Annotated in this window: 58 protein-coding genes and 1 riboswitch (2 of these 59 cut by a window edge); of the genes, 46 read left to right on the forward strand and 12 right to left on the reverse strand. The window is 46.5% G+C overall.

The features are described from left to right. From MHI55_RS02555 to MHI55_RS02565, 3 genes are all read right to left on the reverse strand, one after another. Positions 1-1,060, reverse strand: the 5' portion of a protein-coding gene (locus tag MHI55_RS02555) for a diguanylate cyclase (RefSeq protein ID WP_047840385.1). 773 nt of this gene lie to the left of the window's left edge; 1,060 of the gene's 1,833 nt are visible here — the first part of the coding sequence; it begins with the start codon at positions 1,058-1,060; its stop codon lies beyond the left edge, outside the window. Positions 1,061-1,370: 310 nt separating this feature from the next. Further along, entirely contained in the window at positions 1,371-1,961 is a 591-nt protein-coding gene (locus tag MHI55_RS02560) for a DUF5317 domain-containing protein (RefSeq protein WP_340388646.1), read from the reverse strand. A 242-nt stretch (positions 1,962-2,203) separates the two neighbouring features. Next, positions 2,204-3,625: a hypothetical protein gene (locus MHI55_RS02565; protein ID WP_340388649.1), complete on the reverse strand. Its 1,422-nt coding sequence runs from the start codon at positions 3,623-3,625 to the stop codon at positions 2,204-2,206. Between the two features lie 276 nt (positions 3,626-3,901). Here MHI55_RS02565 and MHI55_RS02570 point away from each other — a divergent pair, with 276 nt between their 5' ends. The 7 genes from MHI55_RS02570 to MHI55_RS02600 all read left to right on the forward strand — a co-directional run bounded on the left by MHI55_RS02570 (position 3,902) and on the right by MHI55_RS02600 (position 10,902). Then, complete coding sequence (locus MHI55_RS02570) at positions 3,902-4,933, forward strand: BMP family protein (RefSeq protein WP_340388651.1); 1,032 nt, start codon at positions 3,902-3,904, stop codon at positions 4,931-4,933. Positions 4,934-5,133: 200 nt separating this feature from the next. Beyond that, positions 5,134-6,633, forward strand: a complete 1,500-nt coding sequence (locus MHI55_RS02575; RefSeq protein WP_340388653.1) for an ABC transporter ATP-binding protein — start codon at positions 5,134-5,136, stop codon at positions 6,631-6,633. Beyond that, complete coding sequence (locus tag MHI55_RS02580) at positions 6,630-7,697, forward strand: ABC transporter permease (RefSeq protein ID WP_036616697.1); 1,068 nt, start codon at positions 6,630-6,632, stop codon at positions 7,695-7,697. The genes MHI55_RS02575 and MHI55_RS02580 overlap by 4 nt, the downstream gene beginning before the upstream one ends. Next, the gene (locus MHI55_RS02585; RefSeq protein WP_017691011.1) at positions 7,681-8,604 is read left to right on the forward strand and encodes an ABC transporter permease; all 924 of its coding nucleotides are present in this window, start codon (positions 7,681-7,683) and stop codon (positions 8,602-8,604) included. The genes MHI55_RS02580 and MHI55_RS02585 overlap by 17 nt, the downstream gene beginning before the upstream one ends. Positions 8,605-8,651: 47 nt before the next feature. Beyond that, positions 8,652-9,323, forward strand: a complete 672-nt coding sequence (locus tag MHI55_RS02590; RefSeq protein WP_340388655.1) for a sulfite oxidase-like oxidoreductase — start codon at positions 8,652-8,654, stop codon at positions 9,321-9,323. 1 nt (position 9,324) lies between these two features. Beyond that, positions 9,325-10,083 carry a nucleoside phosphorylase gene (locus tag MHI55_RS02595; RefSeq protein WP_340388657.1) on the forward strand — a complete coding sequence of 253 codons (759 nt, stop codon included), beginning with the start codon at positions 9,325-9,327 and terminating at the stop codon, positions 10,081-10,083. A 207-nt stretch (positions 10,084-10,290) separates the two neighbouring features. Continuing rightward, on the forward strand, positions 10,291-10,902 hold the full coding sequence (locus MHI55_RS02600; RefSeq protein WP_340388659.1) for a hypothetical protein: 612 nt from the start codon (positions 10,291-10,293) through the stop codon (positions 10,900-10,902). A gap of 65 nt (positions 10,903-10,967) precedes the next feature. Here MHI55_RS02600 and MHI55_RS02605 read toward each other — a convergent pair whose 3' ends face one another. Continuing rightward, positions 10,968-11,153 (reverse strand): hypothetical protein, encoded by a 186-nt coding sequence (locus tag MHI55_RS02605; protein WP_076319539.1) that lies wholly within the window; start codon positions 11,151-11,153, stop codon positions 10,968-10,970. Between the two features lie 135 nt (positions 11,154-11,288). Here MHI55_RS02605 and MHI55_RS02610 point away from each other — a divergent pair, with 135 nt between their 5' ends. From MHI55_RS02610 to nfsA, 9 genes are all read left to right on the forward strand, one after another. Next, the gene (locus MHI55_RS02610; protein WP_101314873.1) at positions 11,289-11,576 is read left to right on the forward strand and encodes a hypothetical protein; all 288 of its coding nucleotides are present in this window, start codon (positions 11,289-11,291) and stop codon (positions 11,574-11,576) included. Positions 11,577-11,678: 102 nt separating this feature from the next. Further along, a complete protein-coding gene (locus tag MHI55_RS02615) occupies positions 11,679-11,864 on the forward strand; it encodes a hypothetical protein (protein ID WP_036616704.1) in 186 nt (61 codons plus the stop codon). Positions 11,865-11,987: 123 nt separating this feature from the next. Then, the gene (locus MHI55_RS02620; protein ID WP_340388661.1) at positions 11,988-12,476 is read left to right on the forward strand and encodes a GNAT family N-acetyltransferase; all 489 of its coding nucleotides are present in this window, start codon (positions 11,988-11,990) and stop codon (positions 12,474-12,476) included. 120 nt (positions 12,477-12,596) lie between these two features. Continuing rightward, positions 12,597-12,998, forward strand: coding sequence for a metal-sensitive transcriptional regulator (locus MHI55_RS02625; RefSeq protein ID WP_277422761.1), 402 nt, complete (start codon positions 12,597-12,599; stop codon positions 12,996-12,998). 60 nt (positions 12,999-13,058) lie between these two features. Then, entirely contained in the window at positions 13,059-13,259 is a 201-nt protein-coding gene (locus MHI55_RS02630) for a copper ion binding protein (RefSeq protein ID WP_017691004.1), read from the forward strand. Between the two features lie 225 nt (positions 13,260-13,484). Further along, positions 13,485-15,962: a heavy metal translocating P-type ATPase gene (locus MHI55_RS02635; RefSeq protein WP_340390562.1), complete on the forward strand. Its 2,478-nt coding sequence runs from the start codon at positions 13,485-13,487 to the stop codon at positions 15,960-15,962. 353 nt (positions 15,963-16,315) lie between these two features. Further along, entirely contained in the window at positions 16,316-17,476 is a 1,161-nt protein-coding gene (locus MHI55_RS02640; RefSeq protein WP_101314875.1) for an ABC transporter permease, read from the forward strand. Between the two features lie 155 nt (positions 17,477-17,631). After that, positions 17,632-18,231, forward strand: a complete 600-nt coding sequence (locus MHI55_RS02645) for a TetR family transcriptional regulator (RefSeq protein ID WP_101314876.1) — start codon at positions 17,632-17,634, stop codon at positions 18,229-18,231. Then, positions 18,224-18,967 (forward strand): oxygen-insensitive NADPH nitroreductase, encoded by a 744-nt coding sequence (nfsA, locus tag MHI55_RS02650; protein ID WP_101314877.1) that lies wholly within the window; start codon positions 18,224-18,226, stop codon positions 18,965-18,967. The genes MHI55_RS02645 and nfsA overlap by 8 nt, the downstream gene beginning before the upstream one ends. A 321-nt stretch (positions 18,968-19,288) precedes the next feature. On the opposite strand, the gene MHI55_RS02655 is transcribed toward nfsA, so the two are convergent. The 7 genes from MHI55_RS02655 to MHI55_RS02685 form a co-directional block, all read right to left on the reverse strand. After that, complete coding sequence (locus MHI55_RS02655) at positions 19,289-20,119, reverse strand: TatD family hydrolase (RefSeq protein ID WP_076319534.1); 831 nt, start codon at positions 20,117-20,119, stop codon at positions 19,289-19,291. Positions 20,120-20,204: 85 nt separating this feature from the next. Continuing rightward, positions 20,205-21,110, reverse strand: coding sequence for an ABC transporter ATP-binding protein (locus MHI55_RS02660; RefSeq protein WP_340388663.1), 906 nt, complete (start codon positions 21,108-21,110; stop codon positions 20,205-20,207). A 37-nt stretch (positions 21,111-21,147) separates the two neighbouring features. Continuing rightward, complete coding sequence (locus tag MHI55_RS02665; protein WP_340388665.1) at positions 21,148-21,906, reverse strand: ABC transporter permease; 759 nt, start codon at positions 21,904-21,906, stop codon at positions 21,148-21,150. Next, positions 21,906-22,196, reverse strand: a complete 291-nt coding sequence (locus MHI55_RS02670; RefSeq protein ID WP_017690996.1) for a thiamine-binding protein — start codon at positions 22,194-22,196, stop codon at positions 21,906-21,908. The genes MHI55_RS02665 and MHI55_RS02670 overlap by 1 nt, the downstream gene beginning before the upstream one ends. A gap of 222 nt (positions 22,197-22,418) precedes the next feature. Beyond that, a complete protein-coding gene (locus tag MHI55_RS02675; RefSeq protein ID WP_036673166.1) occupies positions 22,419-23,459 on the reverse strand; it encodes an ABC transporter substrate-binding protein in 1,041 nt (346 codons plus the stop codon). 219 nt (positions 23,460-23,678) lie between these two features. After that, positions 23,679-23,791: riboswitch (TPP riboswitch) on the reverse strand. 145 nt (positions 23,792-23,936) lie between these two features. Then, a complete protein-coding gene (locus MHI55_RS02680; protein ID WP_340388667.1) occupies positions 23,937-24,692 on the reverse strand; it encodes an NAD(P)-dependent oxidoreductase in 756 nt (251 codons plus the stop codon). A 17-nt stretch (positions 24,693-24,709) separates the two neighbouring features. Further along, a complete protein-coding gene (locus tag MHI55_RS02685) occupies positions 24,710-25,096 on the reverse strand; it encodes a VOC family protein (protein WP_340388669.1) in 387 nt (128 codons plus the stop codon). Between the two features lie 174 nt (positions 25,097-25,270). On the opposite strand from MHI55_RS02685, the gene MHI55_RS02690 reads away from it, so the two are divergent. Further along, a complete protein-coding gene (locus MHI55_RS02690) occupies positions 25,271-25,780 on the forward strand; it encodes a hypothetical protein (RefSeq protein ID WP_340388671.1) in 510 nt (169 codons plus the stop codon). 421 nt (positions 25,781-26,201) lie between these two features. Here MHI55_RS02690 and MHI55_RS02695 read toward each other — a convergent pair whose 3' ends face one another. Further along, the gene (locus MHI55_RS02695; protein ID WP_340388673.1) at positions 26,202-27,437 is read right to left on the reverse strand and encodes an MFS transporter; all 1,236 of its coding nucleotides are present in this window, start codon (positions 27,435-27,437) and stop codon (positions 26,202-26,204) included. Positions 27,438-27,824: 387 nt separating this feature from the next. Here MHI55_RS02695 and serS point away from each other — a divergent pair, with 387 nt between their 5' ends. The 29 genes from serS to MHI55_RS02840 form a co-directional block, all read left to right on the forward strand. Beyond that, the gene (serS, locus tag MHI55_RS02700) at positions 27,825-29,123 is read left to right on the forward strand and encodes a serine--tRNA ligase (RefSeq protein WP_340390563.1); all 1,299 of its coding nucleotides are present in this window, start codon (positions 27,825-27,827) and stop codon (positions 29,121-29,123) included. 272 nt (positions 29,124-29,395) lie between these two features. Further along, the gene (locus MHI55_RS02705) at positions 29,396-30,502 is read left to right on the forward strand and encodes an Ig-like domain-containing protein (protein ID WP_340388675.1); all 1,107 of its coding nucleotides are present in this window, start codon (positions 29,396-29,398) and stop codon (positions 30,500-30,502) included. Positions 30,503-30,785: 283 nt separating this feature from the next. Next, positions 30,786-31,337 carry a GrpB family protein gene (locus tag MHI55_RS02710; protein WP_340388677.1) on the forward strand — a complete coding sequence of 184 codons (552 nt, stop codon included), beginning with the start codon at positions 30,786-30,788 and terminating at the stop codon, positions 31,335-31,337. Positions 31,338-31,341: 4 nt separating this feature from the next. Next, positions 31,342-31,782: a DUF2809 domain-containing protein gene (locus MHI55_RS02715; protein WP_340388679.1), complete on the forward strand. Its 441-nt coding sequence runs from the start codon at positions 31,342-31,344 to the stop codon at positions 31,780-31,782. Further along, on the forward strand, positions 31,779-32,336 hold the full coding sequence (locus MHI55_RS02720) for a GNAT family N-acetyltransferase (RefSeq protein WP_340388681.1): 558 nt from the start codon (positions 31,779-31,781) through the stop codon (positions 32,334-32,336). The genes MHI55_RS02715 and MHI55_RS02720 overlap by 4 nt, the downstream gene beginning before the upstream one ends. A 51-nt stretch (positions 32,337-32,387) precedes the next feature. Then, positions 32,388-32,717 carry a DUF952 domain-containing protein gene (locus tag MHI55_RS02725; protein ID WP_036673184.1) on the forward strand — a complete coding sequence of 110 codons (330 nt, stop codon included), beginning with the start codon at positions 32,388-32,390 and terminating at the stop codon, positions 32,715-32,717. A 70-nt stretch (positions 32,718-32,787) separates the two neighbouring features. Then, the gene (locus MHI55_RS02730; protein WP_340388683.1) at positions 32,788-33,378 is read left to right on the forward strand and encodes a DUF1572 family protein; all 591 of its coding nucleotides are present in this window, start codon (positions 32,788-32,790) and stop codon (positions 33,376-33,378) included. Further along, positions 33,375-33,965, forward strand: a complete 591-nt coding sequence (locus tag MHI55_RS02735) for a histidine phosphatase family protein (RefSeq protein ID WP_340388685.1) — start codon at positions 33,375-33,377, stop codon at positions 33,963-33,965. Before MHI55_RS02730 ends, MHI55_RS02735 begins: the two co-directional genes overlap by 4 nt. 3 nt (positions 33,966-33,968) lie before the next feature. Next, positions 33,969-34,802: a DUF2785 domain-containing protein gene (locus MHI55_RS02740; RefSeq protein WP_340388688.1), complete on the forward strand. Its 834-nt coding sequence runs from the start codon at positions 33,969-33,971 to the stop codon at positions 34,800-34,802. Between the two features lie 38 nt (positions 34,803-34,840). Continuing rightward, positions 34,841-35,557, forward strand: a complete 717-nt coding sequence (pxpB, locus tag MHI55_RS02745; RefSeq protein WP_340388690.1) for a 5-oxoprolinase subunit PxpB — start codon at positions 34,841-34,843, stop codon at positions 35,555-35,557. Continuing rightward, a complete protein-coding gene (locus MHI55_RS02750) occupies positions 35,554-36,585 on the forward strand; it encodes a biotin-dependent carboxyltransferase family protein (RefSeq protein WP_340388692.1) in 1,032 nt (343 codons plus the stop codon). The genes pxpB and MHI55_RS02750 overlap by 4 nt, the downstream gene beginning before the upstream one ends. Continuing rightward, the gene (locus MHI55_RS02755) at positions 36,585-37,358 is read left to right on the forward strand and encodes a 5-oxoprolinase subunit PxpA (RefSeq protein ID WP_340388694.1); all 774 of its coding nucleotides are present in this window, start codon (positions 36,585-36,587) and stop codon (positions 37,356-37,358) included. The genes MHI55_RS02750 and MHI55_RS02755 overlap by 1 nt, the downstream gene beginning before the upstream one ends. An 86-nt stretch (positions 37,359-37,444) precedes the next feature. Continuing rightward, positions 37,445-37,903 carry an NUDIX domain-containing protein gene (locus MHI55_RS02760; RefSeq protein WP_340390564.1) on the forward strand — a complete coding sequence of 153 codons (459 nt, stop codon included), beginning with the start codon at positions 37,445-37,447 and terminating at the stop codon, positions 37,901-37,903. Positions 37,904-38,362: 459 nt separating this feature from the next. Beyond that, positions 38,363-38,779 (forward strand): pyridoxamine 5'-phosphate oxidase family protein, encoded by a 417-nt coding sequence (locus MHI55_RS02765; RefSeq protein ID WP_339190096.1) that lies wholly within the window; start codon positions 38,363-38,365, stop codon positions 38,777-38,779. Between the two features lie 483 nt (positions 38,780-39,262). Next, positions 39,263-41,536: a bifunctional 2',3'-cyclic-nucleotide 2'-phosphodiesterase/3'-nucleotidase gene (locus MHI55_RS02770; protein ID WP_340390565.1), complete on the forward strand. Its 2,274-nt coding sequence runs from the start codon at positions 39,263-39,265 to the stop codon at positions 41,534-41,536. A 104-nt stretch (positions 41,537-41,640) separates the two neighbouring features. Beyond that, positions 41,641-41,961 (forward strand): transposase, encoded by a 321-nt coding sequence (locus MHI55_RS02775; protein ID WP_076319340.1) that lies wholly within the window; start codon positions 41,641-41,643, stop codon positions 41,959-41,961. A gap of 23 nt (positions 41,962-41,984) precedes the next feature. Further along, positions 41,985-42,821 carry an IS3 family transposase gene (locus tag MHI55_RS02780; RefSeq protein WP_235193718.1) on the forward strand — a complete coding sequence of 279 codons (837 nt, stop codon included), beginning with the start codon at positions 41,985-41,987 and terminating at the stop codon, positions 42,819-42,821. 224 nt (positions 42,822-43,045) lie between these two features. Next, positions 43,046-44,104, forward strand: coding sequence for an EAL domain-containing protein (locus MHI55_RS02785; RefSeq protein ID WP_036616769.1), 1,059 nt, complete (start codon positions 43,046-43,048; stop codon positions 44,102-44,104). A 172-nt stretch (positions 44,105-44,276) separates the two neighbouring features. Beyond that, positions 44,277-46,364, forward strand: coding sequence for a methyl-accepting chemotaxis protein (locus tag MHI55_RS02790; protein WP_339190095.1), 2,088 nt, complete (start codon positions 44,277-44,279; stop codon positions 46,362-46,364). A gap of 188 nt (positions 46,365-46,552) precedes the next feature. Continuing rightward, on the forward strand, positions 46,553-47,845 hold the full coding sequence (locus MHI55_RS02795) for an arsenic transporter (RefSeq protein ID WP_076253862.1): 1,293 nt from the start codon (positions 46,553-46,555) through the stop codon (positions 47,843-47,845). Positions 47,846-48,143: 298 nt separating this feature from the next. Beyond that, the gene (locus MHI55_RS02800; RefSeq protein WP_340388697.1) at positions 48,144-50,009 is read left to right on the forward strand and encodes a PRD domain-containing protein; all 1,866 of its coding nucleotides are present in this window, start codon (positions 48,144-48,146) and stop codon (positions 50,007-50,009) included. Between the two features lie 17 nt (positions 50,010-50,026). After that, a complete protein-coding gene (locus MHI55_RS02805; RefSeq protein ID WP_101314907.1) occupies positions 50,027-50,905 on the forward strand; it encodes a ketose-bisphosphate aldolase in 879 nt (292 codons plus the stop codon). Between the two features lie 15 nt (positions 50,906-50,920). After that, on the forward strand, positions 50,921-52,846 hold the full coding sequence (locus tag MHI55_RS02810) for a PTS fructose transporter subunit IIABC (RefSeq protein WP_101314908.1): 1,926 nt from the start codon (positions 50,921-50,923) through the stop codon (positions 52,844-52,846). 242 nt (positions 52,847-53,088) lie between these two features. Continuing rightward, entirely contained in the window at positions 53,089-53,232 is a 144-nt protein-coding gene (locus MHI55_RS02815; RefSeq protein WP_180361880.1) for a hypothetical protein, read from the forward strand. A 99-nt stretch (positions 53,233-53,331) separates the two neighbouring features. Further along, positions 53,332-54,258, forward strand: coding sequence for a phosphate ABC transporter substrate-binding protein (locus MHI55_RS02820; protein ID WP_340388699.1), 927 nt, complete (start codon positions 53,332-53,334; stop codon positions 54,256-54,258). A gap of 142 nt (positions 54,259-54,400) precedes the next feature. Continuing rightward, positions 54,401-55,309, forward strand: a complete 909-nt coding sequence (gene pstC, locus MHI55_RS02825) for a phosphate ABC transporter permease subunit PstC (protein ID WP_101314928.1) — start codon at positions 54,401-54,403, stop codon at positions 55,307-55,309. 2 nt (positions 55,310-55,311) lie between these two features. After that, entirely contained in the window at positions 55,312-56,199 is an 888-nt protein-coding gene (gene pstA / locus MHI55_RS02830) for a phosphate ABC transporter permease PstA (protein WP_101314929.1), read from the forward strand. Positions 56,200-56,211: 12 nt separating this feature from the next. Continuing rightward, positions 56,212-56,967, forward strand: a complete 756-nt coding sequence (gene pstB, locus MHI55_RS02835) for a phosphate ABC transporter ATP-binding protein PstB (protein WP_074093254.1) — start codon at positions 56,212-56,214, stop codon at positions 56,965-56,967. Between the two features lie 182 nt (positions 56,968-57,149). Further along, a protein-coding gene (locus MHI55_RS02840; protein ID WP_340388701.1) for a phosphotransferase crosses the window boundary here: on the forward strand, positions 57,150-57,671 show its 5' portion. It continues 510 nt past the right edge of the window; 522 of the gene's 1,032 nt are visible here — the first part of the coding sequence; its start codon is at positions 57,150-57,152; the stop codon falls past the right edge of the window.

Genomic DNA, 57,671 nt, shown 5'->3' on the forward strand with positions numbered 1-57,671 from the left:
ACGGCGTGTCGTTCAGTTGTTTACGCAGCTTGTTCATGAACCTGTAGGATTCGTCCAACTCCATGCCTGGCATGAGCAAAGTGAACTCTTCTCCTCCATAACGAAAGGCGGTAACAGGTGTGCCTTCCGTCTTTCGCATTAGAAAATCCCCCAGCAGGGCCAGCAGACTGTCACCTTGAAGGTGGCCAAACCGATCGTTATACTTTTTGAAATCATCGATATCAATAAGTCCCAGACAGAGCGGGGTTCCCTGCGTTCGAGCGTTAGTCAGTTCGCTTTCTAACATGCTTTCGAAATAACTATGGTTGAACAGACCTGTACGTTGATCCGTGTTGGCCTTTTCCTCAATCGTCTGATACATCACGAACAACTGCCTGAATGCATGGGAGAGCAGAATGCTAAGACTTAGATACAACAACAGGCCAAGTACGCCATTGTGCACAACCAGAATTGTCAGGACCAGCGCCAGAATCAGCGTACACAGATAAACCAGCAGGGATTCGGTAACGAATGCCCGCTTCATCTGCTGTAATGCATCCTTTGTTGAGAAATGAAAGAATAAGCCAAGTGTGATCGTGTTGATGATGAAGTAGGCTGCGAGCGCTGCAAAATAAGGAATCAGGTTATAGCCGTCCAGAGTTCCCGATTGCCCGCCAGTCCACTCAAACACGGCAGCTGCTCCCGTAATCATGAGACTGTAGATGCTGAAATTAACAATGTGTTTCCACCAGGTTAGTTTACGCTCTTTGATTAACAGGATGATGGAGACAGGAAGCAGTACGGATAAACTGAAAGCTCCGCCAAACATGAATATACAGGCAAGGTATACCGATGAATCCATGGATTGCTGATTGCCTTTGGGTGGAATCTGGAACGTGAAATAATCCAGAATTAACGCCGCACCCAGCATGGTGTAGACCATAACCCAATCCGCCGTGGTTAGATGAAGGTAAGACCACTTGTTCATGTATAGAAAAACACCGATCCCGGTACAACTAAGCAAAATAACATACATACTGCTTCGATCTGCCTTATGGATAAGGTTACGAATAAAGTTCATAAAAAATCTCCTGCTTGAGTTTAGTCTAATCTTGATGTGTATATAGTGGGTGTTCTTCTATAGGGATATACTATATAGATGTATAACATACCAAGTTGCCTGCCAAAAATCCAGACAGAAAAAACAGGCCGCTGGCAGCCTGTTTGTCTTGTTGGGTGGTATGGATACTAGCCGCCCAGCTTGTATCCCGAAGTTAACGCTACAACGACAGAAGCCACGATGATTGCGTTGATGACAATGCGGGAATATTTCACACCTTCAAATTTTTTCATGGAGAAGACCTCCCTTCCTTGGAGTCTACCTGTTTTCTTCAAGCCTGATGAGTTTTAGCAGGTTGCACAGCCTTTTTGTCCCGATTCACCATCATGTATTGAATAAAAAGGAATATGCCAATATTCATGACCACATCACCGATACTGATGACCTGAGTCCGTGGATAAGGGCTGGAGAGTGGGATGATATCACCGAGAAAAGGCAGATTTGTAGATGCATCCATCATAAAATGCTTTGATACGGCGCCGCCTTCCCGGAGCATGTCTACATAGTAGGGTCCCAGTACAGCGGAGGCTTCCACAGAAACAGGCATGCGCCCACCGTTTACAGCCATAACGGCAAAATTGAGAAATACCCCAATCCAGATGAGCATGAAACCGGTATGGTGTCTGTTGAGCCACAGGAAAGTGAGCCCTGTAATGTAGACGGCAGCAAAGAGATACCCATTAATGGATGCCACCCATTCGAATCGTTCCTGGAGATAGAAAATAAAGAACTGGATTAGCAGCAATACAGGGAAAATCCAGCCACTTCGCAGCTTGAGTGCTGCAAACTGGTTGAGCCCATGCCTCAACCCGCCCCGAAAAAATCCAACGATCAAGCCTAGTAGAATACCGTCATATACCATGGAGTAACTCCTGTTCGTGCGGAGATATGCAATATGATTGCGTGTTTGTGTACATAAAGGATTCGACCTTATATTGGTAATTCCTGCATGAGGAAAATGATTTTGTAGAAGAAATTTGCAAAATGCTGAACAAAAAACCGCCTTTACGAATCTAGGGGTCGAAACCCCTGTAAAATTCGGTAAGGACGGCTGCTTATGGTGCCAAAATACGAGCTTTGATTCGGTTGAAGACGGAATTTATTTTATTCAGATCCACCGTTCAGATAGTTGAAGAAAGGCTGGTCCACCCAGAAGTCATACGTCGTAATGTCCGCATCAGGTGCCAGTTTCAGGAAACCTTCCCGAATGGATTTGGCATTCTCTTTCAGAGAGAAGGACTGAGCGTAGTAATTGCCAAGCGCGATCTTATTATTGGAAATGACAGGGTAGTTCGCCAATGCGGTTGGTGAATAATACAGCGGTTGCCACCAGGAGCTGAGAATCAGTGGAGATGTACTGTCACTGTTCTTTTTGGCATATTTCAGCACAATGTCGTTGAAGCGAACTTTGTCTGCCACATTGTTGAACTCGAACTGGATATCATATTCCTTCGCAGAAGCAATATAGTTACCGTTATCGATCTGTGTCACCTTATAATCAGGCGTTTCCTTCGGCTCGCCCCATTCCTTCAAATAAATGAAGGCAGATGTCTTCGGCTGGAATTGCACATCAGCATCAATACCTTCGCTACGCAGCAAACCAACCAACTGTACAGCATGTTGAATATTATCGTGGCCGTAGGTAAGTGTCAGTTCATCGATAAAGTTGGAATCAAAGCGGCTATCCTTCAGATTGTAACCTGTTACGAGATCATCTCGCAGCGCCTGATCCACAATCTTTCTCAGCTCAGGTGATTCGATCAGATCCGCTGTGCGATATGCAGCATACAGTTTGGAATAGATATCCGCATCGCCGGAACGCCCAATCTCATGTTTGTATTTCCCTTGACTGACCAGTACGCGTCCAAGCAAAGTATTAGCGAAATCTTTACTTGCTACGCCACCCTTAAGGAGAGCGGGGTATAGGCTTTCAGGAATCAGGCCTGTATCGATCGCAGCAGCCAGCTCCTGTGCGGCTTGTCCCTGAACACGGTTTGGGCTAATGCCAGCTTTGGCAAGCGCTTTGGCTGTTTTCTCTGCAGGATAAGTATAAGCCAGTTCCTTGAATCCGGCTGCTTTCACCGCGATGAAGACCGCTGCATAAGTGCTCAGTTGATCCTTAGCACGTACTTCTGTACCCGTAAGAACCCCATTATTGTATAAGGATACGGCAGCATCATATGAAGAATCACCAGAAGACAGATCGGTAAAGACAGGAGCTTTGGCTTCACTGTCACTTGCTTGAGTTGCTTCCGTGATGGCTGCAATGGCTTGAATGAAATCACCTTTGGTAATCTGTTGCGGCAATTGAATGTTGTATTTCGCTTGCAAGAATTGAGCAAAATCCGCTGCGCTTTCCGTGTAAGCAACTGGCGCCTGAGCTACCGGTCCTTTGACACTTTGTGAGGTGGTTGGTTTAGCCGGAGTTGCAGATGCTGCAGAAGCAGAAGCGGGCAAGCTAAGGCTGCCGAGTGTTACCGGAGCGGCGAGTAGGGCTGCCAACGTGATCTGGGTGATTTTTTTCAAATGAATAGCCTCCTTAAAATGGGTTGGAAAATAATTAGCTTTGGGTTATAATTCTGACAATTCCTATCAGAATAGAATAATTGGATTGACTTTAGCACGGAGACGCGCTGGATGTCAACGAAAAAAAGCTTGATACAGAACGGTTTCCAAAGCTTGGTAGAAAGCGAATTGTCAATTATATTCTATTTGAGTGTATACGCTCAAAGATTTATTGACAAGGATCGACAGTATCCGCTAGGATAAGAAAAAAGAATGTTGAAAAGGGGTATTTTCAAAATGAAAAGAGGTTTATCGTTCGTCTTATCGATCATCATGTTGGCTATTTTGTTGGCAGCTTGTGGGAATTCGGCTTCCAAAGACGAACAATCCGCCCAAGGCAGTGATTCGGAGAAATCTCTTCGGATGGCCCTCGTACTTCCCGAAAAAATAGGGGTTAACCCTTTCTTTGTACAGATGGATGAAGGTTTCAAAAAAGCAGGCGAAGAATTCAAAGTAGATACCAAGACGATTGAATCGACAGACCCGGCAGCATTTGAACAAAATCTGCGTGCTGCGGTTGCCGAGAATTATGATCTGATTATTACAGCAACTTTCCAGGCAGAAGATGCATTGAAGAAAGTCGCAGCAGAGAATCCGGACAAGTCTTTTGCGATTGTAGATACAACCGTTGATCTTCCTAACGTTCGTAGCGTTGGTTTCCGTGAATATGAAGGGGCGTACCTGCTCGGTGCAGCTGTTGGATTGTCCACCAAAACAGACAAAGTCGGCATGATCGCAGCAATGGATGTACCATTGATCAAGAAATATACGGAAGGTTTCAAAGCTGGATTGGAATCCGTGAATCCGGGTGCAGAATTCCTCGTGAACTATGTAGGTGGATTTAATGACCCGGCCAAAGCAAAAGAATTGGCGCTGGTACAATTCGGCAAAGGCGCTGACTTCATCGCTGGCGCATCCGCTGTAGGGGATCTCGGCGTGTTCGAAGCAGCCAAGGAAAAAGGCTTCTACACTTCCGGTCAGGATACGGATCGTACAGTTGAAGACCCGGAACATATCGTATTGTCTCAATTGAAGTCAACCGATACGGTTGCTTATGAGACTGTGAAAGATTTTGTAGAAGGCAACTTCAAAGCAGGCGCTGTTAACTACGGTTTGAAAGAAGACGGTGTAGGCCTGACGTACGTTACACGTGACAGCGAATCTCCATTGAATGCTTTTGTCGGACAAGAAGTGATCGACAAGGTTAAAGCAATCAAGGATGATATTGTATCCGGCAAAATCGTAGTCAAAGATCCATTGCAACAATAGTTTTGAATGTTCTTTTCAATGAATGAGTGATGGAAATGATCAGCCGGCTGCCCGATCAGGCAGCCGGTTTTGCTGCTATTAAATGACCAGTATATGTTCAACTTATCGTTTACACGATAACGGCGATCGGAAGGTTATTCTGTCATCGTAGTGGCGAGTGTAACCTTTTTAAGTTGAACTGAGAGGAGCGAACGCAAGATATGCTGTTGGAGATGGAGCAGATTACGAAGAAATATGGCGGCTTCACCGCTAACCGGGACATCCGTTTTAATTTGCGTGAGGGAGAGATTCATGCCCTTGTCGGTGAGAACGGGGCCGGTAAAACAACCTTGATGCGTATGCTGTACGGTATGGAACAGCCCACGTCAGGCACTATCAAAGTCCGTGGACGTGAGGTAAGCTTTGCCACGCCGTCCCAGGCGATGGCAAGTGGCATCGGTATGGTGCATCAGCATTTCATGCTGTTCCCTTCCTTTACGGTGGCGGAGAACATCGTGATTGGACGCGAACCGGCTAAGGCAGGCGCATTTGACCGCAAAAAAGCAGCGGCTCAGGTGAACGAGCTTGGCAGACAATATGGCATGCCGGTTGACCCGTGGAAAAAAGTGTCCGAGTGCCCGCTTGGCATGCAGCAGCGTGTTGAAATTCTTAAGGTGCTGCATCAGGGCGCAGACATCATTATATTGGACGAACCTTCGGCGGTACTGACACCGCTTGAAGTGAAGGAACTGCTGGCGAACATGAAATCTCTCGCCAAGCTGGGCAAAACCTTTGTACTGATCACGCATAAGCTGCAAGAAGTCATGGATGTAGCCGACCGGATCACGGTGCTTCGGGATGGTCAGGTGACAGGTACGTTGGAAGCCAAGGATACACATGTGGAGGAGTTATCCCGTCTGATGGTTGGTCGTGAACTTGTGCGTATGGACAAGCAGCCATCGGTACCAGCGGAAGCGGTGCTTCAGGTGGAAGGGGTTAATCTGTCCGGAGCGAAGGATCGTTCGGCGCTCAAGGACATCCATATGGAAGTTCGTAAAGGTGAGGTCGTTGGCATAGCAGGCATCTCAGGTAACGGCCAGTCGGAACTGATTCAGGTCATTGCTGGACTGCGTAAGGCGGATAGTGGTCGCGTTGTGCTCTCCGGGCAGGATACAACCAACTGGCCTGTACGGCGCATAAGGGAGCATGGACTTGCTCATATCCCGGAAGATCGTTATATGTGGGGAGCGGCCAAGGATGCGAGTGTTCGCGAGAACGGGCTGATGGGACACCATCATCGCTTGCAGTCACGCGGTATTATCAAAGCCAAAGCAGCAAGAACAATGGTAGAGAGTTGGATCCAACAGTTCAGCATCAAGACGGGTTCTGCGGAAACGAAGGCACAGTTTCTGTCCGGAGGAAACTTGCAGAAGTTGATTGCTGCCCGTGAATTTGCACAGGATACACCGTTTCTGATTGCAGCCGAACCGACACGTGGTGTGGATATCGGAGCAATGGAGACGATACATGCTGAATTGCAGCGCAAACGTAGCGAGGGCGCGGGTATTCTGCTCATTTCATCGGAGTTGTCCGAAATTTTGCAATTATCTGATCGGATTATTGTCATGTATGAAGGCGAAATTGCCGGAGAACTGAGAGCAGAGGAAGCAACTGAGGAACAGATCAGCTTGTTAATGGCAGGAGGGAAAGAGCGGATATGAATCGGGTAAAAGAAACACTTCGTGGACTCGTCCAGCCGCTGCTTGCCGTATTCATCGGTCTGATTGCAGGGGCTGTGGCGATTCTGATCGTTGGCGGTAATGTGGTGGATACGTATGCGGAGATGTGGAAAGGGGCCTTCGGTAACTTCTACTTCTTCACCAATACGTTGGCTCGTTCCACACCAATCATCTTGGCGGGACTTGGCGTAGCATTGGCATTCCGTGCCGGATTCTTCAATATGGGAGCCGAAGGCCAGATGATTCTTGGCGGGCTTAGTGCCGCGCTCACGGCGCTCTATCTGCCAGGACCAGGCTGGTTTGTGTGTATTGCTGCAATTGTGGCAGGTATTATTGCCGGGGGAATCTGGTCCCTGTTTGCAGGCTGGCTGGATGCACGCTTCGGGATGAACTTGTTGATCACAACCTTACTACTTAACTATATTGCCATTTATTTCGGGGGCTACATGGTCTCCTATCCATTTAAGGACCGCACAGGATCTGCAGCAATGGCTCAGACACCCATGATTGACCAGAGTATCTGGTTGCCGAAGTTGTTCCAGGGCATGGGGCTGCATGCAGGCTTCATTATTGCCATTGTAGCGGCCATTCTGATCTACTGGTTCACGCATAAAACGGTGACCGGTTACGAGATCCGCATGCTCGGCAGCAACCCGTCCTTTGCAACCTACGGTGGTGTTCGCCGCATTCGCATGATGATGCTGTCCATGGTCATCAGTGGTGGACTTGCTGGACTCGCGGGTGCGGGGGAAGTGCTTGGTACACAGTACCGTTTCCTTGATGGCTCATTGTCATCGGCAAGTTACGCATGGAGCGGCATTATGGCAACGCTGCTTGCCCGCTCTCATCCACTTGGTACAGCTGTAGCAGCTATTTTGCTGGCTGCGCTACAGACGGGTGCCATGGGGATGGAACGGAATACGGATGTGCCGCTGGAAGTTGGCAGTGTCATCCAGGCTGTATTGACGTTATTTGTATCAGCTCAGATCGGTTATTCATTCCTGAAGCGGAGAAAGGAGAAAAAGTCCAATGCAACAACTGTTTGATGCAGCCATGTTTGGCTCAACCTTGCGGATTATGACTCCAATCCTGCTTGCAGCGCTCGGTGGGGCTTTATGTTCTCGTGTCGGTCTGTTCAACGTCGGTCTCGAAGGACTGGTGCTGATCGGTGCATTCTCCGCGATTGTCGGCAATTATCTGTTTGGCAATGTACTGCTTGCTGTACTCTTTTCCATTATTATTGTGATGTTATTCTCAGCGCTCTTTGCCTTTATAAGCATTAATCTGAAGGCCAACGCCATCGTGGTCGGGATATCGCTCAACTTCCTGGCTGCGGGGGTGACGACCTTTGCATTGCGTGCGATTTTTGATGTAAAAGGTGCATACTACGACAAAGACATGGTGGGACTTCCCAAGTGGGATATTCCGCTGATTAAGGACATTCCGTGGGTCGGCGATGTAATATCGGGACATAGTCCTCTGGTTTACCTCGGTATTGTGCTCGTGATTGCACTACAATTTTATCTGTTCAAAAGTGTGTCCGGCTTCCGTCTGCGCTCGGTCGGTGAAAACCCGATTGCAGCACAGAGCATCGGGATCAAGGTACGCGGCATCCAGTATGGTGCCGTTCTGATGTGCGGCGTGTTGTGTGCTCTGGCTGGAGCACAGTTGTCACTCGGTCAGGTAACGATGTTTACCGAAGGCATGACTGCTGGTCGTGGTTTTATCGCGCTAGTGGCAACGATGTTAGGACAAGCGAATCCGCTTGGCGTCATGGGCTCCAGTGTGCTGTTTGGCTTCATGGAAGCATTGAGTATTCGTCTGCAAGGATTCTCCCTGCCAACGCATTTCACGTTGATGCTGCCGTATATTGTGACGCTGGTCGCGATGTTCTTTTTCAAAGACCGTACCTATGCACAGGATGCACTGAAAGCGGGCGGAAGCTCGCGTTAATTCCTGAATGTCTATGTTAGAGACAGTAAAAGAAGGAGGAATTCCACTTGCATAACAAGGCTGAACGTTTGAAAAAAAGTAAAACCCCGGCACCCAAAACAGGTAACGATCACGGAGATCGGCTGCCGCCAGGACAGATGCTGACGGAGAAATTCCCGATTCTGCATGAAGGGGAAGTGCCGGAATATGACCTGTCCACCTGGGACTTGAAGGTATTCGGTGAAGTAGAAGAGGAGAAGGTGTTCTCCTTAGCTGAGTTGCAGGCGATGCCACAGGTGAACACGGTGAGTGATATTCACTGTGTTACCCGTTGGTCGAAATTCGATACGCCGTGGGAAGGTATACGCTTTTCCGATTTTGTGAAACTTCTGGGGGTTAAGCCAGAGGCAAAATACGTCATGATCCATGCAGATCATGATTATGAAACAAATGTACCGCTCGAAGAATTGATGCATGATGATGTACTGCTCGCATTCAAATATAACGGTGAGCCACTAACACCCAAGCATGGTTTTCCACTGCGTATGGTTGTGCCACAACTTTACTTCTGGAAGAGTGCCAAGTGGGTACGTGGTCTGGAGTTTATGACAGAAGACCGGAACGGATTCTGGGAAGTGAATGGTTTCCACCATTTTGCCGATCCGTTCAAGGAACAACGCTTCTCGGGTGAAGATCTGCCGATTCCGGAAGACGAGTGGACGAAGAAGGAGTTTGATTGATATGTTGATGCCTATTTTGCAGATTCATTCGGAAGACATGCCGGCATACGCCATCGTCTGTGGTGATCCGGCACGTGCGGAGAAGATTTCCCGTAAGCTGGAGCAGGCGAGAGAACTGGCGTTCAGTCGGGAGTATCGTACATTTGTTGGATTGTATGAAGGGGTACAGATCGCTGTGGTCAGCCATGGTGTAGGTTCACCTGGGGCAGCTGTCTGCTTCGAGGAATTGATTCGGGCGGGTGTAACAACTCTGATTCGTGTAGGTACAGCGGGATCGTATATAGCTGATTATCCGGCAGGCAGTGTGATTGTGAGTACAGCCGCTGTTCGTACAGACGGGTTGACTCGCCAACTGGTACCGGATGGTTTTCCAGCGGTAGCCGACATTGGGGTGACACAAGCGTTGATCGAGGCTGCTCGTGGGCAAGAAAGCACGGATGCTGCAACCTTTGCAGGCAAAGTGGGCGTTGGTATTACCGTAACACTGGATGCGTTCTTTGCAGGCGTGGAAGAGATCCCACATCGCAAATACAAGCAGGCTGGAGCACTTGCAGCCGAGATGGAAATTGCTGCGCTCTACATCGTCAGCACCTTGCGTGGCGCTCGCGCCGGAGCCATTGTTGCGATCGATGGATTCGCGGACAGCGATCTGGCTGCCGAGTATGATCCGCATACGGATGCGGTTGGACAAGCGGTGGAGCGCGAGATTAATGCAGCGCTACGCGCACTAGCCGCGCTTGCTCGCCAAGATCAGGTATAGGTTGGTTAAGGCAAGTATACATTTTTGCTCATTGTTACAAGCAAAACAGTAGATGATGTCCATTTGAGGTGGACAATATAAAAAGGGCGTCCCGTAAGGTCATGAATATGACCTAAGGGGCGTCCTTTCCTTTTTAAGAGGGGGATGCAGGTACAGTAGCGAATTGTATTTGCATGGCATGTCATTAAATTAGGAGAGTGATTAAATATGGGCTGGAGTGAATTACGTGAAATTCCTAATGAATACAGCGATGAGGTACAGCAGATTGATGAGCAACTTTTGAAACTGGTTGCAGCCAGAAAGGACATAACTGGAGCTGTCCAATACCAACCCCCTCAAAATACCATCGATGAATGGGTGAGCTTACTGGATATGAAGGAGGAAGATATCCGATATGTTCTCCGTAGCGTGCAACCGATGCCGCAAAGACACTACTTTCCAAGTGAACCTCTTCAATTGACGAGTGTGGTGCCGATTATGAAGAAAATGATCAAAGATTCGTGTGAGTATATGATCACGCATTCGATGCAATATGAAGGCGAAAGCCTCGTTTATGTGGAGATTCAATATAAGGGGAATGAAGCTGAGCGTATACAAATGGTTCCACATTTGGCTCTGGAAATATTCAGCGAACAGAGACATATCACCATGAGACATGGCAGTCGTGGAGGAGGTGGGGAGACGCAAATTAGTTTCCGAGTGATTCCTGCTCTTCCTTCTTCTCTGGAAAACGTTCGATTCTCCTTGATTCCCTCAATACCAGAGATGGAATACAAAGTAGAGGAAATCATTTTGGATAAACAGGTTGATTTCGATTAACGGGGAACAGGATATATCATGAAAAATGACGTATGGATAATGCGCATGTACTAAGGGCGCAAAATCTATACGTCATTATGTTTATCTGGGTAAATAACACCTTGTTCTTTCTCAAATTCTTCAATATGTTGTTCAATAAGATACTCAATTTGCATTGCAATAGATCGTTTGTTTTTGTCCGCAATCACTTTAATTTTCTCAAAATTCTTTTCTCGCAGCCTAAGTGTAAAGACTCTTTTATCTGTAGCCATGAAATAAAATCTCCTCAAAAAGTAATGTTCATATTGTATCATTACAAAATAATTCAATATACAATCATATTGACATCTAAGTGATGTCACTCTAATATTTATATTCATAGTGACGTCACTTTTTTGGAGGGGAACATGGAGGACTTCGAAGAAATATTTAACCAGTTCAAAGCTCTTCGTATGGAGAGTATCGGAAATCTTGTGATTTATAATTCAAAAGAATATAAAAGATTGAGTCAAGAAAGTGATCGTTTGTTTATGGAGCTATGTGAATATGTTAAGCCAGAGGGGATGGCTTTATTTTTGGACTATTGTAATGTAATAACCCTTCTTCAGGGTACAGCAGAGTCAGTAATGTACGAGCAAGGGTTTAGAGATGGATTTAGCTTAATAAAGTTAATGTTTAATTCAAATAACACATAACTTGGGGGACGGCCTGATCCTCGAAGAGAATGATAATGCAGAAAGTGGGCACGTTATATAAAGGAACATCAACATGAATACGAAAAAAGGGAGGATTCTACGATGACACAGAACAATCAACCTCAGGACGAGGCGGAAATTCGCAACAAGCTGGATGAAGACGGGGATTCCTTGATGGAGAAAAAGAAGATTTTGAGCGGAGTAGACATTGAGCCGCAGGCGGACGAATGGGCAGCGAAGCCATCACCTGTTGCTTTTAATGAAGGAAATACTTCTTCGAAAAAATAAACAACATGAGCATCATATGGGCTAGATGGAATGAAGATAAATTTAGCGAAGCAGGTACCCTTATGGTATCTGCTTTTTGGTTGTATAATAATGTAAAATTCAGTAGACGAAAGAGTGATTGGGATGGGTACAGGTACGATTAACATCCGAAAGGCAGAAATGAGGGACTACTCTGGCGTGTCATTGTTGATGGATGAGCTGCACCAGATGCATGTCGAGGCGCGGCCGGATCTATACAGAGCGTTGGAGACCAGAATGGAGAAAAAGGAGTTCATCGAACTGCTGGAAACGGACAAGCGTTACCTATATGTTGCCGAGTCTTCCGAAACGGGCTTGATTCTGGGTTACGGGAGCGCGCAGTTAAGTGTAATTCAGGATAACCCATTGATGGTGGATCGCAAAATGTTGTACATCCATGAACTTGTAGTGGATAACAAACATCGGGGCCAAGGAACAGGTAAACAGTTACTACAAGCATTCATCGAGTTAGGGAGAGAGCTTCAGGCAGACAGCGTGGAATTATCAGTGTCAACGTTTAACTCTGGGGCACAGGCTTTCTATGAACAGATGGGTCTTGTTGTCCGTAGCAGCAGGATGGAGTATACCTTGTAAGATGCATCGCCCTATTTAATTAGGAAGGATTCATCCATTTTTAATAAAATATCAGAATACTCTTGAATACCCCCATGGGGTATGTTACTCTTAGAAAAGAACGAAAGAAAAGGGGTGTTCATGATGGATCATCAGAGCCATCCCGAGGAACCTTTGCAATCCTCCAAGTCCGATTCAACGGAAGCTTTGGCTACAGTCCAAGAAGCAGTATCCTGTCATGCCGAGGGCAGTGATGGGAAGCATGTGCGCAAGAGTCACCATTCGCAGGAGATGAAGAGTAACCTGGTTTCTCGTTTGAACCGTGTGGAAGGTCAGATTCGCGGGATCAAGGGATTGATCGAGAAGGATACGTACTGTGATGATGTGCTGACGCAGATTGCGGCGGCTCAGTCTGCTCTTAATTCAGTAGGCAAACTTTTGCTTGAAGGCCATATGAAGAGCTGTATCGTTGAGCGTATTCAGGCTGGTGAACATGAGGTTGTGGATGAACTGCTGGTTACGATGCGGAAGTTAATGAAGTAAGCTGAATCAATTCACATATTTAATTTTATCATTTTAATATACCCCAAGGAGGAATTTAGAATGTCTAATGTTACGTTGAACGTTACGGGAATGTCTTGCAATCACTGTGTGAAGTCGGTTGAAGAAGCTGTAAAGAATACCGGTGCGAGTGGTAAGGTTGATCTGGCAGCGGGAACGGTAGCGGTGGAATATGATGAGCAGACGGTGAACGTGGATCAGATCAAAGCTGCCATTGAAGATCAGGGATACGATGTAGTCTAAAGGGATCACAGGCTTAAACCGAACATGCTCATGGGCGAAAAAGAGGTCAGAGTACCTTTTCCCAAGAGTCAGGTTTAAGCCTAATTTTCTGTTTGATATATACCCCTTGGGGGTATAATTGGTGCAACATACAAAAATTGAATCGACATGAAAGGAGCTGACATGATGGATAACTCAACGAATAAACCAATGGATAGATCATCCGAACCAACCCCAATGCCACCTATGGCAGACGCACCAGGACTAAAGACAACACTGCACATCACGGGGATGACCTGTGCTGCATGTTCGACACGAGTGGAGAAGGGATTGTCCCGCATGGAAGGCGTGCAGCAGGCCAATGTGAATCTTGCCATTGAACAGGCGACCGTATCTTATGATCCGAAGACAACCAACGTGAATGCGTTGCGAGATAAGGTGGAAGCATTGGGCTACGGTACGGTGTCAGAATCGGTTGATCTGAACATCACAGGTATGACGTGTGCTGCTTGTTCTGCCCGGATTGAAAAAGGTCTTTCCCGACTACCGGGGGTATCTCAGGCGAATGTGAATCTGGCGCTGGAAACAGGGCATATCGAATATGCCGCTGGTGCATTGAAACCTTCGGATATTACCGCCAAGATCAAGCAGATGGGATACGGTGCTGAACTGCAATTGACACAAGAAGAGACCACATCGGTTCGTGAACGTGAGCTGCAACGCAAAAAGTGGAAATGGATGATATCTGCTTTATTATCGATTCCGTTGCTGTGGGCAATGGTGGGGCATTTCTCGTTCACATCCGGAATCTATGTCCCCGAACTATTCATGAACCCTTGGTTCCAGCTGCTGCTGGCAACGCCGGTACAGTTCGTGATTGGGTGGCAATTCTATGTGGGGGCGTACAAAGCCTTACGTAACCGCAGTGCCAATATGGACGTTCTCGTCGCATTGGGTACCAGTGCAGCGTTTTTCTATAGTTTGTATCTGACGTTATCCAGTGGGTACTTACCTTCTACAACCATGGACCATGGGGCAATGGGAACGAGCACAGCCGCCATGCCCTCGGTAGAACTCTATTATGAGACAAGTGCAATTCTGATTACGTTAATTTTACTGGGGAAATGGTTCGAAGCTGTGGCGAAAGGTCGCTCTTCACAGGCGATCAAAAGCCTGATTGAACTGGCTCCACGTGAAGCCCGTGTCATCCGTGATGGACAGGAAGTGATGGTTCCTGCCGCATATGTTGCGGTTGGCGATCTGATCCTGGTGAAGCCGGGTGATAGCATCCCGGTGGATGGTATCGTTGAAGAAGGGCAATCCTCAGTAGATGAATCCATGCTTAGTGGAGAGAGCCTTCCCGTGGATAAAAAGCCAGGAGATCCCGTTACAGGTGCTACGCTGAACAAAAACGGGGTATTACGACTGCGTGCGACCCGAGTGGGCTCGGACACGGCTTTGTCCCAGATTATTAAAGTAGTCGAGCAAGCTCAGGGCTCCAAAGCACCGATCCAGCGGATCGCAGATGTCATTTCAGGCATTTTTGTTCCGATTGTTGTCGGCATAGCTGCGCTGACATTCCTGATCTGGTATCTGTTTGCAAGTCCGGGTGACTTCGCCGGTTCCCTTGAAAAAGCGATTGCCGTGCTCGTCATTGCTTGTCCATGTGCACTAGGGCTGGCAACGCCGACTTCTGTCATGGCTGGATCAGGACGTGCGGCTGAATATGGCATTCTGTTCAAGGGCGGCGAACATCTGGAGTCGGCACAACAGATTCAGACCGTGGTGCTCGACAAAACAGGTACAGTAACCCAAGGTAAACCGGTCCTTACCGATGTTGTCACGGCTCCGAATTGGACGGAATCTGATCTGCTTGAGCGTGTAGGAGCGGCCGAACAGAGTTCCGAGCATCCGCTGGCAGAGGCGATTGTTGCAGGTATTCGTGGCAAGGGTCTGGAGCTGACCCCAACAGAGAAGTTCGAGAACATACCGGGATATGGCGTGCGAGCCTCATTAAAAGGGCAGGAAATTCTGGTCGGCACGCGTCGTTTACTTGCGGATGCACAGGTGAATGTCTCTGAAGAAACCGTTCAACAGATGAACCGTCTGGAGGAACAAGGGCGTACAGCGATGCTGGTCGCGGTGGATGGTCAGTGGGCAGGGATCGTAGCTGTGGCTGACACCATCAAGGATACTTCCCGTGAAGCCATTGGTCGTCTTCAGGCGATGGGGATCGATGTCATCATGATCACGGGAGACAATGAGCGAACAGCTCGCGCTGTAGCTGAACAGGCAGGGATCGGTAAAGTTCTGGCTGAGGTTCTGCCGGAAGGCAAGGCTGCGGAAGTGAAGAAACTTCAGGAGAGTGGTCTGAAAGTTGCCATGGTAGGTGATGGCATTAATGATGCTCCGGCACTTGCTACTGCTGATATTGGGATGGCCATCGGAACAGGAACGGATGTAGCGATGGAAGCGGCGGATATTACGTTGATGCGTGGTGATCTGAACAGCATTGCAGATGCCATTGAGATGAGCCGGCGCACGATGGGTAACATCAAACAAAACCTGTTCTGGGCACTCGGATATAACGTTATTGGTATTCCCATTGCGGCAGTTGGCTTCTTGGCTCCATGGCTGGCAGGGGCGGCGATGGCGTTCAGTTCCGTGTCGGTTGTCCTGAATTCGCTGCGTCTACAACGCATGAAGCTGAAGAGAAATGACTGACCGACCTTTGTTTGGAGATATATTCAACGCAGCATTGTCAATGAAGTGAGGATGAATAAATACGCGGTTCGCTGCGGCGGACCGTGTTTTTTGTTGAGAAAAATACAGTTGAGTCGCCAGAAAATAAGCCTGAATCGTTGGTATTAGATGTTCTTTTCTACGGAGAAAGGAAAGCATAATGTTCTTTTGTGAAAATGGATCAATTGTATTCATGAATATAGCTTATATTTTCTGAATTTTTCAAAAAATGAGTTGACAATATGGACATATTCACATAAAATTTAAACGATCGTTTGATTCAAACAACTGTTTAAATCAAATTAGAACTATTTGAGTAATGGAGGACACCTTTTATGTTACAGGCTTTACGTACATTGTTTAAAAAACCGCCAGTGATTGTAGGGATCGTAACAGCACTTATGTTCCAAGTGATCTTTAGCGTGATCTGGATGACCGCATATTCTGGAGTAAATGACCGTGCGAAAGAATTGACGGTTGCGATTGTGAACGAGGACGGCGAAATGTCCAAAGGAATTGCAGATTCGCTCGCTGGAACACTGCCTTTCCATACCGTATCCAATCTGAGTGCGGCTGAAGCTTTGGATCAGCTGAATCATCACCAAGTACACATGGTGCTGGATATCCCGGCTGGGTTTAACGAATTGCTTCAGACGGCTGGCTCAACCGCCGAGATTAAATACACCATTAATGAAGCGAACCCGGTTACGATCAAAAGCATGATGCAAAGTGTATCACAAAGTGTGACAAACACGATTAACAAACAAGCTACAGCACAAGGGGTACAGACGGTATTGACCGCTTCAGGTGCACCTGCCGATCAGGCTGCTGAAGCCGCTACAAACCTGACTACCCGAGTGGAAGGAACGACAACGTCCATCAACCCGGTTAACGGGATGAATAATCAGATGGTGCCAATGATGATGGTACTGGCTTCCTATGTAGGTGCCATGATCATGGGGATGAATCTCCAGACAGCCATGGGTATGCTGTCATCCACTTATTCCCGATTGACTTTGTTTGGCGCGAGAGTAGTCATTAATGTGGGTTCCGCATTGGTTGTTTCCTTGCTGGGATCATCACTGATCGTGGCACTGGGAGGACAGATTGCACAAGGATTCGTTGCATTCTGGTTGTTCCAGGCGCTCTTCCTGTGCACGTTCATGTTCTTCTCCCAGTTCTTCCTGATCTGCTTCGGACCAGCGGGAAGTCTGTTCAACATCATCTCACTGTCCTTGCAACTGGTATCCTCCGGTGCAATGGTACCGCGTGAATTACTGAACAGCTTCTATAGCGGCATTGGGCAGTACCTGCCTGCAACATACGCCGTTCAGGGTATTCTGAGCGTACAGTTGGGAGGCCCAGGAGTTCAGTCTGCTGCGGGCTCTATCGTGATTGTACTGTTGGTTGCCGTTGCGTTGTCACTGGTCGTGACGTTGTTGAAAAAACAACGTATGCCAGCTATGGCTCCAAGCCCTGCTCAAGCAAACAACTAATACAGCAGATGTATACCATTGCTTTATAGGATAGGACAAGCACCCCGATGATTTTCATCGGGGTGCTTGGTGTAATATAATAGACAGATGATTCGCTGGCTGCAGTCCTTGAGCTGGAGCGAATGAGATGAACGGACAAGAGGGAGCGGGACGGAATGACGGAACCGGAGTTGGATATCAAAACGAGGATATTGCTTGCAGCCAAGAAGCTTTTTGCACAGCAGGGGTATGACGGGACGAGTGTTCGTCAAATATGTGATGAGGCAGGTGCCAATGTGTCGCTGGTGTCTTATCATTTTGGCGGCAAGGAAAAGGTGTTCGAAGCGTTATTTGAGCATTTCTTCCCTGGGCATATGATGAACGCGCTGGCTGAAGAGTCCATGTCCTCGCCTGTGGAAGGTATCCGACGAATTATTGGTGAAGTTGTGAAGTTCACGATGACGGATCGGGAGATGAGCGATATTGTGCAGCTTGAAATTACACTGCGGACACATCGTACAGCTACCGTATTTCGTTTTCTAGACCCTGTATGGACCCGAGTGAGGGACCTGCTGCAAGAAGGAAAAGACCAGGGATTGTTCCAGGTCGAGTCCGTATCTTATGCGATGCTTCAGGTTATGGGTGTGGCTTTGGCGCACAAACGGGCCAAGAATTCACGATTTGGCTTTGATTATCAGGATATGAATACAGACGAGCTTGCTGAGCAGACAATTGAGTTCGTACTACGAGGATTGGGAGTGAACCAGCATGAATGAAACCATTGATTTGATGATGAAACACCGCTCTGTACGCAAATTCAAGCCAGACCCGGTAAGTGATGAGCAGCTTGCAGCCATTGTATCTGCAGGGCAGATGGCTTCCTCTTCAAGTAGTGTGCAAGCCTATACCGTAATTGCTGTGACTGACTTAGAGCAAAAAGCCAAGCTGGCTGAATTGGCAGGCAACCAGGCCTATGTCAATGAATGTCCGGTGTTTCTCGTATGGTGTGCTGATCTGTATCGGCTGAGTGATGCTGCGAAACGTCATCTTCCTGAAAAGGAATCGTATGCCGATTCAACCGAGAATTTCATGGTAGCCACGATTGATGCTGCACTTGCTTCCCAGAACGCCGCTCTTGCAGCGGAGTCACTAGGGTTCGGAATTGTATATATAGGCGGGCTTCGTACCCGGATTGAGGAAGTAGCCGAGTTATTGGGATTACCGGAAGGGGTATTTCCGGTGTATGGCATGTGTATTGGTGTTGCAGATCAGGAAACGGGAATTCGCCCGCGTCTGCCACTGGATGCAGTTCTGCATCGTAATCGTTATAATGCCGAGCAGAGCATCAAAGGTGTTGAGCAGTATGATGAGACAACGACAGCGTACATGAAAGCACGAACTAACGGTGAACGAACGACTCCATGGTCCGAACTGATGGCGAAGCGCCTGACTGAGCCGACAAGGTTGCAAGTGAGACCGTTCCTGGAAGGCAAAGGATTCTTGAAGCGCTAAGTTGAACTGAAGGTAGTTACACTTGCCACTTCGATGACAGAACAACCTTCCGATCGCTGTTATCCCTAGATTTTTTGATCCCATTTTTGTGAGGGTGAAAATCTGGTTACAGCGTATGCTTCCGAAGTAGCTTTCTTTCAGAAAGCTTTTAGGGGAACGCGTTGCTTCCTCAGGTTATTTCTGTCCTCTACGTTCTTGTGTAAATGGTTAGTTCAACTGATATATATAGTAAATTAGAAGTCAGTCGGTGGCGAAGCCGACTGGCTTCTTTGTGCTGTGCTGGCAGGGCATGCGAGTGTACTTGCTGTTACCTGATTGTACTCAAGTTAAGCCGTAGAAACGCTTTGTGTTCTGATAAAAGAGCCGGGCGGCCCGCTCGGTTCCCATGCCAGTGATCTCACTCCATGCCTGGATGACCTGTCTGGTCATGGCCGGGTGTGTCATTCGTCCCTGAAATGGTCCTTCGAAGGGCCAAGGTCCGTCGGTCTCGGCCATCACTTGTTCCGATGGATATTGCCGGGCGAGTTCGCGAATCTCTTCTTCATACCGAATATCCGGCGTGAAGGAAATGAAATAACCGTTGTCCGCCATGCGCCTTACGGTTTGGCAAGAACCTTTGAACCAGTGGAAATGAGCACGTCGGAACTGATATTGCTCCAGCAGATCACAGACGATATCGGCATCATCGTATACCGCATGAAGGACAAGTGGTTTGTTGTGCTTTTTGGCAAGTTGGATGAAACGTTCAAGCAGCTTGATATACCCGCTCTGATCGAAGTGCTGCCCTGCCTGCTCCGCTTCCTGACGATTGTAATAGGGAAGGCCAACTTCTCCTATGGCTGTGGCTTGTCCCATATGCTTCTCGATCCATTGGAAGAACAGGTCCATTTCTGCAACGGATGGTAGTTCCTGTTCCGGATGGAAACCGAAGGCCGGATAGATGTTGCGTGGATGTTGCTTTGCAAGCTCCAGGTTGGCCTGGGCAGAAGCGAGATTCATGGACACGGCGATGACTGCCTCGACTTGTTGAGACGGGAAAGATAACAGCATCTCGCGTTGTTTGTCAGAGGTATACTGATCGAAGTGAATATGAGCATCAATTAATGGTGCAAAAGCTTGAGAATGCACGCGGGAATTCCTCCTTGTGGTCATTTATATTCTAACTATGTTACGCAGAATTTCTTATGGTGGATCACCCAATAAAGGAAAATAATAACTTAAAAAACCCGCGCTATTATTATAGGCGGGCTTTCTGCTGTTCTTCTCTCATCCACTGAGCAATCTGCCGTTTACGCTCCAGAAAAGCGGATTCCTCCGTAATTTCTTCTCGTCTTGGGCGATCAAAAGGAACATGTACCTCGTGCAACACTGTTGCAGGTCGGTTGGATAATACATAGACCCGATCCGCTAGCAGTAATGCTTCTTCGATATTATGGGTGATGAACAGCACCGAGCGGCGGTTCTGTTCCCAGATATCAAGTAGCCAGCGCTGCATGTCGCTACGTGTCAGTGCATCCAGTGCGCTGAAGGGTTCGTCCAGTAGCATCAGCTCCTGCGGACTGAGCAGGGCGCGCAGAAAAGCAGCACGCTGCTGCATTCCGCCCGACAGCATATGAGGATAGGCCTGCTCAAACCCGGCAAGACCCACGCTGCTTAACCACTTACGAGCTTCCTCAAGTGCTTCGGCCCGAGGGGGAGCACTTGAAGCTACTTCACCAGCAAGCAGTACATTGTCTTCAATGGTACGCCAAGGGAAAAGAGCGGGTTGTTGCGGCATATAACTAATCTTGCCACGCTGTCCCGTTACATTCTGACCGTTCATAAGCACTTGGCCTTCCTGTGGCTTAAGCAGACCGCCGATGATATGGAACAGGGTGCTCTTGCCACAGCCAGAAGGTCCAACGATAGCAACAAACTCGCCTTGCTCCACAGTCAGGGACAGGTCGTTCAGAACCGGTAGCTTGCTACGCCGTTCACGGAATGATGCATGAACATTAACAACGTCCAGTGCAGGTGGAACCGGAGCAGGAGTCGTGTTGGCAGATCGATCAGGCGTAGCCGAGTTAAACTTTTCACCGTGCGTTGGCTCCATTACACTTGCTCCTCGTCCAGGCTGGACTTGTTCATCCTGTTGCAGATTCATATGGTCATCACTTCCTAATATACAGATTACTTCTTTACTACCGCTTTTGTGGCCGCCAGCGCACGAGCAGCTTCTCCAGCAGGGCAATGAACAGGAAGAGCAGCAAGCTGAGCGCGACAATAATCATGATCGCCACGAATAGGCGGTCCGTACGATAAGCCGACTTTTGCAACATCATATAATAACCAATACCCTTGTCTGCACCAATCCATTCGGCGATGATGGCGCCCATCACGCTATAGGTAGCGGCGATTTTGACACCGGAGAACACGGATGGCAGCGCATGGGGAAGCTCCAGCTTCCAGAAGATCTGATGACGTTTCGCACCAGCCATGCGCATATAGTTCATCATCGCCGCGTCAGTACGGGTCAAGCCATCCATCGCCGCCACTGCAACAGGGAAGAAGCAGACGAGGATGATCGTAATCAGCTTGGGCAACAGCCCGAATCCAAACCAGATTAACAGGAGCGGCGCGAGCGCGATGGTTGGGATATTTTGACTAAGAATAAGTAAAGGGTACAGGGCTGACTTGAGAAAAGGGACCAAATGCAGCACCATCGCTATCAGTAATCCGACCGCTGTGCCAGCCGCGAATCCAATCAGCGTTAACTGAATGGTTGCGGAAGCGTGCATGCCAAGCCGCTCGGCCTGGGTTGCGGCTTCGCGGGCGATGTCGGACGGTGCAGGCAGCATCCATTTCTCAATATGGAAGAGGGAGACGGCTCCCTGCCATATCGCTATAAAGAGAATAACCGCCACAATGGGCGGCCATACACTCTTGAAATAGGCATGCATTAGCGATACTTCTCCGTCAGGGTATCCATGCTGAAGCCAGTAGGGCTATGGGCGATTTTGATCTGGGAGATGATGCTTGGGCTGCCAGCCTCCACGAGTACCTCGTGCATTTTACGGACAACCTCCAGCAGTTCCTCCAGTTCCCCCTCCATCGTGGTGTCGAGTGCGTTCACCTGATATTTCAGGCCGGATTGCTGAATAACTTCAATGGCGCGATCTACGTAAGGATAAGAGTTCTCGCCATTTGGCGTTTTGGGAATAACCTGAATGCTAAGTAGTGTGCTTGCCATGAGAGATCACGGCTCCTTTCGTGATATATAAAATGAACTAATGACTGTTACACTTGCCACTTCGATGACAGAATAACCTTCCAATCGCTGTTATCCCCAGATTTTTGATTCCCTTTCTCTAAAGGGAAAATCCGGTGATAAAGGCGACCGCTTCGCTTTTTCACGTTATTTCTGTCCTCTCCGTCCTCATGTAAATATTAAGTTCGTTTTATATGAGAAATTTTATTGGGGTAAAAACTCGTTCGTATATGCCTTGCTCACATCGATCTGTTCATCCAGCAGTTTTTTACTAAACATCCAGTCGGTGTAGTTCTGCCACACTTCCTGCTTTTGCTCACCCCAACGCGGGGCGTCATCTGTGTACTTTGGACTAAGCCATTTCTGGCTTGCCAGTACCAAGTCTTTATCCAGATCCGGTACGGCCTTGATCAGAATGTTTGCTGCGTCTTCCGGATGATCAATTGCGTATTGATACCCTTCGGAGGTGGCTTTCAGGAATGCTTTCACCAACTCAGGGTCGTTTTGGATCGTCTGCTCGTTTGTTACTAGTACAGGCGTGTAGTAATCCAGTGCATCTGAATAATCCTTCACATATAACATGTCGATCGGTTCTCCGCGCAGTTCGGCTTCAATACCTGTCCAGGCGTAGAAAATCCATGCAAAATCAATGTCCCGTTTTACTGCGGTGAAAAAGTCGGCGTCACCCATATTAATGTTTTTCACTTTGGATACATCGGCTCCGTCGCCTTCCATAATGGATTGCATCACGGCTTCTTCGACTGGGGAACCCCAACCGCCATAGGTTTTACCTTCAAAATCTTTCGGTGACTTGATATTCCGATCCGCCGGAGCAGCGAAACCAGATGTATTATGCTGAATAACTGCTGCGATGGAGACCAATGGAACACCCTGTGTGCGGGCTTGAGTTACACTCTCCTGATAACTTACGCCAAAAGGCACTTCATTCGAGGCAACCATTGTATCTGCGCCACCGGCACCTGGTTGTACAATCTCCACGTTCAAGCCTTCGGCCTTATAAAAACCTTGATCTACAGCTGCATACAGGCCGGTATGATTCGTATTTGGTGTCCAGTCGAGCACCACTTTAATATCTTTCAGGGCGGCAGTGTCACCTTCGTTGCTGCTTTCCGTATTTGTGTTGCCGTTCTGCCCAGCTGGGGCAGCTTCTTTGCCACCACATGCGGCTACAGTCACCATAAGCACGCACAAGAGCAACAATCCCATCGTTTTACGCCATTTCATCTGTGGTCTCTCCTTCGGTATGTCCGGCCGATTGGCACGGGGTACTCCTTGGCTTCATATCCAATCATCTTGCATAAATCGACAGATTTATACCAGTTGAGATCTGGATAACGTCACTTTTTTAGCTCTCTGGCTATATAAAAGAACATTAAAAAAGCGTCCCGTATTCCGGGACGCGTGCAGGCGTTAGAGAGGTGGCGTTCAGCCATAGGGCTGTGCCATTTCGATATACTCCGATTCCTACGCTGGCATGATCCAGATCAGGTCTAAGGGTTAGTATCTTGGTGGGATACACTCTCAGCCGGCCAATTCCGACTCCCCTGGGAAACTATGAAGTTACGGGCATTACTAGGTGTAATTATAGGCCAGCAGGTGGAACGTGTCCAGTCAGGAACTGGATGGGGACACGTATGAACTTATCAAACAGGCCGTTATACATATGTATAAGAGCCTGTTTGGATGTGTTATTTTCAATAATTATCGTGGGGAATCATATAAGGCAATCTGACTGAGTGCAAAAGCATCGGATTTTGGGTCATAACCTACCTGTTTCTGAGTGGTTTCCAGATTTAATCGTTTAAACCGATTATTCGAGATCCCATGCAGTATGGTGAAGGGTTCAAGATCGGTAGTTGTAATTGCTTTGAACATCAAATCACACAAGTCAGCCGGACTAATGTACGCGCTCATATCCCTTGCCTCCAGCACGGGTCCGTCCGGTTGAAAATCATCATATGCACCTATACGTACCGCAACACTTTGTAAACCTTCGGTATACGCAAAATAGGAAGCGAGCGATTCTCCAAAACATTTGCTAACCCCGTACAAATTCCGTGGACGTGTTGGCATGTCCGGATAGACTTGAGCATCAATGGGATACCCCTCAATCGTCTGTGCACTGCTTGCAAGAATGACTCTTCGTACACTTTGGTCTTTAGCTGCACGGAATACATTAAATGTACCTTTGATATTGATGTCCAACAACGATTCATAAAATTCGGCATTCGGAGAAGGATCTCCAGCCAGATGTACAACCACATCCATGCCTTCGCAAGCACGCTGACAGGCTTCGGGGTCTGTCACATCCAGTGTCATGATCTCATGGCTGGTCCCTTGATACGTATGCAGTCTGTCGATATTTAAATCCGTTAGTCGCAGGCGAAATGCTTCTGACAAGTGTTGGGACAAGTCACGTCCAATTTTTCCGGCTGCGCCAGTAATTAAAATGTTCATGAAATCAGCTCCAATTCTTAGCGCTGGAAGAACTCAATCCATTCCTTTTCAGGTCCATAGATGAAGAAATAGCGGTAACCGTTAGGCAGTGTGATAATCTCTCCGTCGATAAATTCGGCTTCGGTGGCTTGAATGCGTTTGTACTCAGAATCAAGATCATCCACGTGGATCGCAAAATGGTGCACCGTACCTTCAGAAGGCAGGTTGTCGCTGTATCCTTGAATTAGCTCAATCTCAGTCTCGTTACTTCCATTGAAGCCGAGAAAGGCGAGCTGAATGACGCCGTTAGTATGGGTTACGCGGTCTTTCAATTCAAGACCAACAATCTCCGTATAGAAACGCAGCGTGGTCTCCAGATCACGCACGGCAATGCCGACGTGGTCAATGCGTTTTTGAAAACTCACAATCAAAAACCTCCTTATGTAGTGAATGTTTCTACCATTTTAAGGGATATCATAGAGCTGTACTACATGGTTGTCAAATCCAATTTTAAATTGGAAAAATCATAATTGTTCACAGAATGTTCACTTATGCGGAGGGTTTGGTCATCTCTATAATTACGAAGGTAAACAGAGAGGATGAGAGAATTGCCAACCAGCAAGAAGGAACAAATTATTTTCGGATTAATGATGTGTACAGGAATGGTCTTGGTCATGATGTTCTTCAATCTATGGCACAGTGGGTTACTCGGCAAGATGTCCCCGCTTGAGATACTGCTTCAATTCATATTATGTTTTGTCATCGCGTTTCTGGTGGAGTCTTTCATTGTTGGCCCTGTGGCGAGAAAGATTGCATTCTCCTTGCCCTTTGACAAGTCCAACAAGATTTTGGGTGTGCTCGTCATGTCATTTTTCATGGTGATTGGCATGGTTCTGATCATGTCCATGTATGGAATGATTTCAGCGTATCTTGCAGACCAATTAAGTGGGGGTTCCATATTCCGTACCTATCTTCAGACGATCGCTCGCAACTTCAGCCTGGCGCTTCCATATCAGTTAATCATTCTGGGACCACTCGTGCGATATGTATTCGGTAAATTCATCAAGGATAACGGGCCCGTAATGCCTGTCGTTAACAAAAGTGTGTGATTCGGCTGGCCCTAAGTATTTCCTGGGCAATCTTGTGCAAATGAATAGATATTATTCTCACCTTTAATGAAAGGTGATGAGAGAGGCAAAGATAGGGCACTGCCGCCATATTACAGCGCTAACGAATCAAGAACACCTTATTAGGCCTGTTTTTAGGGAATGAAAAATCTAACGAATCTCAGCGGCGTTATTATGCAAAAAACCTCCAACAAGGCATTTAATTGAAGCTAATTATCTATAATAACGTCTCTAGGATTCGTTAGATTTCAAATATGCAGAAATGGAGGGGAATAGCGTGTGCTAGGTTCGTTAGAACAGAGTAACACTACAAAAAAATGCCCACCGTCAGGTCATGACAGTAGACATTACAATTTCTTTAATAGGTATTTCTAATCCTCAGGACTGGATCAACACAGAACTGTTAAGTCGCAGAATTCACCATATGTTTGTTCTGCCATTGATACGTGATCACGCTAATGACAAGTAGGCCAACTGCAAAGATGGCAAGCATCCATGCAGACTGATTAACCGCCAGATGATCAAGACTCCATCCCGTAGTCAAAGGCAGAATGGCACCGCCAACCCCACCTGAGGCAATCAAAATGCTGGGTGTGGATTCTTCTGTTCCGGGCAGCAGTTTACTGGCGAAGACAAGGGCAATGGAGAATATCCCTGACATCGCAAGTCCAAGCAGTAAGATGATGAGAAATGCAGACCAGATTTGGTTTGTAAATGGAAATATCATTAACAAGAGAACAGATGCAAGACAACTGTACAGGACATATACGCGGTATTGGAATTTCTCTGCGATATAACCGGCGAAGAGCCGTCCCACGGACATGGCAATCCAGAAACAGGTGACACTAAGGGCTGCTCCGGCTTCCTTCATGTTCATTTTCTCAATCAGGATCGCCGGCATGAAGTTCGCAAGACTCATCTCTGTGCCAACATAGAGGAAGAAGAACAGGACGAATAATACCAGAAGAGTCCTGTTACGGCCACGATAGGTTGGACTGGATGTACTTGCAGATGCGGGATGCATCTCACCCGATGTCCCAGCAGAGTGCGTATTTACGGAAGCATGATTTGAACTCTGTCGCTCCAGAAACTTATCGAGTTCACCGAATGATCCTTTCGCCCAGAAAACAAAGGTCAGCGCTGCGCAGATCGCAACAACGAGAAAGGAGAGACGCCAGTTTCCGGCAGCAATCAGACCGCTGGCAATGAGCGGCATGACCATCGCCCCAATCCCGAATAACACTTCCAGTCGACTCATAGCAACGGCTGTATTGTCTTTGATTGCAGCGATGATAATGGTGCCAATAACAGCTTCAACCATTCCGAATCCAAAGCCGGCAGCGGGTGCAATGACGAACATCCAGCCCCATGGTGGCAGCAACATGTAGGATAATTCTGCAATACAGAGCAACGCTGTGGCGATTAACAGGCCTCCCCGTTTACCAAAGCGTCTGTTCAGCCATGGAGATAACAATACACCACCCAGGAATCCGGCAAATTGGGCAAAGATCAGCGTTCCGCCTTGGCTATAATCTTTGCCGTAATGTTCAAGTGCAACCGGTAGAATGGAACCGAGCACAACGTGGGCAAGTCCAATCAGGAAATAGGACAGACATCCGATCCAAAGTAATTTTTTCATAGAGAACTCCTTCTACTTATATACATAAATTGAGGATCACAATAAAGCGCAATCTTGAAGACAAAGTCTATCATAACAGGACATGTTAAGTTGTACCATGAATTCCTGATCGATACAGAAGGTTGCAATCTGGTCCGGCGTTCGTATATACTGAGACCAACAATTACAGATCGGACCATGCCGTTGAAGAGCATCCAACTCGGAGGCGTTTTCGCCAGGGGAGCGATATTTCCCCAAGTTAACCGGAACCGCCCGTTATCGCGGACCAAGAGGCTGGAAGCAGGATATCCTGATTCAGCAAGTTGGGTGGCACCGCGAGCAGAGCGCTCCTCGTCCCAAGGGATGAGGGCGCTCTTTGTATTTTTACAGCCAAAGGAGACGGTGACCATGTTAGAAATGAAATGGATTCGGGCACATGCAGAAGAGGTTCAGGCAGCGGCAGACGGGAAAAAAATCAAGATCAACATTCGCACATTGTTAGAGCGGGATGAGGAACGCAGGGCACTTTTGCAGGAATCGGAAGAAGGACGCAGATTGCGCAATACGTTATCCGCGGACATTGGCAGACTCATGCAGGCCGGGAATCGGGAACAGGCCGAGGGTTTGCGGGCTCAGGTGAAACAGATCAATGAACAGTTGGAACAGGTGGAAGCGAGGCTCGCCCCTGTGCAGGAGGAAGTAACCAAGCTACAATGGCTGGTACCCAATATCGTGTCCCCGGATACCCCCAATGGCTTGTCGGACGCAGACAATGTAGAGCTACGACGTGTGGGAGAGGTGCCAACGTTCGAGTATAACACCAAAGATCACGTGGAACTTGGGGAGTTGCATGATCTCATCGATATTCCCCGTGGAGTTAAGATTGGCGGTACGCGAAGCTATGTATTAAAAGGCGCTGGCCTGTTATTACATCGAGCAGTACAGCAACTTGCGCTTGATTTGCTTCTGAAGCACGGCTTCACACCGATGGAGGTTCCGCTGATGGTCAGGGAGGATGCACTGGTGAACACCGGATTCTTCCCAACCGGTCGAGATCAGGTCTATGAACTCGAAGGGGAGAACAAGTGGCTGGTGGGAACTTCTGAAGTGCCGCTGGTCTCGTATTATGCGGATGAGATTGTTGATGTTCAAGAGCCTGTGAAGCTGGCCGCAGTATCGACGTGTTTCCGCAGTGAAGTTGGCTCCGGCGGACGGGATGTACGCGGATTATACCGTGTGCACCAATTTGCCAAAGTTGAGCAGGTCATTCTCTGTGCTCCTGATGCGGAAGAATCGGAGCGCATGTTGCAAGAGATTACAGGACACGCCGAAGAATTGCTGCAATTACTGGAACTGCCGTATCGTGTTGTCGCTGTATGTACCGGGGATATGTCGCAGAAAACGTACAAACAGTATGACATCGAGACCTGGATGCCAAGCCGCGTTGCATATGGAGAAACGCATTCGTCGTCGAATCTGCATGATTTTCAGGCGCGCCGTTCGAATATTCGTTGCCTCGATGCCGAAGGCAAGTTGGCGTATTGTCACACCTTGAATAATACGGCGGTGGCATCGCCGCGTATCCTGATTCCTTTGCTTGAGAATCATCAGCAGGAGGATGGAAGCATTCGCATTCCGGCAGCCCTGCGGCCCTATATGGGCGGGGCCGAGAGCTTGATTTTGCCAGAGCAGGACGAAGTGAAGTAGAGAGGTTAGGTAACGCTTTAGTAATTCAAAAAGGGGATGTTCCACACGTCATGTTGTATGTGACGATGGACATCCCCTTTTCAACTGAAATAGTATTTACATAAACCAAGCTCCTAATATGTTGGACTAGATTCAAAGGTTTTGATAACGATTACACGCTAATCTCATGAATTGTTCCAAAACTCTCACATACGACATTCAACTTTATGCAATTCGTATCCGATATAATATAATAGAAGTAAAATATTGGATTATGGGAGATGGATATAGAAATGAGTAGAATCAAACTGGCGCTTCGAGGCACACTCGCTCTAATTATGGCATTAACAATACTGGTCCCTTCGTTGGCCTTGGCGGCTACCGGTGACGTGAAGTCGATTGAAATAACCAATAGCAGCCCGCAGAAGATGAGTGTTTCCGAAACAGCTGCGCTTCAGGTGATGGCAACGGTAGAAGGTTTTGATAACAAGCAGGATGTTACCGAAGGCGTGACTTGGTCCACCAGTAATGCAGCAGTCGCTACGATGGTGAAAGGCAAAGTCAAGGCTGTGGCCGCGGGCGAAGCAACGATTTTTGCAGAAGTAGACGGGGCTAAAGCCCAGTTGGTTGTCCAAGTGCAGGAGAAGATCAAAAGCATCAAAGCTTCACCGAAATCCTACAGTTTTGTTAAAGGCAGTGAAAGCACCCTTCCGAAAGTAAGCATTACCCGTGCGAATGGTAAGGAAGAGGATGTGACGTCTGAGATTGTGTGGTCCGTATCCACTTCTTCGGCTGTGCTGGAAAACGGTAAAATCAAAGGGGTTACACCCGGCAGAGTATTGCTGCAAGGCAAATACGGAACAACGATTGTGAAAGTCCCTGTTGCTGTGACGGACGAAATTACCAAAGTCGAGGTTACCCCTGCCACAATGCAGCTGAACATCAAGAAGTCCAAAGCGTTGAAGGTTATCGGGACCTACGCGAACGGCAAAACCATTAACCTTTCGAAACAGGTCATATGGACCTCTTCCAATACAAATGTAGCTATCGTGAAAAATGGAGCAGTCAAGACGCTGACTGAGGGACAAGCCACCTTGACAGGAACTTATCAAAATCAGACAATAAAGGCAGAGGTTACCGTTGTACCTTTGCTCAAAAAGCTGATTACAGGCCAGAAAAAACTGGTTTTGTCCCCACAGGGAAGCACAACACTGAGTGTGATGGCCCAGTATGATACGGGCAAGACCACTGTTGTGACCAACAGTGCGGTGTGGAGTAGCACAAAGCCGGGCGTAGCGACAGTGACAAATGGCAAGATCGTGGCTGTAGGCAAAGGTAAAACGTCCATCACGGCCAAGTGGGGCAACAAAAAAGTGACGATCCCCGTTACGGTAAAATAAATCTTCATATAATAAAGCATCTTGCATGATCCAAAAATTGGTTTCAGTACATGACATCGTTAAAATCATCAATATCATCAAGGTAACAGACAACCAAGGGGCGTAGACATACGCTCCTTTTTTGGATATATAGAAATATGTATCTGAAATATCTTCTTTTATCCCTAAGTTCCATACTTACATTTCAACGGAGTACTACGATTAAGCGCATGAAGCAACGCACCTATCAAAAATACAGAGAAGGTTACCATTTAAAATGTCATGGTGAAGAGGAGATACCTGAATGAAAGATCCAATGCAACCGGAAAATTGGCCTGCCTGGGCGACAGAGTCGGTAGAGATTGCTCCGGCCAACCCCAATTGGGATGCGCAGGCTCAGGATGAAATCCGGCAACTCAAACGTTGTCTACAGCAGTTTAATATTCATCAATTCGAACATATCGGAAGCACGTCCATTCCAGGGTTACCCGCCAAGCCCATTATTGATCTGATGGCAGAGGTACAGTCATGGGATGACATGGATCTGATCGTGGATCAGCTGAATCCGTTGGGCTGGAACTACGTTCCGCCTGAACTGGATGGACGGGAGTACAGACGATTCTGGGTCAGGGTTAAGGATGGCAAGAGAGCTGTACACCTGCATCTGATGCGCCCGGGAGAAGAACGCTGGGATCGTCAAATTCGGTTTCGGGATGTGCTGAGAAAACGCCCAGATCTGGTGGAAGCTTACGCCGTCCTGAAGACAAAGCTTGCTGATGAGAACAAGGAAGATAGGGAATCGTATACCGCTGCCAAAACGCAATTTATTTTACAAGTGCTTGATGAAGGCGTGTGATTGATTGAAAAGCGTACTTATCAGAGACAGGCTGATCTATTTCTTCGCAGTCATGATGACCATGGCGGCAGGACTTGCATCCAGATACTTTGGTGAACGATTACCGGATTGGGTGCATGAACATTTCGGAGATGCATGTTGGGCGGGCATGATTTATTTCGGAGTACGCATGGTGTGGCCTCATCGCAGCTTGCTATGGGCAATGTGTTTGAGCTGTTTATTCAGCTGGCTGATTGAGTTCTCGCAGTTGATTCAGACGCCTTGGCTGATTGAGATACGCTCTACCGTATTAGGTGCTCTTATTTTGGGACATGGTTTTCTGGTGATCGATCTGATTCGATATACGGTCGGTATTCTGTGCATGGTTATGATAGATCGTTATTTCCTGAGAAATAAGATGGCTGGATCATGCACTCAGTTTGAGTCATGGAGGTGTTCTGAGTGAATGGAGAGAAACTTTTTGCCGAATCGCCCGAATTCGAAACCCATCGGCTGAAGCTGAGACGCCTTGTGATGGATGATCTTGATGAATATTATGCGTTTGCCTCTGATCCGCGAGTGAGTCAGCAAAGCTTGTGGAACTGCCATGAGACGACGGAGGATTCGATTCAATATATTCAGCGGGTACTGGATAATTATGAACGGAAAACGGTCTATATCTGGGCTTTTATCCTGAAGGAAACAGGGACCTTGATCGGGAGGGGTGGCATTTTTCATCTCAACGAACCCATGCAGAGTGCTGAACTAGGGTACGCGATAGCCAGCAGTCAATGGGGTAAGGGTCTCGCAGCAGAAGCGATGCAACCCATCATGGATTATTGCTTTCGGGAACTGGACTGCAATCGGTTGGAGGGGAAATGTAATGCAGACAACATAGGCTCTGCACGCGTAATGGAGAAGCTGGGCATGTCGTACGAAGGTTTGCTACGCAAACAGTTGAAGATCAAAGGTGTATTCACGGATCAAAAATTGTACTCCCGTATCCGGGATGATCTATAATACTTCCAATGCCACATAGGGTACATCGCAGAAATTGAAGGAGGCGGAACCATGATCTATAGTATTATTTCCCGTTCGTTGTGGGAGCAAGTGTCAAAGGGGACTGAGTATGCACCAGATAGCCTGGAGACAGACGGATTCATTCATTGTTCCACCAAGGAACAGATTCCATGGGTAGCCGGGCAATACTATGCAGGCCGCACGGATCTGTTATTACTTAGTATTGATGAGAAGGCGTTGAAGCCGGAACTGGTGTATGAGGATCTCTACGAATTAAATGAACTATATCCACATATCTATGGAGAGCTGAATCTGGATGCTGTTCGCAAAGTCATTCCATTTGAACCGAATGCAGACGGCACATTCTCATTTCCTGAATAAAGTAACATGTGACGCTTCTGTTTGAACATGATCAGGGGACAACATACTTTTCCGAAGGGTGGTTAAACGGATGGATATGAATCAGGTTTTTCTGGAGACAGCCGAGAAGCAATTTTTGTATTACAAGCAGCTCGGGGAAAAAGCCATGGCACAACTGGATTCCGAGCAATTGTTTCAATCCTGGAATGAAGACGCGAACAGCATTGCGGTGATCGTAAAACATCTATGGGGCAATATGCTGTCCCGTTGGACGGATGTACTGACAACAGATGGTGAGAAACCGTGGCGTGAACGGGACGCCGAGTTCGTGAATGATATTACATCCCGGGAAGAGTTGCTTGCCAAATGGGAGGAAGGCTGGACATGCCTACTCGAAGCCATTCGTTCGTTTACCCCGGAACAATTGTCTCACATCATATACATTCGCAATGAAGGACACACCGTCATGGAGGCAATTATTCGGCAATTGGCGCATTATCCGTATCATGTAGGGCAGATTGTATTTGCCGCGAAAATGCTCAAAGAAACATCTTGGGACAGTCTCTCGATTCCGAGAAACGGTTCAGATCAATATAATGGCGGCAAATTTGCCAAGCCGAAGGCACGCAAACATTTTACAGAAGATGAACTTCATATAGAAAAAGGTGAGGAACAACAATGACTCAAATTGCATTGATTCGCCATGGAAGTACAGCGTGGAATAAGGAAAAACGTTCGCAGGGACAGACGGATAATCCGCTGGATCAGGAGGGCAGGGAACAGGCCGTTTTACTTGCCGCGAGACTGGCCGAGGAATCCTGGGATGCAATCTATTCAAGTGACTTGGAGCGTGCAAGTGAGACAGCTCGCATCATTGGTGATCGCTTGGGCATTCAGGAGATTCATCTGGACCCTAGACTTCGCGAGATGGGCGGAGGACAGGTCGAAGGAACGACGGAAGAGGAACGGTTAGCCAAGTGGGGAGCGGACTGGAGTACTCTGGATCTGGGACGTGAGCTTGTAGATGCAGGGACTGTTCGAGGTAGTGCGGTGCTTGAAGATATTGTACGGCAGCACCCCGATGGAAGAGTGATCGTTGTCAGTCATGGAGCTGTCCTGCGGAATACACTGCGAGGTCTGGTGCCTGAGCTTGATATCAGCGTGAAGCTGTCCAACACATCCATTACCCGGATCGTCAAGAATGAGAATGTGTGGCAATGCGAACTGTACAATTGCAGCGTGCATTTGGATTCGTCAAGGGAGTCTTAATAGATGGATGCCCTGACGTTAAAACAAAAATTACAGCATATTCAGTCGTCTAATCATTCCATTGATCACGAGGAACAGCCTTACGAATTGGCACTGCATATGATGAAGCATATTGGTAGTACTGATCCTGTCCTGCGGGATGAATTGATCTATGTTACGTTTGCAACATGGATTGGACAGGGTGTATTTTCGGAAGATCAGCTAAGGCATATGTTGCAGTTGGCGCTGGACGATCAGCACCTGTTCTATGCGATCGGAGAGCAGGGAACGGATAGTGTGTTTACGCGGACGTTCTCCGTATTGTTACTGCCTCCCATTCTGAATGTGGATCGTCAGCGACCTTTCTTGGACAAAGAGGATATCGCAGGGATTCATCAACGGTTGACTACATATCTGGAACGTGAAAAAGATGTTCGCGGCTACGCCGATAACAAGGGCTGGGCACATGCCCCCGCACATGCGGCGGATGCGGTTGAAGATCTGGCACAGTCGCCATATCTGGAGCGAACGGATCTGCTGGAACTTCTGCACGCACTCGCTGTAAAAATAACGGAATCAAGTGTGGTTTACATCCATGATGAAGATCAGCGAATAGCGCATGCTGTGATTACTATTCTGCGTCGCAATCTGTTGGAGCCAAAGGATATTACGACGTGGATCGATACCCTTCATCAAGGAGACCCGGCGGTGAAAAGATCACTTCTGGAAACCAGTCATAGGAACCTGAATGTGCGTCTGTTTTTGCAGACACTGTATCTTGCGATACGTACAGAGGAAGATGAGCCGTTTCCGGCAGTTTGTTCACTGGTATTGCAGGCATTGGAGAGAGATAAATAACGATACGCTAAACGTTTGGAAAAAGGGGGAGATGGCGCATGACTGAATTGACGTATGCATGGACGGAGGAGATCCTATCTCCGCTGGGTGAGACAGCGGTTATCATCCATTGTGGAGATCAATTGTCTGACGCTGTGCAGCGCAGAGTGATGTCTGTATGTGCTTTGCTGGAAAAAAGCACTTTGCCAGCCATGATCGAATGGGTGCCTTCATATACGTCCGTTACAGTATTTTATGATCCGTTCATCTCCTCTTACCCTCAGTTATGCAAGATTCTACTTCAACAGTTGAATCAAATGAAGGAATCCGTCCAAGACAAACCCAGAACGGTCACGATTCCCGTATATTATGGTGGTGAGTGGGGCCCTGATCTGGACTATGTTGCCAGTGAACATGGACTGACCGCAGAGGACGTTATTGCGATTCATACATCCGGAGATTATCTCGTACATATGATTGGGTTTGCACCGGGTTTTCCGTATCTCGGTGGGTTGTCTGAACAGATTGCTACGCCCAGACGGGCAACGCCAAGGCTTCGGGTTGAGGCGGGCACAGTAGGTATCGGTGGCAAACAGACAGGAATCTATCCAGTGGATACACCCGGGGGATGGCAATGTATTGGACAAACGCCACTCCGGTTGTTTCGGCCGGAAGAGAACGTACCGAGTTTGCTGGTAGCAGGTGATCGGGTTCGATTCAAACAGATTACGATGCAGGACTATCTGGCGTTGAAGCGGAAGGAGGGCGAACGATGAGTATTGAAGTGATTCGCCCTGGTCTGTTATCTACCGTTCAGGATGAAGGCAGAACCGGTTATCGCCGGTATGGTATTCATTCTGGCGGGGTCATGGACACCTTTGCAGCCAGAGCAGCCAATATGCTTGTGGGCAACTCCCGACATGCGGCAGTACTGGAGATGACGATGACGGGGCCAGAGCTTCGATTTCAGGAGAGCCAGCTAGTCTCGTTATGTGGAGCCGATCTGACGGCAACGGTGGATCATCTGCCTGTACCCTTGTGGCGTCCGGTGCTGGTGCGGGCTGGAAGTGTACTGAAGTTTGGTCAATGTCGTCATGGTTTGCGTGGATATCTGGCGATTGCGGGTGGAATAGCTGTGCCTGAAGTGATGGGCAGTCGAAGTACAGACCTCAAGACAGGTCTTGGCGGTGTCGAGGGCCGAGCCTTGCGCGTGGGGGATCTGTTATCCAATGGTGAACTTTCTGTCGAAGCGCAAGGTTGGATGCATCGTATGGAGCAGCAGGTAAAGGAGAGTGAGCGGGCCCACCGAATATTGGCGCCTGCGTGGCTTTTATCTGAACGTGAAAGGCCTGACTATTATGGGCAACCTGTTATTCGTGTGATGGAGAGCAAGGATAGTTTGCTGTTCAGTAAGGCAAGTCTGGGACAATTCTATGCCGAAAAATACGTGATTTCTTCGCAATCCGATCGGATGGGCTATCGCTTGCATGGCTCCATACTGGAGCTGGATCAGCCCCTGGACCGGTTGTCTGAAGCCGTTACCTATGGCACGGTGCAGGTGCCACCGGATGGACAGCCCATCATCTTGATGGCAGACCATCAGACGATAGGGGGTTATCCTGTCATTGCACAAGTAGCTCGGGTGGATATGCCAATCCTGGCTCAGACTAGGCCAGGAACCCAAATTTCTTTTAAAAAGATTACGCATGATCAAGCTGGACAGTTGTATATGGAACAGGAAATCAATATGCAGCTCATGGATAAGTTGATACGCAGAAGAATGGCAGGAATGGGGGGCGCTTAATGAATACCTCGAAAACCTTGGATATCAATTGTGATCTGGGCGAAAGTTATGGTATATATCGGACGCTGTCGGACGAGGCCATTCTACCCTTGATTACATCAGCCAATATTGCCTGCGGATTTCATGCAGGGGACCCGGCTACAATGCGCCTGACGGTGGTGAGGGCATTGGAGCATCAGGTGGCGATTGGAGCCCACCCCGGGTTGCCGGATTTGCAAGGGTTTGGGAGAAGACGTATGGACATTACGCCACGGGAAGCATATGACATGGTGGTGTATCAGATCGGTGCGCTGGATGCATTTGTCCGGGCAAACGGAGGGCGAATGCATCACGTAAAACCACATGGTGCTTTATACAATATGGCCGTAGAAGATGCGAAGCTTGCTGAAGGCATCGCCGAGGCGATCTATCAAGTGCAGCCTGATCTGTATCTGTATGGTCTGGCGGGCAGTGAGCTGATTCATGCCGCGGATAGCATCGGTCTGCGTAGTGTGAGCGAAGTGTTTGGGGATCGAACCTATGGGACGGACGGAAAGTTAACTCCTCGCAGCCAAGCTGGAGCCCTCATTGAAGAATCGGGACAAGCGATTGCTCAAGTGCTTCGGATGGTGAAAGACGAAGTCGTTGTATCCACGGATGGTACATTGGTTCCCATTAAGGCAGAGACTGTCTGTATCCACGGTGACGGTTCGAACGCTCTCGCATTTGCGCAAGAGATTCGTCAGGTACTGGAATCGGAAGGCATTGAGTTATCCGCGCATACAACAGAATGATACGCCTGTTCAGCAGAACAATAGTAGTATCAGGTTGAACGGATTGAACTTTGAAATTTTGGAATGACAAGGAGTGAATGAACAGAATGAAACCCATACGCAACTCGGCAAAGGCTGTCATTGTGCAGGATGGACGATTGCTGGTCATCCGGCTGGAAGACCAATATGGTACCGCTTATGTGTTCCCAGGTGGAGGACAGGAGAAAGGTGAAGAACTCAAGGATGCGGTCGCACGTGAATGTCTGGAGGAGATTGGTCAGGCCGTGAATGTGGGAGAGCTGTTACATATCCGGGAGTATATCGGTAAAAATCATGAATTCGCCGAGTGGGATGGAGATATCCATCAGGTTGAATTTTATTTTGCGTGCAGACTGATAGATCCGGAGGCAACCGTTTTTGAAGGCTCCAATCCAGACGACCACCAAGTCGCCGTGGAATGGATTGCACTTGAAGAGCTGTCCAACATTCGTTTATATCCAAAAACAATTGGCGAATTGCTTCTTAAATCAGGCTCTTCTTCAATCTATCTTGGAGATCTGAATTAAATCAGCCAAGAAGAAATATCGTGCTAACCCCTTTATGTAAACATTTTTATAAAGAACTTTTCCAATTTTGTCACGTTAGCGTATCGGTTCATGGATTCACCATAGGTGAGGTGGGTACACTATAAGTACAGGCTTATAACACCTAACGTAAGTTGACTGTACTTATACACAGCAACGGAGCGGATAAAAACCTAAAGAAACGAAACCTGCAAAGTTAAGTACAGGTTTCTGTTTGAACTTTAGCTTACCCACTCCACAAATTGGAAGAACGGTAGACGTAGTGGAGGGGACGGAATCGATTCTGAGGAAGCAAAGCGTTCGCCTTTATCACCGGATTTTCCCTTTGAGAAAAGGGAATCAAAAAAATCCGGGGATAACAGCGATCCAAAGAACGATCCGTACCCGCAACGGCCTACATAGTCCTTCCAACATTCCCCCAAACCGAAAGGAGCACTTCCCATGAACCAGACTGAATTGGAACAAAATATTGTAAAAGCATTGGAAAACAACCCTTTTTGCAGCTTCTCCACTGTGGAGAATGGTAAACCAAAATCCCGCTATATGGCGCTTTTCAACGATGGACTGAACATTCATCTGGCAACGAACCGCCGTACACACAAAGTAGAGGAACTGGAGAATAATCCGAATGTTAGCCTGCTACTAGGTTATGAGGCTGGTGGTTCCAAGGAAGTAGTTGAGATTGAAGGAACCTGTGAAGTGACAAAGAACGAAGGCTTGCGTGAGCAAGTGTGGAACGATGAACTGAAGGTGTGGTTCGATGGACCTAATGATCCGAACTATGTCATTCTGGACATCACCCCGGCTCGTATCGAATATACAGGGAAAGATCATGAACATCATGTGTGGGAACAATAATCCGAATATGAACATAACCTCTGCAAAGTAGCGTCCTTATGCGAAAATACGCGCAGAGTTTAATCCAACCGTGAAAGCCATTAAGGTTTCACGGTTTTTGGTATGGATGAATAACGCTGAATTGGATATACATGTAAGGCACATGTAATATACGTATTTCAAAGATAATAAGCACTAAATACCTACTAAAATGTTGAAAAAAATGTCGAAATCACGCATGATAATGTAAACTTACCTAGGTATGTGCGGGTAATGTAAAAAATAATGCTTTTCAATGACTGAACATTGCGTTATGATTTGGAATGTAAACGACAAGCACAGACATAAATAGATGTTCATGTGAGATAAACTTACCTGAAATTCCGATGCATGTCATCAGAGCGTCAGTACGCACAACCCATGAAATCTATCTTTTTTCTGCGCTCTTCGTTTGCCTATTAATGCATGATTCAATGTACATAACCGGGAGGGGTTATTTTGAAAATGAGAAAAAAAGTATTATCAAGCCTGACTGCCGCTTTGGTTGCATTAAACGTGCTTGCGGTATTTCCGGTACCTGTGTCGGCTGCGGATGCTGCCAAAGTTAAACTGCGGATCATGGAGACCACAGACATTCATACCAATCTGGTTAACTATGATTATTATTCCGACAAAGAGACAGACCAATATGGACTCGCTAAAACAGCAACATTGATTAAGAAAGCCCGTGACGAAGCGAAGAACAGCCTGCTGTTTGATAACGGGGATCTAATTCAGGGGAATCCGCTGGGAGACTACACTGCCAAAATTGATCCATTGAAAAAGGGTGAGACTCACCCTGTATATAAAGCGATGAATCTGCTCGATTATGATGCAGGTAACATCGGTAACCATGAGTTCAACTATGGTCTGGACTTCCTGGACATGACGCTGGAGGGAGCGAACTTCCCTTACATTAATGCCAATGTTTATGTAGACGATGGTGATGATGATGAGACAAATGACAAGAACTATTTCACACCGTATGAGATTTTGGATAAAAAAGTAACGGATGAGACGGGCAAAGAACATACGATCAAAGTGGGTGTGATCGGATTTGTACCGCCACAAATCATGCAATGGGACAGCGCTAATCTTGAAGGTAAGGTCATCGCCAAAGACATTATTGCTACTGCGAAAAAATTCATTCCTGAAATGAAAGCCAAAGGTGCCGACATTATTGTAGCTATTCCTCACTCCGGATTTGAGGAAATTCCTCAAACGGATCTGATGGAGAACTCCGTTCTGTATCTGAGCCAAGTTGAAGGCATTAATGCTATTCTGTTTGGACATGCCCACAAAGTGTTCCCAAGTGCTGATTTTTCCGGCAAAAAAGGGGTAGACCTGGAGAAGGGCACCATTAACGGCGTTCCTGCTGTAGAGCCAGGATTCTGGGGGGATCACCTGGGGATTATTGATCTGGATCTAGAACAAGTGGATGGCAAATGGAAAGTGGTCGATTCCAAAACGGAAGCACGCCCAATCTATGACACAGCCAACAAAAAACCACTGGTAGAGGCTGATCAGGACATCATTGATGCGGTTCATGAAGAGCATGAAGGTACATTGGAGTATGTTCGTGGTCCGGTGGGCGAAACGACTGCACCTATCAACAGCTTCTTCGCTCTGGTTCAGGATGATCCATCCATTCAGATCGTAACGAATGCACAGAAATGGTATGTCGAAAAACATATGCAAGGTACGGAATATGAGAAAATCCCTGTATTGTCCGCAGGTGCACCGTTCAAAGCCGGTGGACGTTCAGGCGCTTCGTATTACACGAATATTCCTAAAGGCACCATTGCCATCAAAAACGTTGCTGACCTGTACGTGTATCCAAATACGGTACATGCTGTAATGGTTAACGGCGCAGAACTGAAAGAATGGCTGGAATGGTCTGCAGGTCAGTTCAACCAGATCGACCCGGCTAAAGGTGGACAACAACAACTGATCAACAATGACTTCCCAACGTACAACTTCGATGTTATCGATGGTGTAACGTATCAGATTGATGTGACACAACCAGCCAAGTATGACGGCAAAGCAACCGTTGTAAATGCATCGGCAAGCCGGATCAAGGATCTGAGTTTTAACGGTAAACCGATTGACCCAGCGCAAAAATTCATCGTAGCGACAAATAACTACCGTGCTTCTTCGTCCAAGCTGGCTAACCCGGACGGTAAACGTATCGTTCTGGCTGCACCGGATGAGAACCGTCAAGTGATCATCGACTACATCCGTGAGAATAAAACGATTAATCCGGCAGCGGACGGTAACTGGTCCCTGGCACCAATTAAGCCATCTGCTGGGTTAACCGCAGCAGCGCTGAACGATCTTGAAGTTGTGTTTGCTTCTTCCCCGGATGCAAAAGATCTGGTTGAAGCAAACCCGGCGATGTCTTTCATTGGTACAAATGATGATGGTTTTGCTGAATACGGCATGAAATTGACTGGAGAAGCAACAACAACTCCGAAACCAGGTACGGAGCCTGCTCCAACACCTACAAAGCCAACTAAACCTACGGAGCCGACTACTCCAACCAAACCAACGACCAAGCCACAGCCTGAGAAACCAGCGGGCGGCAAAGTGGTATATGTGGTGAAAAAAGGCGATAACTTGTACCGCATAGGTTTGAAATATGGTGTAGACTGGCGCAAGCTTGCGACAGCTAACCAAATCTCAAATGTGCATAACCTGAAAGTTGGACAGAAAATCGTGATTCCCGCTTCTAAAGTTTAATAAGTTGAGGGAGACCGACCTGGTATTATCCCCTTTAAGTAGACACTTGAAAAAACCTTCATGTTATCATGAGGGTTCAAGTGACACTTGGAGGGGATATTTTTATGGCCAAAAAAGGACAAACATTTCACACGTATACCGAAGAATTTAAATTGAATGCTGTTAGATCCTATGTCGAAGGTTCTTCAAGTTACAAGGTGGTCGCTGATCGCGAAGGAATTCGAAACTGTTCACAACTGAAGGTGTGGGTAAAAAAATGGAAAAACGGGGAAGCATTCGATGAGCGAAAAAACAATGTTCCGAATCCACTGAAAGGACGGCCTCGTACTGCCTTTAGCAGTGTAGAAGAGGAACGGGACTACCTTCAAGCACAGGTAGATTATTTAAAAAAGCGGTATCCAAATCTAGTAAAGGAGAAGCACTAAGCCAACGGGAGAACTACGATATCATAGACGAATTGCGTTGCTCGCATGGCATTACACGCCTATTATCGATTACAGGAATACCCCGTTCCAGTTACTACAAATGGCGAGCAACACAGCCACAGCGAGACGCAAGACAAGACCGTGAGCGTGAGATCAAAGAGCACATGATGGCTATTCATTTTGCAAATCGAGAGTTTGGTTATCCTCGCATGACAACGGCGCTCTGGGAGTCTGGTCTGAACGTTAATCACAAGAAAGTATGGCGAATCATGCGGGAACTATCGATCCAATCGGTAATTCGCAAGAAGCGGAAGAAGTCCAGCTATACGCCATCTGTGATTTATCCGAATCGCCTAAAGCGCAAATTTCATGCCACAGCACCTCAGCAAAAAATGGTGACGGATATAACTTATATTTCGGATGGAAACACATTCGTTTACCTGTCTGTGATTCAAGACTTGTTCAACAACGAAATTGTCGCTTGGCAATTATCTAAACGGAACGATGTTCAGCTCGTATTGGATACGGTGGAACAATGGACACAAAAAAGAGACGTTTCGGAAGCCGTGCTCCATTCGGATCAGGGCTTCCAATACACGTCTCAGGTGTACAACTCACGATTAGAAGCATTCGGCGTCAAAGGCAGCCACTCTCGCAAAGCAACCTGCCTGGATAACGCATGCATCGAATCTTTCTTTTCGCATCTCAAAACAGAGAAGCTGTACCTTATCCAGTGTAATTCAGAAGCCGAGATTCGACAAGCCGTGGAAGATTACGTGTACAATTACAACTACCGACGCTTTCAAGCCAAACTCAAACAGCGCGCACCGATTGAATATCGATGCGCGCTGGCAGCATAGCTTTTTTCATCTGTCTACTTGACAGGGGTATGACCAACAGTCATCAGACTGTCGGTCTTTTTTTCTGCAAATTTGAATATATTTGTTCCAAGAACCGTCATACAGGAAGTCATCAAAACAGTAGAGATTAATTTTAAGACCCATGATATAATATTTACAAACTTTGGGTATATACAAGTGAACATTAATGGACATGGAATCTAAATTGGCAAGGGGGGTCCTACATGAATTGCAGTGGCTGCAGTCCAATCTATCCTATAGAGGGCCAAGGTACCTTGTACTTGCGTCCCATTTCCCCCGCTTTGCTGGAAGCGCTACAAACGCCGGGAAGACTTATCGAGACGTCGGATGACATGATGTGGATGGATTTTTCGAATCTTGAGACGGTTCAGAATTTAATAAAAGAGATCGGCGAAATTGATCCGACATTACGTGATTCCCTAACTGTTCAGATTATGCCTATTTACGAACAGGTTAATGAAGAAAGCTGGATTAGTCTAACCATGCAGGAGTCCCGTTTCAAACATGCGGAGCTTGTTTCCATTATTCTGGAGCATCAATTCAGCAGTCATATGCAACCCATCGTTGATGCATCGGAGCAGATTATCGGATATGAGTTTTTGCTTCGTCCTGCTGAGAATGGAAAATCCTTCAGTTCCTATGAATTATTTGAAGTTGCGCGTGAGACCGGACTACATTCTTTTCTGGATCGATTGGCGCGTATTACTGCTATTGAGACCAGTGCCCTTTTTCTGCCGCATGGTGTCAAACGCTTCGTCAATTTCCTGCCTTCCTCCATATACAATCCCGAATATTGTCTGACACATACGTTTGAAGCGATTGAACGCCTTTCGCTGGACCCCAAAGATTTTGTGTTTGAAGTCGTGGAAACAGAGCAGATTCATCATATGCCCATCTTGCAGCAAATATTTGAGGTATATCGTTCCCGTGGAATGTCGGTTGCACTGGATGATGTGGGTGCCGGATATTCGACAATAGAGCTGATGAATCGGTTAGAACCGGATTTTGTCAAAATAGATCGAAGTCTTATTGACCGTTGTGATCAGGATTCGACCAAACAAGAGAAAATTCTTCACATTGTTGAGATGTCGAGTCGATTTGGAGGGCAAGTCCTTGCCGAGGGGATCGAACGGATGGAAGAGTTTGAATTCTGTCGTTCCATAGGTATTGAGCTTGCACAGGGCTACTATTTTGGTAAACCCTCGGCACAACCCCCAGGCGGTCCGTACTCTAATACTTCATCTATTTCATGGAATAATTAGTAACCTGTACCTTGTACAAGTCGCTTCTGATCAGAGGTGGCTTGTTTGGCGTGCCTGCACATTTTTCTCTCAAATAAATACCCTCATTTAGCCGATATATAAGATAAGCCTTTAGATTGATCCATACATACAAAGAAAGAGGGCATTTTTACATTTTGAGGGGGAGAAAGACATGAGTGAAACTCAGGATAATAAACCAATGAAAGCAGCGAAACCTGCCAAACCAAAACATAGTCAAAATAAAAAGAAGAAAAAGAAAGGTTTTGTCTGGAATATAAGGAACAAACTATTGGTCTCCTTCCTGGCCGTTCTACTCCTGCCAAGCTTGGCAGTCGGCTTAATCACACTAACGATGGCTGAAGATGGCGTACAAGGACAATTAGTGGATAGTGCCATGCAAAGTGTGAGCACTGCCAATACCATTGTAGAAAGCCAAGTGAATTACAAGATTCATGACATTAACTATTTCGCGGATGCTCTTGATCCGAGCCTGATCAAAGGGGAGAACGATAGTCCCGAGCTTCAGTTGAAACTGGAGCAATATCTGGGCTTGCATCCCGATGCCATGAATATTTTTGTAGGAACAACAGACGGAGTCATGGTTCGAGGTAAACCAACAGCGAGCAGCACACGGGGAGATGCTTTTGACCCTAGGGAGCGGGAGTGGTACAAACTAGCGATGGAAAAGCCAGGTACAGCTGTTGTATCAGCTGTATCTGTTAATACCGATGGTGTTGCAGTTGTGTTTATCTCCAAAACATTAAAGGATCAATCCGGTGTCATCGGTTTATCTCTGGACCTGACAGACCTGCAAGAGCAGACATCCATTAAGGTGGGCAAAGAAGGCTACGTCATTATTATGGATGCAAACAAAAACTATGTCGTATCCCCTGTAGCAGATGCAGGTACGCCGGAAACGAGTGGCTTGCTGGATGAGATGTATGAAGGTCCAGAAGGTCAATTCGATTACGTGTTCAACGATCAGCCGAAGATGATGATTTTTTCAACAAATGAAGCAACAGGCTGGAAAATTGCAGGCACGATGCTCAAGAGTGAAGTAACTAATGCAAGTAAGGATATTCGCATGGCCACATTTATTGTTATTCTGGCGGCTACGTTCCTTACACTCCTCTTTATTATATGGTTTACACGCTCCATGCTGCGTCCAATTAAACGACTGCAGGAATCTGCCAGAGCCGTGAGTAAAGGTGACTTGACCGTGAAAATGGAAACAGGGCGTAAAGATGAAGTCGGAGAACTGGCGAAGTATTTTGAACGTATGGTCGATAACCTGCGGATGATGATTCTGGGCGTACAGGAAACGACAGAGCAGGTATCTGCTTCTTCTCAAGAGTTGTCTGCCAGTGCAGAACAAACTACCAAAGCGATTGAACATTCAACACTGGCCATTCAGGAACTGGCTGAAGGTGCAGAGCAGCAGGTAAACAGCGTGAAAGACGGATCGGGACAGATGAGCCGAATGGCAGAAGATGTTCGAATGATGTCGGAGCGTGTGCAGTCGATTACGGCGAATATGCGGCATACGTCCGGAGCGGCTTCATCTGGGAATGAGGCAGCAGGACAGGCTGTGGAGCAGATGAACAGTATCCAGGAAACGGTGGAGCAGCTGGGGACGGTGGTTCAATCTCTGAATGCCCGTTCCGTTGAGATTGGTAGCATGGTTGATGTCATTGCATCCATCTCCAAACAAACAAACTTGCTCGCATTAAATGCTTCTATTGAAGCGGCAAGAGCGGGGGATGCGGGTCGTGGGTTTGCAGTTGTAGCCGGTGAGGTACGCAAACTGGCAGAAGAATCCGGAAGTTCGGCAGCGCAGATCGGTGAGGTGGTTCATAATATCCGTCAGGACATGGATGCCGCTCTAATCGCTATGAATGCGGCTCAGACCCGGGTAGGAGAAGGAATTCAGGCCGTGAATACGTCAGGACAATCCTTTGCTCAGATTCGGGAGGCGGTGGAAGATGCTGTTCATACATTGGATGACTTGTCCGCAACAACGAAACAACTGGAGAGCGGTGCATCCCACGTTGCCAAGGCGATGAGTGATATTTCGAATGTGACCCAGGAATCGGCTGCGAATACAGAATCCGTGTCGGCATCTTCGCAAGAACAACTGGCATCGGTAGAAGAGATTGCATCATCCTCGGCACACCTGAATAGCATGGCGGAACAATTACAAGGATTGCTTGGCATGTTCAAGATGGTGGAGGATACACCGAAGGATAAGGGTAAAGAATAAATTCTAAAATTAGGAACACCATAACTTACCACAAATTTTATATTAAAAGAAAATAAAGATAGACAATATTCCTGTTGCCCTGTATAAATATATCGTCTGGTCATTCCGCGCATAGAGCGGTGTAATCTTACAGTATAAGATTGAATTAACGAAATAATATATTGATACAGGGTACAGCAGGAGGCTCTATGGTATACGTAGCAATACTGATTTTTGTAGTAACGATCACCTTGGTGATCTGGCAACCTCGTGGATTGGGTATCGGTTGGACTGCCTCGGGTGGGGCATTGCTTGCTCTGCTATGTGGAGTTGTCAGTTTAAATGATGCCTCGGATGTAGCATCCATTGTATGGAATGCAACGCTAGCCTTTGTTGGCATTATTATGATTTCGCTCATTCTCGACGAGACGGGTTTCTTCGAATGGGCTGCCCTTCATATGGCTAGGCTGGCTGGAGGAGACGGTCGCAGACTGTTCTTCTACTCCATTCTGCTGGGAGCCGCGGTGTCTGCCTTGTTCGCGAATGACGGTGCCGCGCTCATTCTGACGCCAATTGTGCTGGCCATGGTGCGTGCATTGAAGTTTGATGAGCGCATGGTGTTGGCTTTTGTGATGGCGAGTGGGTTTATCGCCGATACCACGTCGTTACCGCTGGTCGTCAGCAATCTGGTTAACATTGTTTCGGCCGATTTCTTTGGCATTACATTTGTGGAGTATGCTGTACGCATGGTTGTGCCCAATCTGTTCTCCATCGTAGCGAGTACGGGGATGTTGTTTTTGTTCTATCGCAAAAGCATACCCCTTCGCTACGACATCTCCGCGGCACGTGACCCCAAGGAAGCGATACGTGATCCACGGATGTTCCGAATCGCCTGGTTCATGCTTGGGCTGTTATTGGTTGCCTATGCATCCAGTGAGTTTCTGCCGATTCCCGTGTCGGTTATCGTTGGCTCCGTTGCGTTGCTGTTCGCTTTGTTGGCACGCAAGAGCGAGGCTGTTGATCTGAAACGGGTAATCAAGGAAGCGCCATGGTCGATTGTGGTGTTCTCGGTGGGCATGTATATCGTCGTATATGGACTGCGTAATGCAGGGTTAACGGATCATCTGAGCCGCTGGCTGGATGCCATAGCAGAGCATGGTCTGCTGGCTGCTTCGCTCGGGATGGGCATTATCGCTGCTGTATTATCATCGGTGATGAACAATCTGCCGACCGTGTTGATTAACCTGCTAGCCATCCAGGGCGCACATACCGAAGGTATTATTCAGGAAGCATTGATCTATGCCAATGTCATTGGTTCCGACCTGGGTCCCAAAATGACCCCAATTGGATCACTTGCCACATTGCTGTGGCTGCATGTGTTGTCCCGCAAAGGTGTAAAGATTACATGGGGTTACTATTTCAAAGCAGGTATCATTCTGACGATTCCGACATTGTTAATTACGTTGGCCGGATTGGCGCTATGGCTATGGATTATAGGTTAGTACAATCGTAATTACATTTGGAACCAGAACAAACCGTTAAGGGCCTAGTGTTTGTAGGGATCGCGTTTATTGTCATGGATGTAGTGGTACTATACAAAAAAACCAACCTTTTTAGAAGGTTGGTTTTTTTGTGTTCTGTTTTCCTTCCCAAACGATTCTTAAATAGAATACTAACTTAGAATTTAAAAAAGTGGGTATCATAAACGAATACACGATCACTTCCTAACTATTAGGAAAGAGTATAGGCTTGGTGGATATAAAGCGCTTGCATTAGTATGTGTGTAAGGAGGAAAGCCAAATGAGAAAACGTTACATTAAGCTATTAGAGCATTTAAAACAATCTGAGCATGATTTTGTGAGTGGAAGCGAATTAGCTAATCTATTTGATGTAACGACTAGAACGATTCGCAATGACATCAAAGAAATGAATGAAAATTATTTAGATAAAGCAATGATTATTGGCAATACTCGCAAAGGATACAAATTAGTCGGGGATTTATCCAGCCTGTATAAAAATGAAGATGATGACGAAGAAAGAGCATTTCATATTATCAAAGCACTGTTATCGCAGACTGATTTTATTACGTATGAGGATCTGGCTAGAACGCTTTATTTTTCGACTCAGACGATCCGTAAAGACGTGCAAAAATTAGTGCAAACGATTCAAGCAGAAAAGCAGAACATTGAAATTGAAGCGATTATTTTCCAAGGTATCCGGCTTAAAGGAAGCGAAGTTGAGAAACGGATTTTGCTCAAAAAACTAGTCACTACCGATTGTCTCAAACACATGCCGATAGACGAAGCACTGCAATACTATTTTGGCGATTGGTTCAATGAATCTTCTATTCATTTTATCTACGCTTGTATTGAAGAAGAGGTTGCCAAGTATAATTTATTGCTAAGTTTTCAAGAATTATTCTCGATCTGTGTGAATGTTTTGATCAGTCTTAAACGAGTAAGTCTGGCACAAAAAATAACTGAACAGGATATGAGGTTGGATCATACAAGCTTTGAAGAATTAAAAATAGCCCAATCTATTCTGATCCGTCTGGCTCAAGAAATGGATATCCCTTTTGATGAATATGAGTATCAGTATTTAGGTTACCTGCTGATTGCATTGCAGATCTTACCTAAAAAGAATGAAGAAATCGGGCATGAACACGTGAATGAAATGGAACAAAAAATCAAATCAGTGATCCAAAAAGTTGGAGAGCAATATGGATTCATCAGCTACAAAAACCAAGAGTTACTTGATCGATTATTAGCTCATATTACCAAATCATTATACCCATTAAAGTATTATTTCCCTGTCGAAAATCCTTTTATTGCTCAAATAAAATCAGAATATACCAATGCTTATAATGTCGCAGTTGTGTTGGCAAAAGAATTGCAATTTTGCTTAAATATCAAAATACCCGAAAATGAAATCGGTTACTTGACGTTACACATTATGGGCATTATTGAGAACTCTCAAGATAACAGAAAACGGATTGCAATTATTTATGGCAAAAATCTATTAGTCGGCAAGTTATTGGAGCGTAAGATTAATCTCTATTTTCCGAATATTAGAATCGATAGTCTATTAGCTAATCATGAAATACATCTTCTTCCCGAAGGAATTGAAACGATTATCACAACGAGCGAGATTGCCGAACAACAGCAGTTAAATGTACAAAATATCATTCTGGTAAGTGAAATGATTACAAGTGATGATATGAAGAATATTTCGATTCAGTTAAATCGTGGACTACTCAAATATTATTTATCACCAGATGATGTTTTTTTCCTAAATGAAGACAATCCAATTGATTTGTTAAAAAAACTTACAGAACTAGGCGATATTCAGCATTTATATACCAGTATTGTGGAAAGAGAAAAAATGTCGAGTACCAATATTGGGAGTTTAGTCGCGATGCCCCATCCATTTGATTGTGGAGATAACAAAAAACTACGTGTACTGGTAGCGATTAATAAGCAGAAAATGCTATGGGGTGATCAGATGGCGCAGATCATTTTTCTGTTTATTCCGCCGAAAAATCAGAAGGTGAATAACACCAAATTTTTCGAAGAAATTTACGATGTGTTTAAACAGACCAATATGACAGAAAAACTACTCCATATCACCAATTACGATGAATTTTTGGAAGTCTGGTCTTCCAAATAAATCTAGGAGGAATTCAAATGTTAATTAATATGAAAGATTTACTTAAAGTAGCGTATGAAAATAAATTTGCAGTCGGATCATTTAATGTAGCCAATAGCGAGTTCGTCAAAGTGGTCATTACAGCCGCAGAGGAGCAGAATTCGCCTGCAATTATGCAGATTCACCCGAATGAAATTGATCTAGTCACTGATGGGTTTATAGCTTATGTGCGAGAAGCGGCATCCAAGTCCAAAGTACCGTTTGTTATTCATCTGGATCATGGAGCGACGATCAAAGATATTACGCGTTCGATTCGCAATGGGTATACATCAGTCATGATGGATGCATCTCATTTACCTTTTGAGGAAAATATTGCGGCAACCAAGGAAGCGGTTGAACTGGCTCATCTGGTCGATGTATCTGTAGAAGGTGAACTAGGTACGATTGGGAGTAATGAAGGCAGCTCGGAAGGTGGGGCTGACGAGATACTGTATACGAATCCAGAAGAAGCGGCGATTTTTGTAGAACAAACAGGTATCGATACACTTGCTGTCGCTGTAGGTACTTCACATGGTATTTATCCTCAATCCAAAGATCATTCGATCAAAATCGATCGTTTGAAACAAATTCATGAAAAAGTAAAAATTCCGTTAGTGCTGCATGGTGGATCAGATAATCCTGATGAAGAGATTAGAGAAGCCGTGAAGCATGGGATAGCGAAGATCAATTTATCAACCGATATGAAGCGAGCATTCTACAACCAATTAAGAGCGACACTCGATGCGAATCCGAAAGCATATGAACCGGATCAACTGATGCCTGAGGCGACCAAAGCGGCAACAGAACTGGTGAAGAAAAAAATGGATCTGTTCGGTTCTACAGGTAAAGCATCCCTTTATAGACTGGGAGAAATTTAAGAGGAGAGATCCATCATGAAGATTTCTAATGTCTTAAAACCAGAAAATATCATATTAGATGTCACCGCTACGACCAAAGCAGAATTAATAGATGAATTGTCGCAAAAGTTAAACGATAACGGCTATTTAAGCGATATTGAGCAATTTAAAAAAGATATCTGGGCACGTGAAGAACAGGTTCCTACAGAAGTGGGATTCGGAATAGCCATTCCACATGCCAAGTCTACTGGAGTACAGTCCCCTGCCATTATTATGGGCAGATCATTAAGCGGTATTGAATATAGTACCGAATCATGTAATTTATTTTTTATGATTGCAGTCGATCAAAGCTCTTCATCAGAGCATTTGCAAACATTATCCAAAATTTCGACCTTTTTGATGGATGAACTATTTAGAGCGAAACTTATCCTTGCTCGAGATCAAGAAGAGATTGTCCGTTTATTTGAACAGGCAGAAGAGCAAGATACGCAGGCGCTTCAACGTCCTAAAAAGTATGCTGGCAAAAAAGTGGTTGGAGTTACAGGCTGTCCTACAGGAATTGCCCATACGTTTATGGCCGCGGAAGCATTGAAAAATGCGGCCAAGGAACTCGGTGTACACATTAAAGTGCAAACCAATGGATCAACAGGTGTTGGAAATCAATTGACTCCTGAAGATATTGCTGAAGCTGATGGTATTATTGTGGCGGCAGATGTCAAAGTCGATATGGATGTTTTTGGCGATCGTCCAGTGATCAAAACCTCTGTCAAAAATGGAGTTCATCATGCACAAGAGTTAATTGAAGATGCGATTGCTGGAAAAGGTGTCGTTTTGAATCAAGGCAACAGTACTCTTAAAGAAGCAAAAGAAAAAACACGTATAAAGCAGCCTAAAATATACAGCCATATTATGAATGGTGTATCCTTTATGATTCCTTTTGTAGTGGCAGGCGGTATATTGATTGCGCTTTCGTTTATGTTTGGTATTCATGCGGCTGACCCAAATAGCCCGGACTATAATTCTTTCGCCGCTTTTTTAAGTACAGCAGGGGGTAGTGCTGCTTTTGCCTTGATGGTTCCTGTATTAGCAGGGTATATTGCGTATAGTATTGCTGACCGTCCAGGATTGGCACCTGGTATGATTGGTGGGATGCTGGCGACTATTGGAGGTTCCGGCTTTTTGGGAGGTATGTTGGCTGGATTTATCGCCGGTTATACGATCATAGCTCTGAAAAAATTAGTCAAAGGCATTCCTGACTCACTGCAAAGCCTGTCACCTGTACTGATCTTGCCATTAGTAGGTTCATTTATAACCGCCTTGATTATGTATTTTGTCATCAACAGTCCAATGGCTTGGATCAATGAGTCGTTACAAGGTTGGCTAAATGGTTTAACAGGTTCTAATGCTATTTTATTAGGAGCACTTCTGGCAGGAATGATGGCATCTGATATGGGAGGGCCGATTAACAAAACAGCATCTGCATTTGGACTGGCGATGTTCGCCAATCAAATCTTTGAACCTTCTGCTGCTCTGATGGTTGGAGGTATGGTTCCGCCACTGGGTATTGCATTAGCTACAACATTATTTAAGAATAAATTTTCAATCGAAGAACGTAATGCAGGTAAAGCCGCTTATATTATGGGTGCGTCGTTTATTACAGAAGCCGCGATTCCGTTTGCCGCAAATGATCCCTTGCGAGTTATTCCATCCAATATTGTAGGTGCAGCGATTGGTGGAGGAATGTGCATGGCTCTAGGTATTTCGTTACAAGCTCCTCACGGTGGAATCTTTGTTATTCCCATTGCGGCAAGTAATCCATTATTGTATATTGTCTGTATTTTAGTTGGTTCCATCATTACAGCTTGTATGATTGGATTGTTAAAGAAACCTGTATATCAACCAAAAAGTAATTCAAGCGACCCGTCAGATAAAAAAGCCTTAACAACTATGAAATCTGCATAAATTCTCTAACCACCTGGTGCCATGCACTGGCTGTGAGGCAGTTGATTGTTCTATATAACGGATTGATTCAATATCTACATTAAGTATTTACACAAGGACAGCCTTTTATAGGGCTGGCCTTTTTTGCCTACTTCCCAGGCAGGAGATTGAAATGCCTGAGATCCAACGAGCGCTGACACAGCGCAGGGAACGGAACGATTGTGGAAAAGCGAAGCGTTCGCCTTTATCCCCGGATGTATTCCTTGAAAAAAGTAAATCATATAAATCCGGGGATAACAGCGATTGAAACAACGTCCGTTCCCGAAGCGGCCACTTCAGCGCAACTTGTCTCAGATGATTTTCAAAATGCTGCCGATATTTTTAACATTGCGTTTACAAAACACTGATTTTAAGATGACATACCGAAACTACAATGAGTAAAGAGTTGATGGTGAACAAACAAATTCACAAAACGCCATCACTACATTGGGGGAGGAAAACAAAACATGTTTAAAAAGTTGCCGTTTATTTTGATGACCTTAACGTTCGTACTGGTTCTCGCAGCATGCGGATCGAAAAATGACGCTGGTACAGAGGGTGCCGCAAGCAATGGATCAGGAGAAGCTGCTACTGAGCTTAGCGGTAACATTCTGGCAGTCGGATCGACAGCATTGCTACCTCTGGTAGAACAAGCTGGACAGAAATTTATGGCAGTTGATGAATATAAGAACGTAACGGTTCAAGTTCAAGGTGGCGGTAGTGGTACTGGTTTGACACAAGTATCTGACGGACAAGCTACAATCGGTAACTCTGATGTATTTGCAGAAGAGAAACTGGAGGACGAAGCCAAAGTAAAAGAACTGGTTGACCATCAAGTAGCAGTAGTAGCTATGGCGCCAGTTAGCAACAAAGATGCAGGTGTAGAAGATTTGACGAAGCAACAACTGGTCGACATCTTCTCCGGTAAAGTAACAAACTGGAAAGACGTTGGCGGCGCGGATAAAGCAATCGTTATTGTAAACCGTCCGAGCAGTTCCGGTACTCGTGCAACTTTTGAGAAGTATGCATTGGGTGCAAAAATGGGTGATATCCAAGGTTCGATTCAAGAAGATTCTTCTGGTAACGTAAAAAAATTGGTAGCTGAAACGCCAGGTGCTATTGGTTACCTCGCCTTGTCTTACTTGGATGACAGCTTGCAAGTGTTGAAATACGAAGGTGTAGAAGCAACAGTTGAGAACGTAGAAGCAGGAACTTATCCAGTGTGGGCTTACGAGCACATGTACACAAAAGGTGAGCCTGATGCAGCAACAAAAGCATTCTTGGATTACATCTTGAGTGACGAAATTCAACAAAACGACGTGACAGAACTTGGATACATTCCAATGTCAGGTATGAAAGTAAAACGCGATGCAGCAGGTAATGTGGTTGAGTAATCTTTGAACTTGCGCATACAGCGAAAGAGGCGGACTAAGGTCCCGCCTCTTTACGCGGTTTGCTCTAAAATAATCCCATATTTTGCATTAATTCTACTATAGAAGGATGGTTGTTATGGAACAGACCGAAGGGGGAACGGTAATGAATAACAAGTTGAAACCGCGCCGGCCCTTAAAAGAGAAACATTATTGGGAAGAGTGGACGGGACGGATCTATACGTCGATTTGTGTCGTTTTCCTGATCGTTGTCATGTTTTCCATTGTTTATTTTGTAGCGTCTAAGGGACTATCCACATTTTTCCAAAATGGAATAAGCATCAGCGAATTCCTTGGTGGAAAGACGTGGAATCCGACCGGAGAACCTGCGTTCTACGGGGCATTACCGTTCATCACAGGTTCTTTCATTACAACCTTGCTTGCAGCATTGATCGCAAGTCCGCTTGGCCTGTGTGCAGCGCTCTTCATGACAGAGATTGTTCCGGGTAAAGGCAAAAAGATCTTGCAGCCTGCGATTGAGCTCTTGTCCGGAATTCCATCCGTTGTATACGGATTTATCGGTCTGAGTGTCATCGTACCTTTGTTGCGCGGTATCTTTGGCGGAACAGGCGTCGGGATTGCAGCCGGATGTCTTGTTCTCGCGGTAATGATTCTTCCTACGGTGACAAGTATTATGGCAGATGCATTGTCCGCATTGCCAAAAGGATTGCGTGAATCCTCCTACGCACTGGGTGCCACTCGCTGGCAAACCATCTACCGTGTCATTATCCCAACGACTTTGCCAGCTTTGTTGACAGGTGTCGTTTTGGGTATGGCCCGTGCTTTTGGTGAGGCACTTGCTGTGCAGATGGTTATCGGTAATGCACCGCATGTTCCAACATCCTTGCTTGAATCAGCTTCAACATTAACAAGTGTAATTACACTCAGCATGGGTAACACCACGATGGGTTCTGTTCATAACAATGCACTGTGGAGTATGGCGCTTGTCCTGTTGGTGATGACATTTGTCTTCGTCATTCTGGTTCGCCTGCTTGAAAGGAGAAACCGGGTATGAAAATGAAGGCAAAGACGGTAGATAAAATTGCAACATCCGTTATCGTTGTACTAGCCCTGTTCATTGTTATTCTATTGCTCGGTCTGCTTGGCTTCATCATGTATAGAGGCATTGGACATATTAGCTGGAACTTCCTTACAAGTGCACCACAGTTGCTTAAGGGTGGCGGCGGGATTGGTCCACAGCTCTTCAACTCCGTATTCTTGCTTGTTCTGACCTTGCTTGTTACCATTCCACTCGGATGGGGCGGCGGGATTTACATGGCGGAATACGCCAAACCAGGCAAGATTACCAGCTTCATTCGTCTGGTCGTTGAAGTATTGTCATCATTCCCATCCATCGTTATCGGTTTGTTTGGTCTCTTGCTGCTAGTAAATCAATTTGGTCTTGGTTTCTCCCTGATCTCGGGTGCCTTGGCTCTGGCGATCTTTAACTTGCCACTGATGGTGCGGACTACGGAGCAGGCCTTCCGTGCCGTTCCGAAGGAACAGAAAGAAGCAGGTCTGGCGCTTGGACTGTCCAAGTGGAAGATTATCACTTCCATTCTACTGCCTGTGGCATTGCCGAGCTTGATTACGGGTACGATCCTGGCATCGGGCCGGATCTTTGGCGAAGCAGCAGCGCTGATGTTCACCGCAGGTATGAGTAGTCCACCATTGGACTTTACAGATTGGAATCCGGCGAGTCCAAGATCACCGCTTAATCCTTTCCGTCCGGCAGAGACACTTGCTGTCCATATCTGGAAAGTGAATAGTGAAGGTATTGGGCCAGATTCCAAAGAAGTGGCAGCAGGGGCATCCGCCGTGCTTGTCATTCTCGTGCTGGCGTTCAATCTAAGTGCACGCTGGATCGGTCGGGTTGTATTCCGCCGCATGACAGCTTCGAAATAAGGAGGAACCAACATGGCCATACCTTTTGGTACGGAACAGTTAAGCATATATTATGGACATTTCCAGGCGGTCAAGCAGATTAGCCTGACGTTTCCTGAAGCAAGCGTAACGGCTCTTATTGGGCCGTCTGGTTGCGGTAAATCCACATTCCTCCGTTCGCTGAATCGGATGAACGACGAGATTGCCGGTTCCCGTACAGAGGGACATATCTGGATGGACGGTAACGATCTGAATGAGCCTGGAACCGATGTAATCAAGCTTCGCCAGAAGATTGGCATGGTGTGGCAGAAGCCAAATCCTTTTCATAAGTCCATCTACAACAATATCGCGTTTGGCCCCCGCTACCGTGGTACGAAGAGTAAGAAGGCACTGGATGAAATTGTGGAAAAAAGCTTGCGTCGTGCTGCGCTCTGGGACGAAGTGAAAGACAGACTGCATGAGTCAGCTCTGTCTCTCTCTGGCGGACAACAGCAGCGCCTGTGTATCGCTCGCGCTTTGTCTGTTGATCCGCAGATTTTGTTGCTCGATGAGCCGGCATCTGCACTTGACCCGGTATCTTCGGGTAAGGTTGAGGAATTGATCACCGAACTCAAGAAGGAGCTGCGGATCGTCATTGTTACCCATAATATGCAGCAGGCGGCACGCATCTCGGATTATACGGCTTATTTCTACCTGGGGAACATGATTGAACACGGGGATACAGAGCATATTTTCACGAACCCGGACAATCGTCTGACGCAAGAATACATTATGGGTCGTTTCGGTTAATTGGATCATGGAGTGTAACATAGAGTAATAGACAAAGAGATTAAGAAATAATAGAGACAAAAGAAAGCACAATGCCTGGACGGTTGTTCGGGGGTTGTGCTTTTTTAATTTATAATTTTAGTGGGATTTTCTGTATGCGGGATAAACATTATGCTACGATATTTAGTGTGGAGAACGTTTACATGACTTCGAAGGAGATGTTGATAATCACTACGGATCAGATGTCTTACGACCATATGGCAGCTCAGATTATACAGAACTACACTATTGAGAAACCTGTCGTTTCATATATTCGTCATAATGAGAATCTGACATATCATGTCGTTGATGAAGCAAGCGGGCAGAAGTATCTGCTACGTATCCATCAAGCCGCATATGCAAGTATGACCGGCATTCAGCATACGCTTCCTGCGCTGGAGGCAGAGATGAACCTGCTTCATGAGTTAAACGCAACGACAGCATTGCGCGTGCAGCATCCGGTACGGAATGTATCGGGTGAATGGGTCACGGTATGGACAAGTGAGGCAGGTAAAGAAATCTGCTGTACAGTACTGGAGTGGATTGAGGGAAGGGACATCCAGCAGGGAGAACGCCTGACAACAGAGCAGATCTATGATCTGGGGGCACAGCTGCAGATGATTCATCAATATGGGCGTGAGCAGAATCAGACAGATCGAACAAAGGTGCGGCCGGCATATGGCAAT

It is taken from the genome of Paenibacillus sp. FSL E2-0151, assembly GCF_037993015.1.
Taxonomy (GTDB): Bacteria; Bacillota; Bacilli; order Paenibacillales; family Paenibacillaceae; genus Paenibacillus; species Paenibacillus amylolyticus.

Excerpts from the sequence above, each read along its gene's own strand:
- pstB (WP_074093254.1), top strand. The coding sequence starts at position 56,212 with ATGGCCATACCTTTTGGTACGGAACAGTTAAGCATATATTATGGACAT.
- MHI55_RS02810 (WP_101314908.1), top strand. The coding sequence starts at position 50,921 with ATGAAGATTTCTAATGTCTTAAAACCAGAAAATATCATATTAGATGTC.
- MHI55_RS02605 (WP_076319539.1), bottom strand. The coding sequence starts at position 11,153 with ATGGCTACAGATAAAAGAGTCTTTACACTTAGGCTGCGAGAAAAGAAT.
- MHI55_RS02760 (WP_340390564.1), top strand. The coding sequence starts at position 37,445 with ATGAAACCCATACGCAACTCGGCAAAGGCTGTCATTGTGCAGGATGGA.
- MHI55_RS02795 (WP_076253862.1), top strand. The coding sequence starts at position 46,553 with ATGGTATACGTAGCAATACTGATTTTTGTAGTAACGATCACCTTGGTG.
- MHI55_RS02805 (WP_101314907.1), top strand. The coding sequence starts at position 50,027 with ATGTTAATTAATATGAAAGATTTACTTAAAGTAGCGTATGAAAATAAA.
- pxpB (WP_340388690.1), top strand. The coding sequence starts at position 34,841 with ATGACTGAATTGACGTATGCATGGACGGAGGAGATCCTATCTCCGCTG.
- MHI55_RS02560 (WP_340388646.1), bottom strand. The coding sequence starts at position 1,961 with ATGGTATATGACGGTATTCTACTAGGCTTGATCGTTGGATTTTTTCGG.
- pstA (WP_101314929.1), top strand. The coding sequence starts at position 55,312 with ATGAAGGCAAAGACGGTAGATAAAATTGCAACATCCGTTATCGTTGTA.
- MHI55_RS02640 (WP_101314875.1), top strand. The coding sequence starts at position 16,316 with ATGTTACAGGCTTTACGTACATTGTTTAAAAAACCGCCAGTGATTGTA.
- MHI55_RS02730 (WP_340388683.1), top strand. The coding sequence starts at position 32,788 with ATGGATATGAATCAGGTTTTTCTGGAGACAGCCGAGAAGCAATTTTTG.
- MHI55_RS02725 (WP_036673184.1), top strand. The coding sequence starts at position 32,388 with ATGATCTATAGTATTATTTCCCGTTCGTTGTGGGAGCAAGTGTCAAAG.
- MHI55_RS02755 (WP_340388694.1), top strand. The coding sequence starts at position 36,585 with ATGAATACCTCGAAAACCTTGGATATCAATTGTGATCTGGGCGAAAGT.
- MHI55_RS02585 (WP_017691011.1), top strand. The coding sequence starts at position 7,681 with ATGCAACAACTGTTTGATGCAGCCATGTTTGGCTCAACCTTGCGGATT.
- MHI55_RS02765 (WP_339190096.1), top strand. The coding sequence starts at position 38,363 with ATGAACCAGACTGAATTGGAACAAAATATTGTAAAAGCATTGGAAAAC.
- MHI55_RS02790 (WP_339190095.1), top strand. The coding sequence starts at position 44,277 with ATGAGTGAAACTCAGGATAATAAACCAATGAAAGCAGCGAAACCTGCC.
- MHI55_RS02770 (WP_340390565.1), top strand. The coding sequence starts at position 39,263 with ATGAGAAAAAAAGTATTATCAAGCCTGACTGCCGCTTTGGTTGCATTA.
- nfsA (WP_101314877.1), top strand. The coding sequence starts at position 18,224 with ATGAATGAAACCATTGATTTGATGATGAAACACCGCTCTGTACGCAAA.
- MHI55_RS02660 (WP_340388663.1), bottom strand. The coding sequence starts at position 21,110 with ATGAATCTGCAACAGGATGAACAAGTCCAGCCTGGACGAGGAGCAAGT.
- MHI55_RS02680 (WP_340388667.1), bottom strand. The coding sequence starts at position 24,692 with ATGAACATTTTAATTACTGGCGCAGCCGGAAAAATTGGACGTGACTTG.
- MHI55_RS02800 (WP_340388697.1), top strand. The coding sequence starts at position 48,144 with ATGAGAAAACGTTACATTAAGCTATTAGAGCATTTAAAACAATCTGAG.
- MHI55_RS02645 (WP_101314876.1), top strand. The coding sequence starts at position 17,632 with ATGACGGAACCGGAGTTGGATATCAAAACGAGGATATTGCTTGCAGCC.
- MHI55_RS02570 (WP_340388651.1), top strand. The coding sequence starts at position 3,902 with ATGAAAAGAGGTTTATCGTTCGTCTTATCGATCATCATGTTGGCTATT.
- MHI55_RS02735 (WP_340388685.1), top strand. The coding sequence starts at position 33,375 with ATGACTCAAATTGCATTGATTCGCCATGGAAGTACAGCGTGGAATAAG.
- MHI55_RS02620 (WP_340388661.1), top strand. The coding sequence starts at position 11,988 with ATGGGTACAGGTACGATTAACATCCGAAAGGCAGAAATGAGGGACTAC.
- MHI55_RS02670 (WP_017690996.1), bottom strand. The coding sequence starts at position 22,196 with ATGGCAAGCACACTACTTAGCATTCAGGTTATTCCCAAAACGCCAAAT.
- pstC (WP_101314928.1), top strand. The coding sequence starts at position 54,401 with ATGAATAACAAGTTGAAACCGCGCCGGCCCTTAAAAGAGAAACATTAT.
- MHI55_RS02625 (WP_277422761.1), top strand. The coding sequence starts at position 12,597 with ATGATGGATCATCAGAGCCATCCCGAGGAACCTTTGCAATCCTCCAAG.
- MHI55_RS02655 (WP_076319534.1), bottom strand. The coding sequence starts at position 20,119 with ATGACCACAAGGAGGAATTCCCGCGTGCATTCTCAAGCTTTTGCACCA.
- MHI55_RS02705 (WP_340388675.1), top strand. The coding sequence starts at position 29,396 with ATGAGTAGAATCAAACTGGCGCTTCGAGGCACACTCGCTCTAATTATG.
- MHI55_RS02695 (WP_340388673.1), bottom strand. The coding sequence starts at position 27,437 with ATGAAAAAATTACTTTGGATCGGATGTCTGTCCTATTTCCTGATTGGA.
- MHI55_RS02575 (WP_340388653.1), top strand. The coding sequence starts at position 5,134 with ATGCTGTTGGAGATGGAGCAGATTACGAAGAAATATGGCGGCTTCACC.
- MHI55_RS02690 (WP_340388671.1), top strand. The coding sequence starts at position 25,271 with ATGAGAGAATTGCCAACCAGCAAGAAGGAACAAATTATTTTCGGATTA.
- MHI55_RS02595 (WP_340388657.1), top strand. The coding sequence starts at position 9,325 with ATGTTGATGCCTATTTTGCAGATTCATTCGGAAGACATGCCGGCATAC.
- serS (WP_340390563.1), top strand. The coding sequence starts at position 27,825 with ATGTTAGAAATGAAATGGATTCGGGCACATGCAGAAGAGGTTCAGGCA.
- MHI55_RS02775 (WP_076319340.1), top strand. The coding sequence starts at position 41,641 with ATGGCCAAAAAAGGACAAACATTTCACACGTATACCGAAGAATTTAAA.
- MHI55_RS02610 (WP_101314873.1), top strand. The coding sequence starts at position 11,289 with ATGGAGGACTTCGAAGAAATATTTAACCAGTTCAAAGCTCTTCGTATG.
- MHI55_RS02635 (WP_340390562.1), top strand. The coding sequence starts at position 13,485 with ATGGCAGACGCACCAGGACTAAAGACAACACTGCACATCACGGGGATG.
- MHI55_RS02665 (WP_340388665.1), bottom strand. The coding sequence starts at position 21,906 with ATGCATGCCTATTTCAAGAGTGTATGGCCGCCCATTGTGGCGGTTATT.
- MHI55_RS02710 (WP_340388677.1), top strand. The coding sequence starts at position 30,786 with ATGAAAGATCCAATGCAACCGGAAAATTGGCCTGCCTGGGCGACAGAG.
- MHI55_RS02820 (WP_340388699.1), top strand. The coding sequence starts at position 53,332 with ATGTTTAAAAAGTTGCCGTTTATTTTGATGACCTTAACGTTCGTACTG.
- MHI55_RS02615 (WP_036616704.1), top strand. The coding sequence starts at position 11,679 with ATGACACAGAACAATCAACCTCAGGACGAGGCGGAAATTCGCAACAAG.
- MHI55_RS02580 (WP_036616697.1), top strand. The coding sequence starts at position 6,630 with ATGAATCGGGTAAAAGAAACACTTCGTGGACTCGTCCAGCCGCTGCTT.
- MHI55_RS02630 (WP_017691004.1), top strand. The coding sequence starts at position 13,059 with ATGTCTAATGTTACGTTGAACGTTACGGGAATGTCTTGCAATCACTGT.
- MHI55_RS02675 (WP_036673166.1), bottom strand. The coding sequence starts at position 23,459 with ATGAAATGGCGTAAAACGATGGGATTGTTGCTCTTGTGCGTGCTTATG.
- MHI55_RS02740 (WP_340388688.1), top strand. The coding sequence starts at position 33,969 with ATGGATGCCCTGACGTTAAAACAAAAATTACAGCATATTCAGTCGTCT.
- MHI55_RS02785 (WP_036616769.1), top strand. The coding sequence starts at position 43,046 with ATGAATTGCAGTGGCTGCAGTCCAATCTATCCTATAGAGGGCCAAGGT.
- MHI55_RS02600 (WP_340388659.1), top strand. The coding sequence starts at position 10,291 with ATGGGCTGGAGTGAATTACGTGAAATTCCTAATGAATACAGCGATGAG.
- MHI55_RS02750 (WP_340388692.1), top strand. The coding sequence starts at position 35,554 with ATGAGTATTGAAGTGATTCGCCCTGGTCTGTTATCTACCGTTCAGGAT.